At 56.6% G+C, this 57,671-nt stretch carries 51 protein-coding genes, 1 pseudogene and 1 riboswitch (2 of these 53 running past the window's edge); of the genes and pseudogenes, 10 read left to right on the top strand and 42 right to left on the bottom strand.

Features of this window, described 5'->3' with window-relative positions; genetic code table 11:
• Window positions 1–857, bottom strand: the 5' portion of a protein-coding gene (locus ACHZBS_RS05905; protein ID WP_319405598.1) for a PAS domain S-box protein. The gene continues 1,780 nt to the left of window position 1, outside the view; only the first 857 of its 2,637 coding nucleotides appear in the window; its start codon is at window positions 855–857; its stop codon lies off the left edge, out of view.
• 329 nt (window positions 858–1,186) lie between these two features.
• Complete coding sequence (locus tag ACHZBS_RS05910) at window positions 1,187–1,648, bottom strand: substrate-binding periplasmic protein (protein ID WP_394707967.1); 462 nt, start codon at window positions 1,646–1,648, stop codon at window positions 1,187–1,189.
• A 742-nt stretch (window positions 1,649–2,390) separates the two neighbouring features.
• On the opposite strand from ACHZBS_RS05910, the gene ACHZBS_RS05915 reads away from it, so the two are divergent.
• Complete coding sequence (locus ACHZBS_RS05915) at window positions 2,391–4,151, top strand: B12-binding domain-containing radical SAM protein (RefSeq protein ID WP_319405599.1); 1,761 nt, start codon at window positions 2,391–2,393, stop codon at window positions 4,149–4,151.
• A 227-nt stretch (window positions 4,152–4,378) separates the two neighbouring features.
• Here ACHZBS_RS05915 and ACHZBS_RS05920 read toward each other — a convergent pair whose 3' ends face one another.
• The 6 genes from ACHZBS_RS05920 to ACHZBS_RS05945 all read right to left on the bottom strand — a co-directional run bounded on the left by ACHZBS_RS05920 (window position 4,379) and on the right by ACHZBS_RS05945 (window position 13,185).
• On the bottom strand, window positions 4,379–4,981 hold the full coding sequence (locus tag ACHZBS_RS05920; RefSeq protein WP_319405600.1) for a hypothetical protein: 603 nt from the start codon (window positions 4,979–4,981) through the stop codon (window positions 4,379–4,381).
• A gap of 109 nt (window positions 4,982–5,090) precedes the next feature.
• Window positions 5,091–5,183, bottom strand: a riboswitch (cyclic di-GMP riboswitch).
• Window positions 5,184–5,348: 165 nt separating this feature from the next.
• On the bottom strand, window positions 5,349–7,946 hold the full coding sequence (locus tag ACHZBS_RS05925) for a PAS domain S-box protein (protein ID WP_319405601.1): 2,598 nt from the start codon (window positions 7,944–7,946) through the stop codon (window positions 5,349–5,351).
• Between the two features lie 116 nt (window positions 7,947–8,062).
• Window positions 8,063–10,027, bottom strand: a complete 1,965-nt coding sequence (locus ACHZBS_RS05930; protein ID WP_319405602.1) for a radical SAM protein — start codon at window positions 10,025–10,027, stop codon at window positions 8,063–8,065.
• Window positions 10,028–10,144: 117 nt separating this feature from the next.
• Entirely contained in the window at window positions 10,145–10,843 is a 699-nt protein-coding gene (locus tag ACHZBS_RS05935) for a DUF2293 domain-containing protein (protein WP_319405603.1), read from the bottom strand.
• A gap of 347 nt (window positions 10,844–11,190) precedes the next feature.
• Window positions 11,191–12,660 (bottom strand): SLC13 family permease, encoded by a 1,470-nt coding sequence (locus ACHZBS_RS05940; RefSeq protein WP_394707968.1) that lies wholly within the window; start codon window positions 12,658–12,660, stop codon window positions 11,191–11,193.
• 102 nt (window positions 12,661–12,762) lie between these two features.
• A complete protein-coding gene (locus ACHZBS_RS05945) occupies window positions 12,763–13,185 on the bottom strand; it encodes a biotin/lipoyl-containing protein (RefSeq protein WP_319405605.1) in 423 nt (140 codons plus the stop codon).
• 95 nt (window positions 13,186–13,280) lie between these two features.
• On the opposite strand from ACHZBS_RS05945, the gene ACHZBS_RS05950 reads away from it, so the two are divergent.
• Entirely contained in the window at window positions 13,281–13,544 is a 264-nt protein-coding gene (locus ACHZBS_RS05950; protein ID WP_319405606.1) for a hypothetical protein, read from the top strand.
• Here ACHZBS_RS05950 and ACHZBS_RS05955 read toward each other — a convergent pair.
• The 6 genes from ACHZBS_RS05955 to ACHZBS_RS05980 all read right to left on the bottom strand — a co-directional run bounded on the left by ACHZBS_RS05955 (window position 13,541) and on the right by ACHZBS_RS05980 (window position 20,102).
• Entirely contained in the window at window positions 13,541–14,197 is a 657-nt protein-coding gene (locus ACHZBS_RS05955) for a hypothetical protein (RefSeq protein ID WP_319405607.1), read from the bottom strand. The two genes, ACHZBS_RS05950 and ACHZBS_RS05955, sit on opposite strands and share 4 nt — an antisense overlap.
• A 13-nt stretch (window positions 14,198–14,210) precedes the next feature.
• The gene (locus ACHZBS_RS05960) at window positions 14,211–15,359 is read right to left on the bottom strand and encodes a sodium ion-translocating decarboxylase subunit beta (RefSeq protein ID WP_319405608.1); all 1,149 of its coding nucleotides are present in this window, start codon (window positions 15,357–15,359) and stop codon (window positions 14,211–14,213) included.
• 17 nt (window positions 15,360–15,376) lie between these two features.
• Entirely contained in the window at window positions 15,377–16,927 is a 1,551-nt protein-coding gene (locus tag ACHZBS_RS05965; RefSeq protein ID WP_319405609.1) for an acyl-CoA carboxylase subunit beta, read from the bottom strand.
• A 460-nt stretch (window positions 16,928–17,387) separates the two neighbouring features.
• The gene (locus ACHZBS_RS05970; RefSeq protein WP_319405610.1) at window positions 17,388–18,260 is read right to left on the bottom strand and encodes a hypothetical protein; all 873 of its coding nucleotides are present in this window, start codon (window positions 18,258–18,260) and stop codon (window positions 17,388–17,390) included.
• Window positions 18,257–19,564, bottom strand: coding sequence for an ArsB/NhaD family transporter (locus tag ACHZBS_RS05975; RefSeq protein WP_319405611.1), 1,308 nt, complete (start codon window positions 19,562–19,564; stop codon window positions 18,257–18,259). Before ACHZBS_RS05975 ends, ACHZBS_RS05970 begins: the two co-directional genes overlap by 4 nt.
• Window positions 19,565–19,655: 91 nt before the next feature.
• A complete protein-coding gene (locus tag ACHZBS_RS05980; protein WP_319405612.1) occupies window positions 19,656–20,102 on the bottom strand; it encodes a CGGC domain-containing protein in 447 nt (148 codons plus the stop codon).
• Between the two features lie 368 nt (window positions 20,103–20,470).
• Between ACHZBS_RS05980 and ACHZBS_RS05985 the strand changes: the two genes are divergently transcribed.
• The 3 genes from ACHZBS_RS05985 to ubiE are packed head-to-tail and all read left to right on the top strand — an operon-like array spanning window position 20,471 to window position 23,323.
• A complete protein-coding gene (locus ACHZBS_RS05985) occupies window positions 20,471–21,805 on the top strand; it encodes an FAD-dependent oxidoreductase (protein ID WP_319405613.1) in 1,335 nt (444 codons plus the stop codon).
• A complete protein-coding gene (gene ubiG, locus ACHZBS_RS05990; RefSeq protein ID WP_319405614.1) occupies window positions 21,802–22,539 on the top strand; it encodes a bifunctional 2-polyprenyl-6-hydroxyphenol methylase/3-demethylubiquinol 3-O-methyltransferase UbiG in 738 nt (245 codons plus the stop codon). Before ACHZBS_RS05985 ends, ubiG begins: the two co-directional genes overlap by 4 nt.
• A complete protein-coding gene (gene ubiE, locus ACHZBS_RS05995; protein WP_319405615.1) occupies window positions 22,508–23,323 on the top strand; it encodes a bifunctional demethylmenaquinone methyltransferase/2-methoxy-6-polyprenyl-1,4-benzoquinol methylase UbiE in 816 nt (271 codons plus the stop codon). Before ubiG ends, ubiE begins: the two co-directional genes overlap by 32 nt.
• A 32-nt stretch (window positions 23,324–23,355) precedes the next feature.
• Here the strand turns inward: ubiE and ACHZBS_RS06000 are convergent, their stop codons facing one another.
• A complete protein-coding gene (locus ACHZBS_RS06000; protein ID WP_319405616.1) occupies window positions 23,356–24,270 on the bottom strand; it encodes a UbiA family prenyltransferase in 915 nt (304 codons plus the stop codon).
• Between the two features lie 253 nt (window positions 24,271–24,523).
• Between ACHZBS_RS06000 and ACHZBS_RS06005 the strand changes: the two genes are divergently transcribed.
• Window positions 24,524–25,531: a DMT family transporter gene (locus tag ACHZBS_RS06005; RefSeq protein WP_319405617.1), complete on the top strand. Its 1,008-nt coding sequence runs from the start codon at window positions 24,524–24,526 to the stop codon at window positions 25,529–25,531.
• Here the strand turns inward: ACHZBS_RS06005 and ACHZBS_RS06010 are convergent.
• From ACHZBS_RS06010 to dksA, 5 genes are all read right to left on the bottom strand, one after another.
• A complete protein-coding gene (locus ACHZBS_RS06010) occupies window positions 25,452–26,132 on the bottom strand; it encodes an amino acid ABC transporter permease (protein ID WP_319405618.1) in 681 nt (226 codons plus the stop codon). The two genes, ACHZBS_RS06005 and ACHZBS_RS06010, sit on opposite strands and share 80 nt — an antisense overlap.
• Before the next feature lie 146 nt (window positions 26,133–26,278).
• On the bottom strand, window positions 26,279–27,064 hold the full coding sequence (locus ACHZBS_RS06015; RefSeq protein WP_319405619.1) for an ABC transporter substrate-binding protein: 786 nt from the start codon (window positions 27,062–27,064) through the stop codon (window positions 26,279–26,281).
• Window positions 27,065–27,068: 4 nt separating this feature from the next.
• Entirely contained in the window at window positions 27,069–27,614 is a 546-nt protein-coding gene (locus ACHZBS_RS06020; RefSeq protein ID WP_319405620.1) for a CD3072 family TudS-related putative desulfidase, read from the bottom strand.
• Window positions 27,615–28,266: 652 nt separating this feature from the next.
• On the bottom strand, window positions 28,267–29,811 hold the full coding sequence (locus ACHZBS_RS06025; protein WP_319405621.1) for a lysine 2,3-aminomutase: 1,545 nt from the start codon (window positions 29,809–29,811) through the stop codon (window positions 28,267–28,269).
• A gap of 976 nt (window positions 29,812–30,787) precedes the next feature.
• On the bottom strand, window positions 30,788–31,153 hold the full coding sequence (gene dksA, locus ACHZBS_RS06030; RefSeq protein ID WP_319405622.1) for an RNA polymerase-binding protein DksA: 366 nt from the start codon (window positions 31,151–31,153) through the stop codon (window positions 30,788–30,790).
• A 255-nt stretch (window positions 31,154–31,408) separates the two neighbouring features.
• Here dksA and ACHZBS_RS06035 point away from each other — a divergent pair, with 255 nt between their 5' ends.
• Window positions 31,409–31,996, top strand: coding sequence for a hypothetical protein (locus ACHZBS_RS06035; RefSeq protein ID WP_319405623.1), 588 nt, complete (start codon window positions 31,409–31,411; stop codon window positions 31,994–31,996).
• Between the two features lie 59 nt (window positions 31,997–32,055).
• Here ACHZBS_RS06035 and lpdA read toward each other — a convergent pair whose 3' ends face one another.
• The 10 genes from lpdA to ACHZBS_RS06085 form a co-directional block, all read right to left on the bottom strand.
• Window positions 32,056–33,468, bottom strand: coding sequence for a dihydrolipoyl dehydrogenase (gene lpdA / locus ACHZBS_RS06040; protein ID WP_319405624.1), 1,413 nt, complete (start codon window positions 33,466–33,468; stop codon window positions 32,056–32,058).
• A 1-nt stretch (window position 33,469) separates the two neighbouring features.
• On the bottom strand, window positions 33,470–34,735 hold the full coding sequence (odhB, locus tag ACHZBS_RS06045) for a 2-oxoglutarate dehydrogenase complex dihydrolipoyllysine-residue succinyltransferase (RefSeq protein ID WP_319405625.1): 1,266 nt from the start codon (window positions 34,733–34,735) through the stop codon (window positions 33,470–33,472).
• A gap of 147 nt (window positions 34,736–34,882) precedes the next feature.
• The gene (locus ACHZBS_RS06050; RefSeq protein WP_319405626.1) at window positions 34,883–37,612 is read right to left on the bottom strand and encodes a 2-oxoglutarate dehydrogenase E1 component; all 2,730 of its coding nucleotides are present in this window, start codon (window positions 37,610–37,612) and stop codon (window positions 34,883–34,885) included.
• 31 nt (window positions 37,613–37,643) lie between these two features.
• Complete coding sequence (locus ACHZBS_RS06055; protein WP_319405627.1) at window positions 37,644–38,429, bottom strand: alpha/beta hydrolase; 786 nt, start codon at window positions 38,427–38,429, stop codon at window positions 37,644–37,646.
• 322 nt (window positions 38,430–38,751) lie between these two features.
• Window positions 38,752–39,438 carry a TVP38/TMEM64 family protein gene (locus ACHZBS_RS06060; RefSeq protein ID WP_319405628.1) on the bottom strand — a complete coding sequence of 229 codons (687 nt, stop codon included), beginning with the start codon at window positions 39,436–39,438 and terminating at the stop codon, window positions 38,752–38,754.
• A gap of 109 nt (window positions 39,439–39,547) precedes the next feature.
• Complete coding sequence (locus tag ACHZBS_RS06065) at window positions 39,548–41,014, bottom strand: FAD-dependent oxidoreductase (protein WP_319405629.1); 1,467 nt, start codon at window positions 41,012–41,014, stop codon at window positions 39,548–39,550.
• Between the two features lie 162 nt (window positions 41,015–41,176).
• A complete protein-coding gene (locus ACHZBS_RS06070; RefSeq protein ID WP_319405630.1) occupies window positions 41,177–41,398 on the bottom strand; it encodes a hypothetical protein in 222 nt (73 codons plus the stop codon).
• 23 nt (window positions 41,399–41,421) lie between these two features.
• Window positions 41,422–41,634: a hypothetical protein gene (locus ACHZBS_RS06075; protein WP_319405631.1), complete on the bottom strand. Its 213-nt coding sequence runs from the start codon at window positions 41,632–41,634 to the stop codon at window positions 41,422–41,424.
• A 54-nt stretch (window positions 41,635–41,688) separates the two neighbouring features.
• On the bottom strand, window positions 41,689–42,537 hold the full coding sequence (locus tag ACHZBS_RS06080; RefSeq protein WP_319405632.1) for a DUF3786 domain-containing protein: 849 nt from the start codon (window positions 42,535–42,537) through the stop codon (window positions 41,689–41,691).
• 3 nt (window positions 42,538–42,540) lie between these two features.
• Entirely contained in the window at window positions 42,541–42,996 is a 456-nt protein-coding gene (locus ACHZBS_RS06085) for a ferritin family protein (RefSeq protein ID WP_319405633.1), read from the bottom strand.
• A 200-nt stretch (window positions 42,997–43,196) separates the two neighbouring features.
• On the opposite strand from ACHZBS_RS06085, the gene ACHZBS_RS06090 reads away from it, so the two are divergent.
• Both ACHZBS_RS06090 and ACHZBS_RS06095 read left to right on the top strand, forming a co-directional pair.
• Complete coding sequence (locus tag ACHZBS_RS06090; RefSeq protein WP_319405634.1) at window positions 43,197–44,042, top strand: rhodanese-like domain-containing protein; 846 nt, start codon at window positions 43,197–43,199, stop codon at window positions 44,040–44,042.
• A 1-nt stretch (window position 44,043) separates the two neighbouring features.
• Window positions 44,044–45,156 carry an FAD-dependent oxidoreductase gene (locus ACHZBS_RS06095; protein ID WP_319405635.1) on the top strand — a complete coding sequence of 371 codons (1,113 nt, stop codon included), beginning with the start codon at window positions 44,044–44,046 and terminating at the stop codon, window positions 45,154–45,156.
• Between the two features lie 64 nt (window positions 45,157–45,220).
• Here the strand turns inward: ACHZBS_RS06095 and ACHZBS_RS06100 are convergent, their stop codons facing one another.
• Window positions 45,221–45,421: a hypothetical protein gene (locus ACHZBS_RS06100; RefSeq protein ID WP_319405636.1), complete on the bottom strand. Its 201-nt coding sequence runs from the start codon at window positions 45,419–45,421 to the stop codon at window positions 45,221–45,223.
• A gap of 47 nt (window positions 45,422–45,468) precedes the next feature.
• Window positions 45,469–45,600 (bottom strand): annotated as a pseudogene (locus tag ACHZBS_RS06105) (hypothetical protein); the annotation flags it as partial.
• A 135-nt stretch (window positions 45,601–45,735) separates the two neighbouring features.
• Between ACHZBS_RS06105 and ACHZBS_RS06110 the strand changes: the two are divergent.
• On the top strand, window positions 45,736–46,176 hold the full coding sequence (locus ACHZBS_RS06110) for a Fur family transcriptional regulator (protein ID WP_319405637.1): 441 nt from the start codon (window positions 45,736–45,738) through the stop codon (window positions 46,174–46,176).
• Between the two features lie 292 nt (window positions 46,177–46,468).
• Here the strand turns inward: ACHZBS_RS06110 and ACHZBS_RS06115 are convergent, their stop codons facing one another.
• The 10 genes from ACHZBS_RS06115 to ACHZBS_RS06160 all read right to left on the bottom strand — a co-directional run.
• On the bottom strand, window positions 46,469–46,897 hold the full coding sequence (locus tag ACHZBS_RS06115; protein WP_319405638.1) for a YbhB/YbcL family Raf kinase inhibitor-like protein: 429 nt from the start codon (window positions 46,895–46,897) through the stop codon (window positions 46,469–46,471).
• 110 nt (window positions 46,898–47,007) lie between these two features.
• Window positions 47,008–48,465 (bottom strand): 4-hydroxyphenylacetate 3-hydroxylase family protein, encoded by a 1,458-nt coding sequence (locus ACHZBS_RS06120; RefSeq protein ID WP_319405639.1) that lies wholly within the window; start codon window positions 48,463–48,465, stop codon window positions 47,008–47,010.
• A gap of 366 nt (window positions 48,466–48,831) precedes the next feature.
• The gene (gene dnaK, locus ACHZBS_RS06125; RefSeq protein ID WP_319405640.1) at window positions 48,832–50,748 is read right to left on the bottom strand and encodes a molecular chaperone DnaK; all 1,917 of its coding nucleotides are present in this window, start codon (window positions 50,746–50,748) and stop codon (window positions 48,832–48,834) included.
• Window positions 50,749–50,971: 223 nt separating this feature from the next.
• Window positions 50,972–52,720, bottom strand: coding sequence for a transposase (locus tag ACHZBS_RS06130; RefSeq protein ID WP_319404994.1), 1,749 nt, complete (start codon window positions 52,718–52,720; stop codon window positions 50,972–50,974).
• 163 nt (window positions 52,721–52,883) lie between these two features.
• Entirely contained in the window at window positions 52,884–53,135 is a 252-nt protein-coding gene (locus ACHZBS_RS06135; protein ID WP_319405641.1) for a hypothetical protein, read from the bottom strand.
• A gap of 56 nt (window positions 53,136–53,191) precedes the next feature.
• A complete protein-coding gene (locus ACHZBS_RS06140; protein WP_319405642.1) occupies window positions 53,192–54,682 on the bottom strand; it encodes a B12-binding domain-containing radical SAM protein in 1,491 nt (496 codons plus the stop codon).
• 30 nt (window positions 54,683–54,712) lie between these two features.
• The gene (locus tag ACHZBS_RS06145) at window positions 54,713–55,495 is read right to left on the bottom strand and encodes a lysophospholipid acyltransferase family protein (protein ID WP_319405643.1); all 783 of its coding nucleotides are present in this window, start codon (window positions 55,493–55,495) and stop codon (window positions 54,713–54,715) included.
• Between the two features lie 134 nt (window positions 55,496–55,629).
• Window positions 55,630–56,868 carry a beta-ketoacyl synthase N-terminal-like domain-containing protein gene (locus tag ACHZBS_RS06150; protein ID WP_319405644.1) on the bottom strand — a complete coding sequence of 413 codons (1,239 nt, stop codon included), beginning with the start codon at window positions 56,866–56,868 and terminating at the stop codon, window positions 55,630–55,632.
• A 90-nt stretch (window positions 56,869–56,958) separates the two neighbouring features.
• Window positions 56,959–57,213 carry a phosphopantetheine-binding protein gene (locus tag ACHZBS_RS06155; RefSeq protein WP_319405645.1) on the bottom strand — a complete coding sequence of 85 codons (255 nt, stop codon included), beginning with the start codon at window positions 57,211–57,213 and terminating at the stop codon, window positions 56,959–56,961.
• 119 nt (window positions 57,214–57,332) lie between these two features.
• Window positions 57,333–57,671, bottom strand: the final stretch of a protein-coding gene (locus ACHZBS_RS06160; RefSeq protein WP_319405646.1) for a lysophospholipid acyltransferase family protein. 537 nt of this gene lie beyond the right edge of the window; only the last 339 of its 876 coding nucleotides appear in the window; its start codon lies off the right edge, out of view — the gene reads right to left on this strand; it ends in the stop codon at window positions 57,333–57,335.

Genomic DNA, 57,671 nt, shown 5'->3' on the forward strand with positions numbered 1-57,671 from the left:
TGATCGTTGACATAGAAAAAACGTCCGTCCCGGCGGATCCAGGAGCAGCCGAGCGACGCCCGGTCGATGGTGAACTGGGTCAGGGCCAGGGCTTCTTCGGCCTTTTTGCGTTCGGTGATGTCGCGGATGGCTGTAATGCGGGTCTCACGGCCATCGATAATAGACGCGCGCACCCGGATTTGCACGGGAAACGTCGTTCCGTCCTTGCGCAGTGCCAGATGTTCGTAAGGTTCCAGCCTGCCTTCGGCCATGAATGCGGTCACCCGTGAACGATCCTCAAGCGCTACACAGTCCGCCACTGGCGACCCGATCAATTCGTCACGGCGGTATCCCAGCATTCGGGCGAGCCGATCGTTGAGATCGACAAACGTACCCTTCCGGGTGAACGCGATGCCTTCGAAGGCGGCGTCGGCCAAAATCCGGAAGCGCCTTTCATCCTCATTACCCGGGACTGTCGCAGTCCTGCCGCCGTCGGCAGGATCGGCAAGGGTGAGAAGAATGAAGCCCGGTGCATTGCCTTCCGCATCGATCCGACGGGCGCTCATGCGCATTGGCAGGGAGCCGGAAAGATCAAACGCCACTTCCGGCGTTTCATGATCCGGGCCGGCAGAGGATCCAAGGAGTGGAGCAAAAATTTCATTAAGCGTGGGCGCCGACAACTGCTCCGTGAGTTCATCAAGCCTTCGGCCTTCGGTTTGGTCCGGGGAGCGACCCCAAAAACGGCAGAAGGCAGGTCCGGCGTTGAGGATGCGGAGGCTGGTGTCCAGGACGGCGGCTGGCTCACGCATGGCGTCGAGGATGCCGGCCGGAAGCACCCGCAGCCGCTCTGCGTTTCTTTTACTTCCCGGAGTGCTCATAAACAAGCTCCATTTGCCTCATCGAAACAAAAATCAATGGTTTGGCGGGAAAGATCGGCGTCTGCCGGTTAAGGGTCAACCTTCTGGTTGAAAAGAATATATAGATCGCCGATGCTTAGCGATTAGCAGAATAATGGTGAAAATGCAAAAACGATAACGGGCGGTCATTCGATTCCACAAGGAGCGCACGTTTTCATAATCTCCGCATATCGTCCACTTTCCTGCAACCGGTTAAAGCCACGATTGAATAATTCCATTCGTTGTTCGTTCTGCGGTTGTTTTTTAGATAACAACAGGCAAGGCAGGAACTCGTCTATCGGTTTAGGGTGTTAGGTTATCTTCGCCCGCTCCTCTTCAGAGAAAATCTTAGCCATGATCGTATACCCCACCCGCCGTTCTATTGGAAAAATATCAATACGCCCGGCCAGCAATTTCCTGAAGTTTAATTCATCATTGGGGGCTTCATCAAAAATGGCTCGTTCCGACTGCCTTAAGGCGTCAAATATATCGCTGTAGGCATATCCAATCGTCAGCCCGATGACCTTGCCTTTCAGGTCCTCTATATTATCCCAGTCAAAGGGTCTATCCTGGCAATAAAAGAAAACCCAATCTTGTTTGGAAAGGTACGCCGCACTGACATAATGCGTTTCCCGATGCCTGGGGGTATCAGCCCATTCGATGGTGCCGTCCCAGTCATTCGTTGTCGACTGGGGAAACGCTCGCGCCCAGGGAAAGAAACCGTACTCGACGGTGATTCCCTCCAGGGCAAATGCTTCTGCGACCACCCACAAGTCACATCCGAAATGCGGCAACGTCGCCCCGGCATAAGGGGATCCAATCGCCACTGGTCAATCGAATGGGGGTCGTTGACAGGTTCGCACCCCGAGGGGTTGCGGTGGCAACCGGGCTGCTCGCGGGAGTGGGTGTTGGCGCGGGCTCACACCCCAGACCGGATGCGATCCACATGAACAATGCCACCGTCAGGACGGATATCGGTCTTTTGCGTATCGGGATTCTCAGCCATGTCGGACCACCCTTTGGGGTTTGTGATTTGCAATTGTTGGACATTATGAAACCCATTCCGACTCTGCCGCTTTCATACTGACGATCCTATAAGTGAGTCTCAAAATGCAGTTATCCGTAAATTTTGGCCTTCTGGAGATTCGCCCTTTTTTATCAGCATATCAGATTTCCGCGAACGCATCTATAGACGCATCCTTTCGGCGCATCGTCTTGTCGTCGACGGGCTTCCGTATCAGAAACCTGGTCCCGGCAAACACCGGAGCATGCTGGGTAGCCATATCGAGCAGACTGTCGCCCCCCACTCGGGTATTCGGTAATACTTTTGTAACAGGACCCCGCGGGCCTTGCTATCCGTCCGGCATCGACTAATATGACGAAAACCCTCTGAGGGAAACCCTTCGACATCGCGCTTGCCTGAACGTACACCGGAGTCCCGCCCTTATACAAGAGGCTTTAGAAACGGCCATCGCCCCGCGCAGCGGTTGACGGAACTTTACTTTTGGAGAAAAGATGCAACATCCCGTACATCCCCTCGGATCAAAAGCCAGAATTTTACTCTCCAGCGTGTTTGGCCCCTATGCACAGGACGATGCGTACGGCAGCCGCGTCATCAACCCGATGGAGCTTTACCAGAACCAGGTCACCCGCGTTCAGGGTGGATTCTCCCTGCGAATGTTTCACCGCAGCTTCGGTCTGATGATGATTCAGACCAATATCGACGCACCGTGCACCCTGCTCGATTTTCCCAGCCTCGACCGGTTTGCGGATGAGCTGCGCAAACATTCCTACGACATTGTTGGTATCAGCGGCATCCTTCCGAATATCGGCAAGGTAAAGGTGATGTGCGATCTGATTCGCCGGCATCTTCCCCGGGCCGTTATCGTCGTCGGCGGGCATATCGCCAATATGGAAAACCTCGGCCAACGGATCGATGCGGACCACATCGTCAAAGGCGAAGGCATCCGGTGGTTCCGGAAGTTTCTCGGCCAGGACGAAAAGGCCCCGATCCGGCATCTGGTCACCCATTCCGCCCACGGCACGCGCATACTCGGCGTCCACCTGCACCGTGAACACAAGAACGGCAACACGGCCGCGATCCTGATCCCTTCGGTGGGATGCCCGATCGGCTGTAACTTCTGCGCCACATCCGCCCTTTTCGGCGGCAAGGGGAATTTTATCAATTTCCATGAGACCGGCGACGAGCTTTATGCGGTCATGGTCGATATTGAAAAAAAACTGAAGGTCAGCTCTTTTTTTGTGCTGGACGAGAACTTTCTGCTTCACCGCAAAAGAGCCCTTCGACTGCTGGAATTGATGGAAGCGAACCACAAAAGCTGGTCCCTGTATGTGTTCAGTTCGGCCCGGGTGTTGTCCTCCTACACCCTGAACCAGATCGCTGGGTTGGGGATTTCCTATGTATGGATGGGTCTGGAGGGAGAAGCCAGCGCCTACCGCAAGACCAACGGCATCGACACCAGACAGCTGATTCGAACGCTTCAATCACACGGCATTCGTGTGCTGGGGTCTTCCATCATCGGGCTGGAAAATCATACGCCGGAAAGCGTCGACCGGGTGATCGATTTCGCCGTCAGCCACGCTTCGGTATTTCACCAGTTCATGCTCTACACGCCGCTGCCCGGCACACCGCTTTTTGAAACCCATCGAAAAGGCGGATCGTTGCTCCCGGAAACCGCATTCCCCCTTGCCGATACCCACGGGCAGTGCCGTTTCAATTTCCGCCATCCCCACATTTCTCAGGGCCGGGAAGAAGAATTCCTGCTGGATGCCTTTCAACGGGATTTCGAGGTAAACGGTCCGAGCCTTGCCCGCCTGATCGATACACTCCTCAAAGGCTGGCAGCGGTATAAAAAGGCCCCGCAGGCACGCATCCGGAAACGATGGGCCCGAGAGGCATCCCCCCTTCGAAGCGTATATGCGGGCGCCGTATGGGCCATGAAACGGTATTACCGGAAAACCCCGCCCATGGGCGATAAAATGGCCGCGCTGCTCCGACAGATCTACCGGGAATTCGGATGGCTGCCCCGACTCTGCGCGCCGCTGATTGGACGGTACCTGTATACCGCCTTGCAGCGGGAAGAAAAGCGTCTGGCCGCCGGATGGACTTACGAACCCAAAACCTTTTATGAAAAAAACCCGGCCGCCCTCGCCGTTTCACGCCAAAAAGCGGCCGCGGCCCCACGGGTGCGGCCGGCGCCGTCCATCCATCCAACCGAAACCTGGGGCTCACCCGCTAAAGAACCGGTCAGGTAGCCAAACTGGATGTTGTAAAACTTGGGGATATGTTAAAAAAAACCGACTTGTATTGGAATCGCCCATTTTCCGGATGTCTGTCCGGAAATTTCCGGACATTGCGGCGAATGTCCGGCGGTCCGGTTGATCAACAGGATATGGGGGATATGGGGGATATGGGCTAATGAGCGAGGAAGCACCATCCGGATTTGGGGGCATCCGCCTTTTCGCTGTATGAACAATCGTGCTTAATGAATCTCCCCCTTTTCCCGTTTTTCGAGCAGTTCCGTGGTTTCCAGTAAAATACCGCTCGACAGGCAAACAATTTTGCCGTTGGTGGTGTTTCTGAAGCGGGTGATCGTGGAGCGGTCGATAACCCATACCCGTTGGCCACCTTTTTTCTCTATCTTGTAACACCCTTCCCAGTTTCTGTTTTCAAGAAAACCGGCCACCCGCTTTTCCTTGGCTTCCGCAATCCGATTCACCTTTTCTTCCACGCCGTTGTTTTCCCGGTAAAAGCTGAGGATATCGCCCCTGACGATGTTGATAAAGCCAGTCTGCTTCAATTCCCATGGCGTATATTCGCAAAGGCTTTCAATTTTAGGGCTCATATAGGCATGCACAATTTCATTGGCGCCATCCTCCCATACGGCCAGATAAGGAACCATCGGCATATCGTTGACGATCTCGTCGAAAATGAGAACGGAAATTCGCTCCCGTATCTCCTGCTCGATCTCCCAATCCAACTTGATTTTCAACGCCGATAAGCTTTCGTCAATGGTTTGCTGAAAAAGCATGGTCAGATCGATACGAAGATGCTGCGCTTCTAAAAGAATTGAATTTTCAAGCATTAAGCCCCCTTTTTTCGCTTAGGTAAGAACCATTGAACCCGTCGGGATGGTAAAGAAAGGCAAATAGCGAAGCCGGTGCTGGCAGGAGGGAAGAATTCGGATTGTCTGTTGCTGCAACCCTGCTGCCATATCCGCATGAATCCGGACTACAGGCCAGTCGGCTTTGCGTCCCGCCCTTTCGAACGGTTTGCCCTCGCTCGGTTCTGTTTAAAAGGTTGGGTTTCAATAGTCAATAGCAGAGTTTCAGCGCAATGGATGTCTTCCGGAAACGGTCGAGGGAGGTTGGTAAGATTGCAGATGCACAACGACTTCCGTGGCGCAAATGAAAGCATGCTCACAAGTTAAGAACACCGGGGGAACGCATGGGTTACCGTTGCAGTTCTTCCTTAATGGCCTTGCCGATGGCCGCAAGGGTATAGGGCTTTTTGATATAGCTGCCGGCGCCCATTGCCTGGGCCTCCCGGACCCGTTCGGTTTCCGAGTAACCGCTGGCGATGATGGCCTTTTGCTCCGGACGGATGCTTCTGATCTGGCGATAGGTTTCATACCCGTCGATTCCCGGCGCCATGATCATATCCAGAACCACCAGATCAGCCGTACGGGTGCGAAGAAATTCGATCGCCTCCTCACCGCTGGCAACCGCTTCGCAGCGATAGCCCAGGCGTTCGAGGATGCGGGTGGCGATCTCGCGCTGCACCGGAATATCATCGACGACCAGGATGAATTCGCCGTTGCCTGCAAAATCCGATAACGTCTCCGGTTTCCGGCTTCTTTGCAATTGATCCCGCGTGGCCGGAAAAAACAAGTCAAAACGCGTCCCCTGGCCCTCCTCGCTGTGGATGTCAATATAGCCATGGTGATCCTTGATCGTTCCCCAAACCACAGCCATGCCGAGCCCCGATCCGTTCCGTCCCATGGCCTTCCGGGTATAGAAGGGTTCAAAAATCCTGGCTCGGTCGCTCTCCGGAATCCCGATCCCTGAATCGGCAATGGACAGGACCACGTACTCACCTTCTTTTACGGTATCAAACCCGGCAACAACACTGTCCGCATAGCGGTTGCGGGTGGTGATCTCAATGCGGCCGCCCTTGGGCATGGCTTCAACGGCGTTGGAAATTAAATTAGACAATGATTTGAAAACGTGAATAGAGGAACCGTAGATATTGAACAGATCGGACTGGAGGTGGGTTGACAGGTGAACCGTTGAATGAAGGCGCATCATCGACTGAATTTCGGGCGATTCAAGGCAGTCGGTGACAATGTGATTCAAGTTCAGCAATTCGAGCGTGGAGACCCCCCTGCGGGAGAGCGTCAACAGGTCCTGAACGATGGCGGCGGCATTTTCACCTGATTTTTTGATGGTGGCCAGCGGTCGCCGCAACGGGCTGTCCTGGGGCAGATCCATCAGCAATAATTCAGGATAGCTGACGATTCCGCTTAGGATGTTATTCAGGTCATGGGCCACGCCGCCTGCCAGGGTCCCCAATGCTTCCATCTTCTGGGCGCGCGTCAACTGCTCCTCCAGACGCTTTGACCAGGTAACATCGGCCAGAACGCCCTGAATCCCCGTAATTTCATCTCCTTCCAGGACAGGTCGCGAGCTTACCCGACACCACCTGTTTTCCCCGGACTTGTCAAAAAATCGATATTCTTCAGGTCCGCGGTTAACCTCCAACGCCCTGGCAAAATCATTTTTAAGGCGCGCCCGATCCTGCGGGCAGATGTAGTCGAAAAAATTTTTCCCGATCAGTTCACTGGCTCGAAAACCCGATATCGATTCAATCACCGGGCTGACATAGGTAACCATCCCCTGCCGGTCGACCGCATAAATCACATCATTGATGTTTTCCACCAGGTCCCGGAATTTTTCCTCGCTTTTGCGCAGGGCCTCTTTGGCCAACGTTTGCTCGGTCACGTCCAGGGCGATGCCGATGGCTCCGGTCAGCCGGCTGCCGGCGTCCGTTATGGGTTGAATACGCACTTCGAAAAAGACATCCTTGAAATGGATGGTGTCGGAAATATACTCGCCGCTGATTGCGCGTTGCGTGATATCGATGATGGGTCTGTTATCGGCAAACAATTCGAGTACGGATTTTCCCACCACCCTTCCGGGTGTAAAGCCGATTTTTTCCATTCCCTTGCCGTCGGAAAAAGTCAGTACGCCCTCCCGGTCAATGGCCCAGATGACAAGGGGTGCATAGGTGATGATGGCCCGCAGCCGCTGGTTCGCACGCGCCAATTCATCCGTACGCGTTATGACGATGGCTTCAACCTGCTCCTTTTGCCGGCGCAGGTCTTCCTGGGCGGCCTTGCGCTGATCGACTTCCTGCTGCAGGTCGGCGATAAGCGCGCTTCTTTCGTATCTCAGCGCGAGCAGGGCCAGGATATCCTTATGCATCCGGGTGGCTGTCAGGATATTGATCAGGAGAAAGAGCAGAACCATGGCCCCCATGGCGATATGAATGTCGCTGCCAAGCATGAAAAACCGGAAACATATCGGAAGCAGGGCCGGAATGCTGAACAGGTAGAAAGCCGATAGTACAGCCGTAAATGCTCCGATGGCGCCGGCCACCATGCCGCCGGAGACAAAAGCGATAAACGCCTGATGGGCGAATGAATCGGAGGGAAACAGGAAAATGGCGGTCGATCCCCACAGCACCCCCGACAGGAAGAGGGTGGCAAGGAACCCGGCGTTCCATTTCTGGGGGTTCGACGTTTTGGTGGGGGATCGGCGGTAGAGGCCGTTCAGTACCAGACGAAGCGCGCTGACCATCACCGCACAAACCAGCCAGACGATCAACTCCATCCTCCGGACATGACCTCTGAGTACGAAAGCCAGAATCATCCCGTTGATGAGGGTCGCCGCGGTGCCGAAGCCGGTGTGTTCGTACTGCTTTTGTACCTGGTCGGCAAATAGCCGGTGGTTCCCCGCGGATGGTTGAGGTCTGTCGGAATCGCTTGGCATGGTATTAATCTCGAAGCTGATGATTTAAAGATCCGCTGCGACAAAGGCCTTATTGGGCGGTGCCCGCCTCCCTGTATAAGCTGAATCCTTGATACTTCAACCGGATCACCGGCAAATCATTGCCGGCGGGCGCTGAAAGATCTGCCCTTGCCCGGCGTGCTAACGGTCGGCAGGGCAGTGGCGAACTGGGCGTAAAGCGCCGGGCTGACGGCGCACAGATGGTGGATGAGGCGGTCCCAGATATCGGCCTCGTTGCGGTACGCCGTCTCCGCCATGCGGCGGGTATCGTAGGATCCCGGTAGCGAGGTCCTTTTTTTCGGCAGGGCTGGCTTTCGGCGGGTACCGGCCAACCGCCTGAAAACATCAGGCCCCAGCGCGGCGTAATAGAGCAGGCTGTGGGCCGTGGACAGAGCCCCCGCCCAGGGGTAGTCATGGAGCCACCACCCTGCCGACAGGTCATCCAGGTGCCGGTCGATGGTTTCCCTGTCGTCCGCGGTTTTCGTTTCCCGACGCTCGCGGTAGAACAATCCCGTCTGCCAGTTATCGCCGTTCAGGTGCCAGATCCCTTCGATCCCGAACGCATCCGGTTCCGCGGCCACGCGCGAACCATGGCTGAGGCCGAAGCGGCCGCAGATGAACAGCGCTATCTCGCTCCGCAACGCGCGGATCCAGGCCAGGGTAGCCTGCGCCTCCGGCCGGGTCTCCGTGGGAAAATCGGTAAAGCACATGGCCTCCACCGCGATGCCTGCCGTGGCGAGGTTGTGGACCGCAGTCGACATATCCGCCAGGCCAACCCCTTTGTCAATGAGGCGGATCAGCCGGGGTGAGGCCGATTCGATGCCCAGCGCCACGCTCAGCGCGCCGCCGGCCTTCAACTCCCGGCAACAATCGGGGGTCAGGGACGCCTCGGGGCGCATATCCGTCCCCCAGTGTATGTCTGCGTTGATCTCACTCAGGGCTCCGGCGACCTGCCTGGCGAAGGCCGGTGCGAAGGCATCCTGGGAAAGGTAGACGGTGCGGCAGCCCCAGCGCATCGACATCTGTTTGAGGTGGGTCGCCACCTCGGCCACCGGGCGCTGGCGGTAGGCGGCTGTTCCCCGGCAGCTCAGCCCGTAATGGCAGAAGGCGCATTTTCCCCAGTAGCATCCGCGCGTGGGGTCGTAGGGCAGGACCGGCTCGGGGGAAAAATACTTCTCCAGCGGCAGGCCGTCAAAATCCGGCGGAGCAAGACCGGCAAGGTCCGCAGCCTGGTTTCCATGCATCACCGGCGGCGGGTTAAGGCCGGCGGACAGCATGCCCACCAGGTCCAGCAGAGCCGCTTCGCCTTCAAACAGCACCACCGAATCGAAGGGACCGCGCATGTCGGCAATCCGTGCATCGTCAAATCGCGCCAGCAGCTGGGTCACCGCGGGGCCGCCCATGCTGACGTGCAGCTGAGGAAATCGGGCTTTGAGCGCGTAAGCCAGGGAATAGCCGGGTTGGATTTGTCCGGGAAAGGCCATGGAAAGGCCCACCAGCTTAACGTCCGCTGCCGCCAGCCGGTCGCACAGCGTTTTGCTGAAGTAGTCGTGAAAAGGGTCGTTTTCCGGACGGGCGTCGGACCGGATCTGCGCTTCGGAGAGCAGCGCAAACGGGGTCCGGTAGGAGGTAAAATCCATGCTCAACGGGCTGTAGGCGGCGCTGACGAGTCGCAGGGCGGCCATGACGGTGGAAACGGCCTTTTCATAGTGGACCGGATCATAAAAACGACGCCCCGTCGGATCCCGCAGGACCGCCACGGCATCTTCGACGGCTGACGGCACCCAGTCGAGATCCGGGAATACATCGGTCAGGCGCAGGAAGAGCAGCTGGTCGGTATGCCCCAACACCGATTTACGCAGCAACCGCGCCAGGCGCTTTTCCACCCGGCGGGCCAGGGTTGACAGCGGGGCTTGCCTGAGGAGGCCATCGAACGCCTCCACGTTAGCGTCCACGGGTAAAACCGAAATGCCATGACTGCGCAGATGACCCGTCAGCAGTGGCACCGAAAGGTAAGGCGCCGTGGGGTCGCAGGCCGGTGGATAGATCAGGGCGATGGTCATTGGCTGATCCGGAGCCTAAACGGTTAAGGCCATTTTTTTTAGGGGCTATTCGATTTTTGCAGATTGAAACCGTCTATAAGATTCGATTCGGGTTCGCTATCGCGGCCTCTTCTCGTGTCAATCCGGTTTCATCGGTCCGGTGGTTACCGGTGCCGCCCACTGCTCCAGAATCCGATCGACCTTGTCGGTCACTATATTGCGTGCCTCCCCGCGATCGTGCCCCATCATCAAGAGCTCATCGTACGGCGTCTCCACGTGCCTGATATGGGCAACGACCGCCAGGCGGACAGCCCCTTCATCGAAGCGCCTGGCCCACGCCGAGCGACCGATCCGACCGCTGTGTTTGAGGCAGGCATGCTCGGCGATGACCGCATCCCTTCCGGCAGGGCACCCGGGGAAAAGCTCGCACACCCGCATGGCAAAACGGTTCAGATAGTCACGATCCAGATGCTCCCGCCGGATGGCTTCCCGCGCCCGCCGTCTTTCCCTGACCTCGAAGTCCGCTAGGCAATCTTTCTCAGCCTGCTCCAGTGCCTGCACCTCCACGAGCAATCCCTGCCGTTCATATCGTTTGCGGGCTCGCGTCCATTTTAAGACGACCGCAGCCAGTGTCGAGTATTTTCGCGCACGCCGGGTGAGTGCCGCGTCTCCCGAAGGCAGAAAGACGAGATGGTCGAGGTCTGCACAAGAAAGGCAAAGGGCGCCTTTTTCTTCGGCCAGGGTGATCCAGGCACCGCACCCCACATTCTCACCACACTCACCGCAGGAGGAATCCGAGGATGAAATAAACACCTTTAACTCTTCTTTTTTTTTCATCTCTATCCTGGGTTTGCAGAAGGGTTTCAGCTGCTCAGGCACCGCCATAGGAATCAGGAGGGAAACCCGCAATACCGTATCGGCTATCGGCCCGCATGGCCAGGTTTTCTATAGCCAGATCACAATGGGAACCTAAAAATGTTGAGTCGCTTGAGCGTTACCCACTTTCCGGATTCCGGTCAAGAAGTTTTAGGGGATGGAGGAGTTTTGAAGCAGGTTTGGCTAAATGGCTTTTAGCAGGTATTTAAGAACGTCATGAGCGAATGTGCATTAACCCACTGACGAAAATTCCAATTTAACGGGAGTGCTGACCTATGTCGGAAGATCCCGTTTGTGGACGGTCAGGGTTACAGTTTCACCGGCATCCCCATCATCGGCCACAAGAAATAAATCGCAAAGGCCAGGACCGCCATCAGGATGATGCTGGCGTAAACGCCATAGATAAAGAATTCCACGGTGGTGAACTGATTGGAGTCGTAGGCAATGGCATTGGGTGCGGCACCGATCAGCAGCATGAACGGCATGCCGGCCGTGACCAGCGCGGCATAGAAGATCACCTCCGGGGCGACGCCCAGATAGGGTGCGATGACCAGGGCCACGGGAAGCGAGATGGCGATGGCCGCCACGTTCATGATGAAGTTGGTCATGATCATGACGAAAAAGCCGATGCTCATCACGAAGACGAACCAGTTGGCGTTTTTAAACATGGCCAGCCAGTTGACCGCCAGCCAGTTGGCGGCCTGGGTCTCCCACAGACACAGCCCCATGCTCATGGCGCCGGAAAATAGCAGAATGATGTTCCAGGGAATCTGCTCCAGATCTGAAATCTCGAGTATGTTGAGAACATAGAACAGCAGTGTGGTGACAATCAGGATAGCGGATTTGTTCAGTTTGGCCAGCGGCGGGAAGAAGGATTGCAGGGCCAGCACCGCCACGCAGGTAAGGATGATCGACGTGGCCATCACCTCGTTGCGGGTCAGCGGTCCCATTTCGGTCCTGAGTTGCCGGGCCCTCTGCTTCAATCCCGGGATGGTCGCTTTTTCAGGTTTGCACAGAATCATGATCAGCCCCCAGATCAGCAGCATCATCAGCCAGCCCACGGGGAAAAAGTAGTAGCTGTATTCAAAAAAACTGATGCTTTTACCGGCGATGTCCCGGAAGAAACCGATGGCCACGGCACCGCGCGCCGCACCCAGCAGGGTGACGATGCTGCCGGCGCCGGCGACGTAGGCCATGCCGATGAACAACCCTTTACCGAAGCGGGTCTTGGCGTTATCCCCTGCATACAGACCGTGAATAGCCAGCAGCAGCGGATAGATGGTGGCCGCCACGGCGGTATGGGCCATGAAGTGCGTCAGAACGACCGTTACGCTGAAACATCCCAGGTAAATCATCGAGGTTCTTTCGCCCACCACCGAGAGCATCGTATAGGCCATGCGCCGGGTCAGCCCCGTCTTGGTGAACACCTGGCCGATGACGATGGAGCCGAAGATGAACAATACCGAAGGGTCCATGAAATTGCCGAAAACATCTTTGGCCGGCCGGATGAAAAAAAGCGTCTGGAACACGCCGATAGCCAGGCCGGTGACACCGATGGGCAGCACTTCGAACACCCACCAGGTGCCGGCCAGCAAAAAGACCGCCAGGGCGCCTTTGCCTTCATGGCTCAGGACGAAGTGCTTGCCGGCCGGGTCGATGGCATCGGGCCAGGGGGGAGAGTAAAACGTCAGCACAAAAAGACCGATGCCGAGCAGCAGAAAAACCCAGCGTTTGATCTCACTTTTGTCGATGGCGGCGGCTGAGGCGGTATTCACCACGAAACTTCTCCTTCGCAGTTAAATGGATGCTTTTTTTGTTCGGGTCATCCCATCCAATTGTTGTAGCCACTGTAATAACTCGCTTTTTAGATTTTTTTACCATTATCCGATACGCAGGACCGCATCCCCCGTGGCGACCTCCGATCCTTTCTGAACGAGAATTTCCTTGACCACGCCGGAAAGGTGGGTGGTCAGGTTGTTTTCCATCTTCATCGCCTCCATCACGGCCACCGTCTGGCCGACCTGAACCGGATCGCCGACGCGCACCTTGATCTCTAAAATCAGGCCCGGAATGGGGGCCAGGACCGCGCCCTGAACGGCAGTCGTCCCGGGTGCGGATTCAGCCGGTGCCGGTTCACGGACGGGCGCAGCAACGGCCACCCGCGGCAGCGGCGCGGAAGAGGCATCCTGGACAATGGTCACATCATAAGGGGTGCCGTTGACCGACACCCGAAGGCCCGCTGCCGGCTGTGCCTCCACCGTTACGGCAAAATCCTGATCACCGATCTTAAGCTGGTATTGCATCCTCATATCCCTTTTTTGTCATTGTAGTAATGATCCCCGGACCTTATTTTTCTTTCTTTCTCCCCCCATGGCGAAATACCGCCAGCCGGTCCTGCATGATCCGCTGGCGCCCTTGCAGGGTCCAGGCCGTGCCGGTATCCGGCGGTACGGGGGAAGGCGCCATCCGGGAAGCCGTGTCCCGCAGGTACAGGGCCGCTCCGATGGCGGCAACCACCGTATCGGGCACAGCCGCCGGCCGGCCCGATCCTCCGGCCGAAGCGGTCGCCGCAGGAGGTACTGCCGCCGGCGCTTTTTTCTCCTCCCCGGCGGCAACCCTGCCGCCCCGAATCCGGTCCAGCAGGGTAAAGATCCAACCCTAGGCGAGCATGCCGATCATCAGGAGCGACAGGACAAAGAAGATGCCGAAGAACCGGATGAACAGCGTTCCCAGGGCATAGCCCCAGAACGAATCCCGGGGACCGCCCACCAGCCGGATCTGTCCGTCGGCCGCACCGTCGGCATCCAGGTCGCCGCCGTCCCGCACCTGGACGACCAGTTCCCGCACCCGCTGCTCGAGCACGCGGTTTTCCTTCTGGGCATCTTTGATCCAGGGTTCCGTCCGTTTGGGGTTGAACACATAAAAGGCCGTCGACAGACTGAAGAAGTCCGACCGGATGGCCACCGTGGCCGTGCCGCCCGGGATTACATCACGGATGCCGATCTCAAAGGCGCCGGACTTGAAATTCTTGATGTCCACGTCGGGCCGGTCAACGGTGGCAAAATCGACGCCTTTGACGCCGGCCAGGGTCCCGCCTTCCGTGACCTGGAATTCGACCGTCACGCTGGTGCTTTTGGCCCGGGGGATGAATTTGGCGACAATCCGATTCCCGCTCCGGGTAAATTCAGGGTTGGGCTTTTCCACGTCTCCGGCGGAGAAGAGACCGGTGGCATGGCTGCTGACGCACCAGCCAAGAAGCATCGTCACAACGACCAGGGACAGCCGGAGTTTGCTTTTTTTGCGCACGGTTCGCATGGCGGGCCTCCTCCTATTGAAACATGGCGATGAACATGCCGGCCGCCGCGGCCGATCCGATCACCCCGGCCAGGTTGGGCCCCATGGCATGCATGATCAGCCAGTTGTCGGGATCGGCTTTCAACCCTTCGGCGTGGGAGACGCGGGCCGACATGGGCACCGCCGACACTCCGGCCGATCCGATCAGCGGATTCATCTTCTCTTTGACGAAAAGGTTCATGATGTGCACGGTGAGGATGCCGCCGAAGGTGCAGACCACGAAATCGAGCAGGCCGAAGCTGAAAATCAGCAGCGGCTTGAGCGTCAGGAACTTCTCCGCCGCCATGGTGGCCCCCACCGACAGGCCCAGGAAAATGGTCACGATGTTCATCAGGGCGTTTTGCGACGTGTCGGAAAGACGCTTGACCGCCCCGCATTCACGCATGAAGTTGCCGAACATGAACATGCCCATCAGCGGCGCCACGGCCGGCACCATCAGGATGATCAGGATCGAGCCGACCAGGGGAAAGAGAATTTTTTCCCGCGCGGAGACCACCCGCAATTGCCGCATGCGGATGCGGCGCTGGGCCGGGGTGGTCATCAGGCGCATGATGGGCGGCTGGATCAGCGGCACCATGGCCATGTACGAGTAGGCGGCCAGGGCGTTGGCGCCCAGCAGGTGGGGGGCCAGCTTGGCGGTCAGGTAAATGGTGGTGGGACCGTCGGCCCCGCCGATGATGCCCACCGAGGCAGCCTCCTTGAGGGTGAAGCCGAAAAAGAGGACGCCGATATAAGTGATGAAGACCCCCAGCTGCGCGCCGGCGCCGATGATCAGCGTCTTGGGGTTGGCGATCAGGGGGCCGAAGTCGGTCATGGCCCCCAGCCCCAGAAAAATCACGCAGGGAATGACTTCCCACTCGACCCCGTACTTGTAGAAAACCCGGATCAGCTCGGGGGTTCCGTGCTCGCTGAACCCCATCAGGGGCACCAGGGGAAAGTTGACCAGGAAGATGCCGAAGCCGATGGGCACCAGCAGCAGGGGTTCGTAGCGCTTGGCCACGGCCAGGTAGAGAAAGAAAAAGGCCACCCCGATCATGATCACCTGTTTGAACATCAGATTCGGCAGACCCGACTGGGTCGTCAGAATACTTACAATAAGCTCCATGACCTGTTCCCACGACATGGTCCGTTTTCCTTGTATTATAGCGGAATGTTGCCGTGCTTTTTGGGCGGGTTGACGTCGCGTTTGGTGCTGAGCATCCGCAGGGCCTTGATCAGATGCGGCCGGGTGTCGGCCGGGTCGATGACATCGTCGATGTAGCCCAGTTCGGCGGCTTTGTAAGGGTTGGCGAATTTGGTGCGGTACTCCTGCACCAGCCGCTTGCGCTCGGCCTCGGGATCGGCGGCGCCCTGAATCTGTTCCCGGCTGATGATATTCACCGCGCCCTCAGCCCCCATGACGGCGATCTCGGCCGTCGGGAAACCCAGCACCAGGTCTCCGCGGATGTGACGGGAGTTCATCACGCAATAGGCTCCCCCATAGGCCTTGCGGGTGATCACGGTGATGCGCGGCACCGTGGCCTCGCAGAAGGCATAAATCAGCTTGGCGCCGTGCTTGATGATGCCGCCGTGCTCCTGGTGGGTCCCGGGCAGGAAGCCGGGTACGTCCTCGTAGACGATCAGGGGAATGTTGAAGGCATCGCAGAAACGCACGAAACGCGCCCCTTTGACCGAGGCGTTGATGTCCAGGCAGCCGGCCATGGCCAGGGGCTGGTTGGCGACGATACCCACCGTCGCCCCCCCCAGGCAGCCGAACCCCACCACGATGTTCCTGGCGTACAGGGCCTGCACCTCGAAAAAGGTTCCGTCATCCAGGTTCGAACGGATCAGGTCACGGATGTCATAGGGTTTGTTGGGGTCGGCCGGCACCAGGTCGCGCAGGGTCTCGTCCCGGCGCTCGGGATCGTCAGACGAAGGCCGGCGGGGAGGCTCCTCCATGTTGTTGCAGGGCAGGAAGCTTAACAGCTCCCGGATCCGTTCCAGGCAGGCGGCATCGTCCGGCTCGGCAAAGTGGGCCACCCCGCTGACGGTGTTGTGGGCCATGGCCCCGCCCAGATCTTCCTTGGTGACCGATTCCCGGGTGACCGCCTTGATCACCTCCGGTCCGGTGATAAACATGTAGCCGGTTTTTTCCACCATGAAAATCCAGTCGGTCAGGGCCGGCGAATAGACCGCCCCGCCTGCCGAGGGCCCCATGATGGCCGTAATCTGGGGAATGACCCCCGAGGCCATGACGTTGCGCAGGAAAATGTCGGAATAACCGGCCAGGCTCATGACCCCTTCCTGAATGCGGGCCCCGCCGGAATCGCAAAGTCCGATCACCGGCGCACCGACCTTCATGGCCGTGTCCATGACCTTGCAGATCTTTTCCGCATGGGACAGGGAAAGGGAACCGCCGAAAACGGTAAAATCCTGGGCGAACACGAAGACCTGGCGTCCGTTGATCAGCCCCTGGCCGGTAATGACCCCGTCGCCCGGAATTTTCTCCGCATCCATGCCGAAATCCACACAGCGGTGGGTCTTGAAACGATCCATTTCGATGAAGCTGCCTGGATCAAGCAGCCGGTCGATGCGTTCCCGGGCGCATAATTTGCCGGCGGCATGCTGTTTGGCCATGCGGGCTTCTCCGCCGCCGGCCAGGGCCTGGTTGCTTTTCTGAATGAGGATTTCGAGCAGTTCGTTGGAACCCATGAGGTCTCCTTTGGAAGGGTTGTGACCTATCGGATGATATGAATTCGTCTTTTTAGGTTTTCATCAAGATTGATGGAATCGTAAAAAGTCGAAATCTCAGATTCATTGTCATCCCCGCGGCGGGGATCCATAAGATTCAAATAGTTATAGATAGCGCTAAAGCTTCACTGCGTGTGCCCGCCTTCGCGGGAATGACACATCGGAAACTTTTTACGAGGCCATCAAGATCCATCGGCTCAAAACAGACTAATTTTGCAGCAAATTCAACGAGCATCGACTGTGCCATTTTTTACTTCCAGGTAAGCGGGGACGGATATCGGATTGAATCCAAGGGAAATTAACGGTCTGACAAATCGGGACCGTATTACGCTGAAAAGATCGTGCGGCTGGAAACCTGTTTTATGGAACCGGCGGTTCCGATTATACCTGCCTATCGGAGCCCGTAGGACTGCTTAAATGTCTATTCGGTCGGCCTTGCGATTTCGCCCGTTTCCGTAACGACATGGTCGACCATGGCCAGGTCTATGAAATCATGTGAGAAAGTCTTCATATGAAAGGTGAAGTCCGCTTCGGTTTTATCTTGTTCTTCATTGTAAATATGCTGATCCGGCAGGGATTGATGCGCAAATTTGATCGATTCGACGAACAGATAGACCGGCACGTGATACCAGTGGCACAGGCTGACCACATTGGCCGTGCCGACACCCGTAACCGCCTGATGGTCCGGTGTTACGGAAACCGCGCCAATAAACAGCTTGGCGGCGGATTTCAGATAATGGCTTAGATTATATTCGGGAATCAGGAGGTGATCGACCCGATGGCGCTCCAGGTCATTGACCAATTCCTTGGTCCGGAAAAAATCCTGTTTCAACGCCAGCACCTGGAATGTGCGCTTCAATTCCGTATGGGCACGAACCAGGGCATTGCGAATATAGGCCGTAATTGAGTGGACGATGATCAGATCGTCCGGTGCGATGCAGTTCATGCAGTGCACGGTGACCTGGCCGGTTGCGCTTTCAAATTGTTGGAGTTTCTGGGTCAGGATGTCGGCCGCCCGCTTTTTAGCCGCCTCGAGCGAGAGGCCGCCAAGAGATGCCATCTCGGCCTCGAACGCTTCGATCAGATGCACCAGGGGGATTACCTTGGGCTCGGTGTTTTTGATTATTGCGTTGAGCCCTTCCAGCATGGGCCTGAAATCGGCAACGGCGCAATCGAGTCTTCCGACGGCATCGATGTAGGACTTGAGCGCCACAACCGTGGTTCTGGAGGTGCCCAGGGCATCCATGTAGGCCCGGATCAAATTATACAGGGTCTGATTGGCTGGCGCTTTCATATGAAAATCCATAGATAGCCCATCAGAACGAGGGAACAGATCGAAAGAGAGAGAATCGCGCCGGGAGCGCTGTGGCGCAGGTATTCGCCGAAAGAGATTTCATGGCCGTACTTTTTAAGCAGGCCCGCGGAAATTATATTGGCCGAGGCGCCGATCATCGTCAGGTTGCCGCCCAGGCAGGCACCCAGAGACAGCGCCCACCATAAGATGTGATGGGGGACGGCATGGGCGGTGAGCATCATCTGAACGATGGGGATCATGGTGATGGTAAAGGGGATGTTGTCGATAAACCCCGAAACGATCCCCGACACCCACAGCACCATCAGGGTCATGACATAGGGATTGCTGCCGGCCTGCAGGAAAATGTTGCGGGCCAGCCATTCGATGACACCCTGTTGCTCCATGGCCCCCACCAGGATGAACAGGCCCGCAAAAAACAACAGGGTGCTCCATTCGATCTCCAGCAGGACATGCTCGATCTCCATTCGCGTGATGACGAACAGGATCATGGCGACCGTCAACGCCACCACCCCCGGCGACAGGCCGGTGACTGTCTGGGTGACAAACAGCAGCAGGGCCACCCCCAGGCAGATAAGGCTTTTGAGCAGGAAGTTCCTGTCGATCTTGACGGTCAGAAAATCGAACTCGATTTTTTCGATCAGCAGTTGGACGGAGAAAAGTTTGGTCAGATCCCCATTGATGGATTTGAAGCTGTCCCGGTTGGAAGCCCAGAAATAGGCGATGACGCCGATGGTGGAGAGCACCACCGGGATGAACAGATAGCCGGCGAATTGATTGAATGTCAGCCCCACTTTGGAACCGATGATGATATTGGGCGGATCACCCACCAGGGTGGCCGTTCCACCCAGGTTGGAGGCCATGGCCAAGGCCACCACATAAATTTTGGGATCCAGGCCCATGCCGCGGGTCAGTTCGATGATGATGGGGACCATGATCAACACGGTGGTGACATTGTCCAGGAAGGCCGAGATTATCGCGGTGACGGCGCAAAAGAGAATCAGAATCCGCAGGGGCTGTCCACCGGTAAGCGTGGCAATTCGGACGGTGATCATGGCGAAGAAGCCGGTCTTTTTAAGCACGGCGACGATCCCCATCATGCCGATCAGAAGCATGATGGTTTCATAGTCGATAAAGCCTGCCGCCGCATGTTCGTCGATCACCCCCAGGATCAACAGGGCCATCACCCCCAGCAGGGCAGCTATCGCCTTGTTCAGCCATTCAAATGCGATGAGCACATAGACGGCTGCAAAGACGATGATTGCGATTAACGCATCCGGACCCATAGGCGCTCCGAGTATGGAGACAGGGCAGTGATGTTTTCAGCAGCGTAAGTGGCCAGCCCTCGGCTGGTGATTGAAAATAGGCTTCACCGGTTCAGTTGTAATCCAAACGCGTCGCGTCATCCGCCATGGTGGGTGCCAGAATTGGCTTCCATGAGGAATCCTCCCACGACCCCAGGCGCGTGTGCATGTCGAGATACTTCTTCGGAATCGGATGCGTTCCAACCACGACTTTCACGTCATAGCGTTTTTCGAGGAAGTCTTTAAATGTATGTATGTATGGACAAGGAGGATAGCCAACGACCAGACCGGTCGCCAGGTGAATAACCTGCACACCATTTTTCAGCATTTCTTCGCCGGCATATTCAATATTGCCGCCCGGACACCCGTCACATGAAGTGTATCCGACCAATTCCACCTCAGTGGCGGTGTAAATGCTGAACGCACCTTCCCTGTTTTTCAACGCCCGCAGACATTTTCCGCCGGCACAACGGCGGTAGCGATCACATATGATAATACCTATTTTGGTTGTTCCGCTCATGTTCGCTCCTATTCCATGGGTTTGTTTGTCGCTTCGTGCCGCAGCCGGCAGCCTTTTGAATATCGGGTGAAAAAGAAGGGATTGTTTGAGGGTTACCCATTTTTCGGATTGCGGTCAAGATTTTTCGAGCATAAATTCGTTGACGATAGAAACCACGATCCCCTATTCATCCCTCAAATCGGTCATCCAAAAATCTTTATCGGAGAAATCTACGCAGAACAATTAGCCAATTTTTTATCTTGACGCTGGACCGCCCATGCTGTGATAAAATCCGATCTAACGCACCAAGGGTAAGTGAAGGTCTGTCCGTCGTGTCCTTCCCGCGTTACGCCGGAAACAATTGTCTCAAGGAACAGGAGGTCTTATCCATGAAACAGGAGAATTTCAGAGAGAAAAGCTACTGGCTGGCCACGCGGGACTATCGTCCGGGGAACCCTTTGGAAATGGATCTTGACGTAGATGTAGCCATCGTGGGTGGCGGATTCACCGGGCTGTCTGCTGCCTACCATCTGAAAAAGGCGGAGCCCGGTTTGCGGGTGGCCATCATGGAGAGCCAGGTGGTGGGCTTCGGGGCCAGCGGACGCAACGGGGGTTTCAACATGACCCTGTTCGGCCTCACCCTGGGGGTCACGGCGATCCGGTTCGGCAAAGCAAAGGCCAGAGCGTCCCACCACTATATGGAAAAGGCCGTGGACCTGCTGCAGGACCTGGTGGCGGAACTGAACCTGGACTGCGACTATGAGCACCCGGGCTTTCTGCGCGTGGCCACCACCCGAACTTACCGGCGGCGAATCCTTGAAGAGATCGAACTGGCCCACCGGCTGGGGCTGGAAGGCATCCACTGGTTGGAAAAAGACCAGCTCGACCGGCAGGTGAAAAGCGACATGTACCTGGGCGCCTGGTGGGAACCCCGCTGCGGCATCCTCAACCCGGCCAAACTGGCCTGGAGCTGGCGGGATGTGCTGGAGCCCATGGGGGTGCAGATCTATGAGAACACCCCGGTGACCGAAATAGGTCAAGGCGGCGGCAAGGTGATTATCCACACCCCGGCAGGTCGCGTCCGGGCAGAGAAAGCGGTGCTGGCAACCAATGCCTGGTCACACTTCTTCCCCCGGCTGCGGCGGAAGCAGATTCCGGTGTGGACCCATATCGTGCTCACCGAACCCCTGTCCGAAACCCATTTCAAAAAGATCGGCTGGCGCAACCGCCAGGGGATCGAAGACGCCCGCAACCTGGTGCACTACTATCGGTTGACGGCCGACAACCGCCTGCTCATGGGCGGCCGGGACGTCTCCCTCACCAGGGGATTCGACATGGATAAAGACCGCAACGAGGCCACCTTCGAGGGGTTGAGAAAGGATGTACGGGAACTGTTCCCCGCGCTTAAAGACATCCGGTTCACCCACCAGTGGGGCGGCCCGGTTTCCGTTCCCCTGGATATGGCCCCGGCGCTGGGGTACGCGGGCGACCGGAATATAGTCTACAGCCTGGGCTGCGTGGGCCACGGGGTGAGCCTCACCCACCTCAACGGCAAGACCATCAGCCACCTGGTCCTGGAGAAACAAAGCGACCTCACCGATGTGTTTTTCGTCAACCGGCGCACCATCCCCTGGCCCCAGGGCCTGTTGCAGGATGCGGCCATCAAGGCTATTTTAGGGGCGATGCACTGGGATGACCGGCGGGCGGAGGGCACAAGACCGTGAACCCGACCGAAAACATCGACGCCGGGGAAATCGCCCGTTTTTCGGCCATGGCCGACATCTGGTGGGATCGCCGCGGCGAATTCAAGGCCCTGCACGACATCAACCCGGTACGCCTGGCCTATGTGCGCGACCGGACCGAGCTGGCGGCAAGGCAGGTAGTGGATGTGGGCTGCGGCGGCGGACTGCTGTCCGAAGCACTGGCCTCGCACGGGGCGCGGGTGACCGGCATCGACATGGCCGACGCATCCCTGGCTGTGGCCCGGACGCACATGAAGGACAGCGGCCTGGCGATCGACTACCGGAAGATTATGGCCGAAGCACTGGCCGACGAACGCCCGGGAGGATACGACGTGGTGGTCTGCATGGAACTGCTCGAACACGTGCCCCGGCCGGCATCCATACTCGAGGCCTGCGCCCGCCTGGTAAAGCCCGGCGGGGATCTCTTTTTCGCCACGGTGAACCGAACCTGGCTGTCATGGCTGCTGGTGATCGTTGCCGCCGAGCGTGTGATGGGCATCGTCAGAAAAGGCACCCACGAATACCGGAAGCTGGTGAAACCCGAAGAATTGATGCAATGGGGAGCACGGGCCGGACTGAGCGTACAGAATCTGTCCGGCCTGCGATATATTCCCTTTGGCGGCTACGCGGCCCTTTGCCGCAGCACGCGCATGAATTATCTGATGCACTTCAGAAAGGAAACCCATGGCCCTCTGGGACAATCCACGATGGTTTGACGAGAAAAGGCGGCAGCAGCAGCTTGACGATCACATCCGCGCCACCGGCAGAGCCCGGTTCGGCATCCGCGAGTTTGAGGAGGAGAAGAAAGTGGAGGCGGTGCGCATCCACTTCAACCGGGTGGCCCCCAAATACGATTTCATGAACTCGCTGCTCAGCTTCGGCATTCAGCATGCCTGGAAACGGTCCGCCGTGCGCATGCTCGGCGTCCGGCGGGGTCACAAGGTGCTGGATGTGTGCGGTGGCACCGGAGACCTGGCCATCCTGGCGGCCCGACGCACGGGCCCGGCAGGCCAGGTGGTAATCTACGACATCAACTTCGCCATGATCCAGGCCGGCCGCCACAAGATCGACCCCTTCCCCGCACTCGCCCACATCGGCTACATCCAGGGAGACGCCGAACGCATCACCTTTCCCGACAACACCTTTGACTGCGCCATGGTGGGCTTCGGCATCCGCAACCTCACCCACCTGAAACAGGGATTCTCCGAGATGGTCCGGGTACTCAAACCCGGCGGACGCTTCCTCTGCCTGGAATTCTCGCAGCCCACCAATCCCGTGTTCCGCAGCCTCTATGATTTCTACTCGTTCAATATCATGCCGGCCCTGGGCCAGTTGCTGGCGGGCTCGGCCGAATCTTACGCCTGTCTGCCCGAGACGATCCGCATGTTTCCCCTGCCCGACGAGCTGGCGCACATGCTGGCGGACGTCGGGCTGGGCGACGTGCGCTGGAAAGCGATGACCAACGGGATCAGTGTGGCGCATGTGGGAATCAAGCGTTAAGTAGAATGGGCTTCAAGATGCCATCGATCAACTTAAAAAAAGAGAAGACGGACCAACACCACCGCAAACACACTTAAAGGAAAATGACTGGCCTTGTTGAAAAGATTCATGGCCTGGCTGCGGTCGTTGGCGTTGACCAGCCTGAGAACCGGCAACAGCAGCAGCCAGACGCCTAAACCTGCCAGCGCCAGCAGGTGGAGGGTACCGAAAGCCAGCGGTGAGACCCACACCAGCAGGAAAGTCAAGAAGAAAGCGGCCACCAGACAGGCCATGGCCAGCATGCCGGCCCTTGCCGGTCCAAGCTTCACGGGGATGGTCCTGGCCTTGAAGCGGCGGTCCTCTTCGATGTCGGTCCAGTCGTTGGGAATATTCTGTCCGCCGATCTCCCAGAAAAAGATCCACGCAAACAGGACGATGAGAAAAATGATCGACGGCTGCGGGGTGACGGCATAAACCGCAGCCACTGCCCCCAGTGATTTGACGATGCCGTTGATCAGTGCCCGAAAAGGCGTCACGCGCCATAACAGGCAGTAGGTCGCCTCCAGCAGTCCGCCGGCCAGAAAAATGGCAAAGCACACCGGATTGAGCAGCCATGCCCCGATCATGGCCACCAGCGCCCATCCTCCGGCCCACAGCACGCCCTCGGGAAGGGTCAGCACTCCCTTGGCCAGCGGATGCCGAACCAGCACACCGTCCAGGTAATCCTCCCCGTCCCCGTAACCGCCCGCACTGACCTTCTCCCTGTCCGAACGGTAGTCCACTATATCGTTGAGGGCATATACGGCGGTGTATCCGGCAAAAACGGTGACCAGCCCCAGCAGGGTGGTAAAGAACGGGGGAAAATGGCCCAGGCACAGCAGCGCGGCCAACGCCGGCGTGGCGATGTCGATAATCCCGTGGGGGGTGCGGGACAGGGCCAGAAACAGCTTCAGTCGTGGATGGGTCAAGATGGCATCAAAGGTCATAGGCGTCGCAATGCAGGTTCGAATGGGTTGATGCAAAATCGGACTGCCGGCAGTTCGGATTTCCGGATCGGTGCAACTTGTCAGAATCGCGGTAATTTGTCAATTTCAAGCCGAAGCAAACCTGTTTTTTATTGTCTGAAAACGGGGGGGCATCCCTTCTGTTATGCGGTTTTATTTTTAGTTCTGCATCTGTATCTGATACTGGGGAAGTGATAGAGGGGGTGTTTCATCTGCCGTGAAAGCGGGCGCAGGAAACGAAGAGGAAACCGACGTGATCAGGAACCTGTCACTTTATGCCGCTACGGTATTGATCTGGGGATCGACCTGGCTGGGGATCAAATTCCAATTGGGCGAAGTGGATCCGCTGATATCCGTGATCTACCGGTTCTGCCTGGCCACGGTCCTGTTGATCCTCTGGTGCTTCCTGAAGGGGCTGAACATGCGATTTACCACCCGCGACCACCTGTTCATCGCCCTCCAGGGCGCCTGCCTGTTTGCGGTCAACTACTGGTTGTTCTACCTCGCCGAAGTGCACCTGACCAGCGGCATCGTGGCGGTGATGTTCTCCACCATCGTCTTCTGGAACATTCTCAACGGTCGCATCTTTCTGAAAACCCCCGTGCGGGCGACCGTGATCTGCGGTGCGGGCCTGGGAATCGTGGGTATCGGCCTGGTATTCTGGCCCGAACTGTCCGGCTTCAGCCTGGCCGACGACGGATTCAAGGGGTTCTTACTGAGCATGGCCGCCACCCTTCTGGCCTCCTTCGGCAACATCCTCTCCGCCCGCAACCAGCGGCACGGCCTGCCCGTGGTCCAGACCAACGCCTACGGTATGGCCTACGCGACGCTGCTCATGCTGGCGCTGGCCCTGATCGCGGAAAAACCCTTCACCTTCGATCCGACCGCGCCCTATATCGTCTCCCTGCTTTACCTGGCCCTGTTCGGCTCCGTCATCGCCTTCGGCTGCTACCTGACGCTGGTGGGCAAAATCGGTGCGGACCGGGCGTCCTACGCCACCTTGCTGTTTCCGATTATCGCCCTGATCATCTCCACCGCAGTCGAGGGTTATCGATGGTCGCTGCCCGCCGTGGCGGGTGTTGTCGTCATCCTTGCCGGCAATGCCCTGGCCTTGTTCAATCGGGAGATTCCGACAGCTGTGAACATTAAACCCGCTGGTCGGCTGAAAGCCGCCCTCCCACATGGAACATCTTCTCCAGATGCCTTGAAAACAAGGATACGCTGAAGGTCATAACAAAATAGAGAATGGCCACGGCCACATATATTTCAAAAGGCCTGAAAGTTCTGGAATAGACCATCTGACCGGAGCGGGTCAGTTCGTTGATGGCCAGCACGGATACCAGGGAGGTTTCCTTGAGTTGAGCCGAAAAGGCATTCATCAGGGGCGGGATCGCCACCCGCATGGCTTGGGGAAGGATGACATGAATCATGGTCTGAACCGGGGAGAACCCCAAAGACAGGGCCGCTTCTCCCTGCCCCTTTTCCACGCTGTACAGGGACCCCCGGATAATTTCGGAAATATACGCCCCGCCGCACAGGCCGATGCCCACATAAGCCGCCATGAAATTGTCCATGGTGATGCCGGTGGCCGGCAGGGCATAGTAAATGAAGAAAAGCTGGATCAGCAGCGGCGTTCCCCTGAAAACCTCAACATAGGGAGTGAAGATCCACCTGAGAAACCCGGGACGCGAACGGGCGATGCCGACCACCATGCCGATGGCAAGGGCAATGACAAAGGAGACCGCCGTGATCTTGATGGTGATCATGGCACCGGTCCACAGCTCACGATGATTGTTCAGGATGATGGATAGTTGGAAATCGTTCATGGGAAAACCGCCTGGAGCTCAGGGATGGGTCCTTAAAGAAAGTATTGAGCAATCATGAAACAGAACAACTGTTCGTCAGGTTTCCGCGTCTTGCCAGGCGGGCGCCTCAACCCTGAAGAGCGCGGAACTGATTATTGCGCCAACCTTCAATCCAGACTGATCCAGGTATCGTAGATTTTCTTGTAGGTACCGTCGGCATTCAGTTTAGCCATGGCGCCGTTTATTTTGGCGGTAAGCGCATCGGCGTTCTTGGGCAGGGCCATGACGATTTCCGTTGAATGGAGCGGTTCACCCACGATTTTGAAGGAAGGGTCTTTCTTGAACTGAACGACGGCATAGGCCAGGCCGCAGACCAACGCATCGATGCGTTTGAATTTAAGATCCAGGAACGCTTCGGTGGTGTAGTTGTACTTCTTGATGCTCCTGAATCGGTCGGCCATGCCGTCAACCACTTCTTCGCTGCTGGTGGCGAATTGGGCACCCACCGTTTTGCCTGAAAGGTCGGTCACCGATGATATTTTCGTCTCGTCCTTGTGGACCACGATCACTTCGGTCAGATCGAAATACACATCGCTGAAATTGACGTTCTGCTCCCTTGCGGTATTCTTGCCCATGCAGGTGATGAGCACGTCGTAGTCGCCCTTTTTCATGCCGGCGATCAAACCCTGCCACTCACCGTCCTTATAAACCACCTTGACCCCGAGTTCCCGTCCGATGGCGTTTCCCAAGTCTACGTCAAATCCCTCGAACTGGCCGTTTTCTTTTTTGCTTTCAAAGGGCGGGTACTGGGCGCAGAAGCCCACCACCAGCTCTTTTTTAGCGCTCACGGCCTCCCATGAGGTATCATCGGCCAGCAGTTCGGATGCCATGACCACCACGGCGAGGGTCGACGCCATCCATACCATCCACATGCGTTTTGCGGTCCACTCCATTGGGTTAATCTCCTTTTGATTGGGTTATTAATTTTCCGGGGTGATTCTCATCCACGGCCATAAAGGTTGTCCCGATATTCCGTTCGGCCAGCATCTGCCTTGCCACTTCCATGAAGACGCCCGTGCCCTCTGCTGAGCGCAAACCGCCGATCTGGTTTTCTACCGGCCCCATGGCGCCGATGACACCTCCGGCCAGCCCCAACGGTACCCGGTGGATCCCACAGTTGGGACTGCCGTCTGCCCCCACCACACCGATAATATCGCATCCTGAATCACGATAAGCCGCCAACTGGTCCATGACCGGAGTGAGAATGTGGCGGCAATGGCGCCTGAAACGGGGATGGTCGTATTGTTCGCGGCTCATGCCCCATCGGTTGACGCCCAGGTACGACGATTCCGGACAGGGCAGCTGAACGATTCCCACCCCCTGTTCGATATATGACCCGAGTGCATCGAGCAGAACGCCCGGGTAAAGCGCCAAAGGCCTGACCTTCGCATTGGCGTTGAGCAGGCAATGGCTCACCACGATGATTCGATGGCTTCTTTTCAATGATACCTCCTTGAGGGATTAACAACGACGTCCGCAGTCCCCGACGGAGCCGGTTAAAAATAGACAGCATTCATCGATGGATGGGGGATAAACGGTTCAGGTCACCTGCACCCGCCCGCATCTTAGGTTCGTCGATCGCGGCTTAGTTCCTGAGCATGACCCAACTGGCCGGCACTGATCGGTTCCACTCAGGTAAATGGAAGGCAATAGGGGTTCATGGATTTTCCGGAGAAAGAGAAATAAGAGGTGAGAAAACATGTAACCGCTGAACAGTCAAACTGAAAATATCTATGGGCGGCAGGGGGAGGATAGGGAATAATAATGATGGGAAGCAGTTTCCGGTTAAACGCGGGCTTATCGGCAAGGAAGCGCATGGCACCTTCCCGGCCGACGTTAGTCTTCAGTCATCCGTTTTAAGTACTTATCCGTAAATAAAACCCGCTTTTCGGTAAGCGCCGATGCCCCCGGACGGCTTTCCGCCCCAGGTCATGTCCACCTCCCATGTGGGACGGGAGGTCATGTCACGCATCCGCGAACGCCTTCCGGAGTTCGAATACCGCCGCGCAGCCGGCAATCCGATGAGCCCGGTATTCTGCACGTTCAATCGACGGCATCAGGGCCAGGTATTCCCCGAAATATGGCGGGAAGGGTGTCAATCGTTACGATTGATCGTGAAGGAAAGGTCAGCCGCATCCGAAGACCGTCGGATGGTGGACGAGCGCATGCCTGTTTCGGCATACAAATCATCCGATTCCATGAACCCGGATTCATTGCGATTAAAAAAGAAAGCGTTGTCCCCGAACGCCGGTTCCAGTTCATCAAACCAGCAGGCGTTTTCATCATATTCAGCGAAAAACGGTTTTTTCACCCATTCGGAAGACCTGCCCTGGATAAAAGACATGGACAGGTACTTTTCGCCGTTTATTTCAGGAATCCCATCAATTTTAATCTTTCCATGAATGGCTGACATGCTCGGTCCTCGGACTGTTCTGGCAAGGCCACTGACATGACTGAATGCATCTCTGAATATGTCATACGCCTTGACCAGAGGGATAGAAAAGAATTTGTGTGCGCCGGTATTTCTGGGGATAAACATATAATAGGGAACAATACCAAGGTTCACCTGGTCGACCCACATTTTTTCCCAGACAGCGGAAACGGCATTGATATGATTTAAAACAGGTGACTGCGATCTGATCACGGCACCGGTCTGTCTGATGCGTTTCACGGCCTCACGAAACGCGCTGGTGGACATCTCCTTGTAGTGATTAATATGCGCCATGATGGAAAGATGGATTCCCGAATCGGTTACCTTCCTGAAAAGTTCCAGTATTTTTTCTGAATCCTTGTCTGTCAGGTACCGGTAAGGCCAGAAAGAAAGCGATTTTGTCCCTATTCTGATCGTTTTTAGATTGGAAAAACCAGAATTCAGCAACGCATCGATATAGATCTCCAGCCGGCTTGCATTCATAATCATGGGATCACCACCCGAAAAAAGAACATCGGTGACTTCAGGATGGCGCCTAAGATATTCAGCGGATAATTCCGCCTGTTTCAAAGCCATTTTATGGTCACTCATTCCGGTAAACTGGGGCCACCTGAAGCAGAACGTACAATAAGCATGGCATGTCTGGCCCTGTGCCGGAAATACAAGCATGGTTTCCTGGTACTTGTGCTGGATGCCGTTCACCTTGACGCCATCCAGTTCAGGGATATTACACTCAAGTTGACCGGCCGGATGTGGATTAAGTCCAAGCCTGATTCCCTGAACAGCCCGGTTGATGACGGAACGGTTCGCACCGGATTTCAAAAGACCGGAGATCCGGTTAAAATGCTTCCGGGCCATCAACCTTTTCTGAGGGAAATTAATTGTGTACATCGGATCATTTTCATGGTTATCCCAATCAATAAGTTCATCAACCACATAATTGTTCGTTTTAAATGGCAGCACCCTGCCAACGACATCCATGTCGGAGATGGCGGTATCGCCAAGGCGTTTTAATTGCGGAATCGTATGAACATTTTTGAGTGTAAACGGTTTGTATTTCATAAAATTATAAGTTCCTCCCCTTCCTTTGTTCTCGGTCGTCCGGCAGTTATTGTGACCCTTCTCGCTAAGGGTATACCGTTGTCCGGGTTGAGCTCTCACCCAAGGTACACGATCTGCCGTCCATCCAATGAACAGCTCTGAAACCACGATATCCTAACGGTTCGCCAAGGTCTTTGAGCAGCAAACACCATCGATTGTTTAGTTTTTCGCGCTATGGTCTGGACCCTGAAAGGTGCCTGTTGGCTTGGCAGGCGATTCTGCAGGGGGCATAAGAGGAATTCCCGGAAGCAGGTGAAAAAAGGACAGCCATCCAGTCTTACGGATTACCTCGCTGTATGAATATATCCGCCTTCCACTTCGTTTTTCATGGCTTCCCATACTATAATTACTTCTTCACGCCACTCGTCCATGAAAGAGTCATTATAGATCCTTTTCAGTTAATGAAGATATACGTTACCGATTTTCTGCCAAGCGGGATTCCTTTCATATCCAGATTCACCGGAGGGTTAATCCATCCCGAGCTGTCGCCTCCTTTAAAAATCTTCAAACGGTCCGCAGGGATTGACGAAGGATCGGGAAACATCATCCGATCCGAATCCCTGCACAATGAATCCGAATGATATTTGATCGACAACCCACGCAACCATTCAACGGGTCGCAATGATTTCATTCTCTATTGAACATTTTCAACGTTACAAACTGGGGGGTATGATTTCGGCAGATCGCCTTTTCCTTCAGAAAGGAACCGTCCCGAAGTTGAAAAAACTTGATTGAATAAATATACCCTATTCTTTTTTTCGGGAAAAAGCAATATAAATATTTGTTTTTTTTGATAAAAATAAATTTAACGGACTTTTACCACCACGATATCGGACAGTTGCGTTAACAATGCAGGAGATGTCAATATGGAAAATGGATGCATATTTAACATCATCTGCAGGCTGCCCGGACGGTAGTCTGGCGCACATATATAATGCTGGTGGTGGATAGCCTTGGGAAAATAGTTTTTCGATCTATAGCCGTTGAATTTAATCAGGAGGAAATGTCGGCAAGCTCGAAAAATCGGAAGGGGTGAAGCCCTGTCCGGGAAAGGAATGGGTGGCGTTTACAGGCAATATTACCGCTAACTGCCGGTGACTCTTTCAAAAGCCTCCTGCTTGGTTTTACAGTCGATGCAATAGCTGGTGACCGGCCTGGCTTTCAGACGGGCAATCGAAATGGGTTCCTCGCACCCTTCACAGATGCCATAGGTCCCTTCATCAATCGCCTGGAGGCTCTTTTTGATCTTAGCGATCAACCGGCTCTCCCTGCCTCGAATGCGCAGCTGGTTGTTGCGGGCCTCCTCCTCAGTGGCCCTGTCCAGTGGGTCGGCCTCATTGGTGTAAACCGAACCGATCAGTTCTCCAACGGCAATTCCGGCCTTGGCCAGCAATTCATCAAGCTCGTTCTGCAACAAATTCTGAAAATAGTCGAGGTCTTTCTTATTCATCAATTCATCCTGACGGAATGCGTTTGCATCAATGTAAAACACCGCTCAAGCCCATGCATCGGTGATCGTTTGGGGCAGAAAATAACATCAAAAGCAAAAGAATCAAGAGGTAAACCAAAAACTAACACCATCCGATCAATCGCATCGATGGCGAACGCAGCCGGTTGGTTGTGCTCCGCTGAACCCGGTTAGGGGTTGCGCCGGATGGTCGACATCCATTAAGATTGGGATATCAGCAACCGATCAGGATTGGAAATGAACGGTCCTTACGGAAAAACGACCCCATCCTTTTGGCCAGAAAAGGGTGTTTTCCCCCAAACCCCGCAATGGCGGGAATCGAACTGCGCGTTGACCCGCCTGTTGGCAATCCATCGCCGAACGCTGGGAAGGGCGATAGCGGTGGCCCTGGAAATACGGCGTGACATAGACGAACTGACGCCATTGATGGCGGCGCTGTGCCGTCGGACCTGCCGCTTTTGCCCGGAACCCTGCTGCATCGGCAATACCGTATGGATCGATTTCCGGGATCTGCTGTTTCTCCATCTGCTCGAAGAACCCATACCGCCCTGTCAGGCGACATCGGATCCCGACGATCCCTGCCCGTTTCTAAGCCACCACGGATGCCGCCTGCCACCGCGAATCCGACCTTGGATGTGCACCCAGTATGTCTGCCCGACCCAGCGGGCCGTTCTCAAGAAAAGGGGTCGGCCGACAGCGGCATCCCTGCTTGGCAAAATTGAACGGATCGAAAAAAACCGTGTCAGGATGGAAGCGGAAGTGACCCGCCGGGTCACACGGCGGATGCGAACATCTCCCTCATCTTCTCCTGCAACTTCCGGGTAACGGCCATGCGGTCGTGACCGTTATTCAGCCGCCATCCCAGCAATTTTCCATCCTCGGTTTCAAGAAGCATATATGGAGCATTTTCTGACATTCATGGCCGCCTCCTGAAGGGCTTCCGCAAAGGTGGGGTGGCCATGGATAGTGCGGGAAATGTCTTCCGAACTGGCGCCGAACTCCAGGGCCAGCACGCACTCGGCAATCATGTCCGCTGCCCGGGGACCGATGATGTGGACGCCCAGGACCCGGTCGGTCTTTCCGTGGGAAATGAGCTTGACAAACCCGTCGGTTTCGCCCATGCAGCGCGCCCGCCCCGCGCCGGAAAAGGGAAAACTGCCCACGCAGTAAGGGATCTCCCTCTCACGCACCTGCTCTTCGGTGAGACCCACGCTGGCCACCTCGGGCCATGTGTAGACCACCGCAGGGATAGTGTCGTAGTTCACTTCGCCGGCCCGTCCGGCCATGCATTCCACGGCGGCGGTGCCTTCGGCGGACGCCTTGTGGGCCAACATGGGACCGGGTACCAGATCGCCGATGGCGTAAATGCCGTCTACGCTGGTGCGGTAGGTTTCGTCCACGAGAATCTGGCCGGTTTGCGGATCGGTGTCGATACCCAGCGCCTCGATGCCCAGGCCGTGGGTGAGGGGCCGCCGGCCGATAGACACCAGCAGCCGGTCGAAGCTCATCTCTTCGGTCTTTCCCCCGCTTTCCAGCACGGCCTTGACCTTTTTACCGGCCACCGTCGCTTCGGCCACCTTGGTGTTGAGCCGGAATTCCAGGCCCTGCCGCTTGAGGATACGGTCCAGGGTCCGCCCCACCTGGCCGTCCAGGGTGGTAGCGATCTTGGGCAGCATCTCGATGACGGTGACCGTGGAACCGAGGCGGCTCCACACCGACCCCAGTTCCAGGCCGATGTAACCGCCGCCGACGATACCCAGGTGTTTGGGCACGGTGGCAAAGGAGAGCGCTTCGGTGGAACTGACGATATGCCTGCCGTCGAACTCCAGGCCCTTGACTTCAATGGGTTCGGAACCGGTGGCCAGCAGGATGTTCTTGGCCGACAGGAGGGTCGTTTTCCTTTTTCCCATATCCACCTCGACCGTTCCCGGCGACGGCACCGAAGCCGACCCGTGGATGATCTCGATATCGTTGCCTTCCAGCAGTTTGCGTACGTTTTCGGTAAGCTCCTCCACCACCTTGTCCTTGCGGGCCAGCATCGCCGGCAGATCGAGGGAGACTTTTCCCGTCTTGATGCCATATTCGGCGAAACGGTCTTTGGCCAGGTGATAGTACTCGGAAGAATCCAGCAGGGCCTTGCTGGGGATGCATCCCACGTTGAGGCAGACGCCTCCCAGTCGGGACGCTTTTTCAACCACGGCGGTTTTCATCCCAAGCTGGGCCGCACGAACGGCAGCCACGTATCCCCCGGGTCCGGAACCGATGATCACCAGGTCGAACTGTGCTTGCTGTGCCATCTTACACCTCCAATGCCATGCGTTCCGGGTTTTCGACGAACTCCTTGATCCGCTTGAGGAAAGTCACCGCTCCCTTGCCGTCCACGATGCGGTGGTCGTAGCTGAGCGCCACGTACATCATGGGCCGGATGACGATCTGATCCTCAATCACCATCGGCCGCTTTTCGATCTTGTGCATGCCCAGGATCCCGCTCTGGGGCATATTGAGAATGGGGGTGGAGAGCAGGCTGCCGTATACGCCGCCGTTGCTCACCGTGAAGGTGCCCCCTTCCAGGTCGGCCAACTCCAGGCGATTGTCCTTGATCTTAGCCACGTACTCCACGATGGCTTTTTCCACCTGGGCGAAACTCATGCGTTCGACATGGCGGATCACCGGCACCACCAGGCCCCGCGGGGTGCCCACGGCAACGCCGATGTGCTGGTAGTTGTGATAGACGATATCGCTGCCGTCGATGAAGGCGTTGATCTCGGGAACTTCCTTGAGGGCCTCTACACATGCCTTGACGAAGAACGACATGAACCCCAGCGAGACGCCGTGGCGCTTGGCGAAGGCTTCCTTGTACAGGGATCGGATTTCCATGGCCCGGGCCATATCGATCTCGTTGAAGGTGGTGAGCATGGCCGTGCTCTGTTTGGACTCCAGCAGCCGCTCGGCGATGCGCTTGCGGATGGGCGTCATGGGTTTTCGCTCTTCCATGGCCGCCGACGGCGGTTGACCAGCCGGAACAACGGGCGCATCGGGGATGCCCGCCGGCGCCTTCTCCAGGTAGAGCAGAACGTCTCCCTTGCTGATGCGCCCGCCGGGGCCGGTACCCTGTATTTTCGACACATCGAGATTCTTTTCGGCGATCAGCCGGCGCACCGACGGCGCCAGGGAAATGCCGGCGGCAGGGCGGACCGGAGCAGAAGTCATTGCCGGGGCGGCAGGCGCCGGGGCTTTTGCAGCCGGGGCGGCCGGTTCCGGCGCAGGTGTTTTTTCCGGTTTCGGCGGGGCTTCAGCTTTCGGCTTTTCAGGTGCCTTCGCTGCGGCACCGGCAGTTTCCAGGGACCCCACCACCGCACCGATAACCACGGTTTCTCCGGCAGCCACCAGGATCTTCAGCACACCGTCCGCCTCGGCCACCACCTCCAGGGTCACCTTGTCCGTCTCGATGACAAACAGAGGGTCGTCCTTGCGGACGGTGTCGCCGTCCTGTTTGAACCATTCGGCCAGGACTGCTTCCCGGACCGACTCGCCAACGCTGGGAATCTTGATTTCGATGGACATGCGGGCTCCTTGGTTAGTTTATCGCGTATTTTGGGTTTATTGAGTTTGCAGGGTTCGTTTTGCTCAAGGCATTACCGAAGTCGAAACTCAGATGCCGAAAGTCAGATTTTTGTCTTCTGTTCTCTGTCATCGGGCATCGGACGTCCGTCACCCCGCCATCCCCCTCGCCTGGCCATGGGAACCGACAGCCCGGTCGACGATGCCGTCCTGCTCCATTTTGTAGATCTTGGGAAAACCCGTGGCCGGACTGGCCGATGCGTTTCGCCCCACATAGTCGATGGGTTTTTTCAACAGCGACGCCAATCGATGCCGGACAAACTGCCAGGCACCCATGTTCTCCGGCTCCTCCTGCACCCAGGTCCAGACGGTGGCTTTTTTGTAGCGGCCGATAACCGCCTCGAGGGCCTTTTCCGGAAACGGGTAAAGCATTTCAACCCGGACGATAGCCGTGTCGGCGGCGTTAATCTGCTGCCGCCGGGCAATTAGCTGGTAGAAGATCTTGCCGCTGCAGAAAATGACCTTTTTAGCCGAAGCCGTCGCTTCCGCATCGTCAATAATCGGTGAGAATTTTCCCTGGGTCAGGTCCTTTAAGGAGGAAACGGCCACGGGATGGCGCAGCAGGCTCTTGGGGGTCATAAGGATCAACGGCTTTCGATACGGGGCCTTGATCTGCCGCCGCAGCAGGTGAAAATATTGCGCCGGCGTGGTCGGGTTGGCCACCTGCAGGTTGTCGTTGGCGCAAAGCTGGAGAAAGCGTTCCAGCCGGGCGCTGGAATGCTCCGGCCCCAGGCCCTCCCAGCCGTGGGGCAGCAGCAGGGTCAATCCGCACAACTGCTGCCACTTAGCCTGGCCGCTGGCGATAAACAGATCGATGACGCATTGGGCGTTATTGACAAAATCCCCGAACTGCGCCTCCCACAGGGTCAGCACCTGGGGCCGGGTCACCGCATAGCCATATTCGAAGCCCAGCACACCGGCCTCGGCCAGCAGGCTGTTATACACCTCATAGGGTGCCTGACCCGCTTCCAGGTGGTTCAAGGGGATATGGGGTTGGCCCGTCTCATAATCCCATAGCACGCTGTGTCGCTGGCTGAAAGTGCCCCGGCCCACATCCTGGCCGCTGAGCCGCACCGTGTGGCCGTCGACAAGGAGGGACGCAAAGGCCAAGGCTTCGGCACCGGCCCAGTCAATACTTTCACCGGTATTAACGGCTTCGATTCGCTTGTCCAGCACGCCCTTCAACCGCGGGTGGACAGTAAACCCCTCGGGCAGCTGAGCCAACCGGCCGGCCAGATTGACCAGAACCTTTTTGTCCACCGCGGTATTCACCGGGTCAGAGGTATACGACCCGCTGATCGTCTCCCATTCCGGAAAGAACCGGGGTTCGGGAAAGAGGCAGGTGGCGCCGTGGATCTCCTCATATGCCGCATCGAGACCGCTGGTAACCTCTTGTTCCATTTTCTCCACATCTGCCTTGGATAAAACGCCCTCGGCCACCAGCGTGTCGCCATATACCCGGTTCAGCGGCGGACGCTGGCGGATGCGCTGGTACATGGTCGGCTGGGTGAAATAGGGCTCATCCCCTTCGTTGTGGCCGTACCGGCGGTAACAGACCAGGTCGATGACCACGTCCTTACCGAAGCGGTAGCGGTAGTCGGCGGCGAGCCGGGCCACATGAACCACGGCCTCGGGATCTTCACCATGGACGTGGAAGATCGGCACCATGAGCATTTTGGCCACATCGGTCGAATAGCGGGTGGAACGGGCATCCTCGGGCAAGGTCGTGTAGCCGATCTGATTGTTGATGACGACGTGAACCGTCCCGCCGGTCCGATAGCCTTTCAATTGGGACATGTTAAGGGTTTCGGCCACCACCCCCTGCCCGGCAAAGGCCGCATCGCCGTGCAGCAGCACCGGCAGAACCGCCTTGTCGCCACCCTCGGCCCGAAGATCCTGCCGGGCCCGGGCCATACCTTCCACCACGGGATTCACTGCCTCCAGATGGCTGGGGTTGCTCACGAGGCAAAGGGAAAGGGCGGTGCCGTCTTCCATCTGGTAATCGGTGAGGTAACCAATATGATACTTGACGTCCCCGGACCCCACCAGATCCTGAGGATCGTAGCAGCTTTCAAACTCGGAGAAGATCTCTTCGGCCGGTTTTTCGAGGATGTTTCTCAATACGTTGAGGCGCCCCCGGTGGGCCATGCCGAATATGATTTCGCGGCATCCACCTGCAACCGCCCGCCGGCGGAGCGCGTCCAAAAACGGGATCAGGGCTTCACCGCCCTCCAGCGAAAACCGGGTCACCCCCACGTATTTTTTATTGAGAAATCCTTCAAACAGGGACGCCGCAGTGAGCTTTTTAAGCAGTCCGATCCGTTCGGTCGCCGTGAGATCGACCCGGTTCCGGGTCGGCTCCATGCGCGACCGAAGCCACGCGCGCTCGCCGGGGTCCTGAAGGTGCATGTACTCCACGCCGATGCTGCGGCAATAGGTCTGTTTCAGCCGGGCCACGATCTCCTTAAGGGAGGCCGAGGTCTGTTCGATCAGACCCGGTGCGGCAAATTGGCGGTCCAGGTCCGACACGTCCAGGCCAAAGGCTTCCAGGTCCAATAGCGGGTGAGCGGTAGGACAGGCGGACAATGGATCCATGCAGGCCAGCAGGTGGCCGATGTCCCGGTAGCGGTGAATCAGCGCACCCACCCCGGCCTGGCGCAGGGCCTGTTTCGGATCGGCACCCGCCGGTCCGGCAGCCCCGGCCAGTTCGAAGCCTTTGAAGAAGAACTGCCAGTCATCCGAAAGCGACGATGGATCGGATTTCCATTGGCGGTATTGGGCGTCGATGAAGTCGGCGCTCAGAGTTTCTGACAGATTCATCTTTCACAGCCTCCTGTGGGCGATATCGGTATTAACGGTTACGGTCGCCGGGTGTGGGGACACCGGCCTGGCGGCAGAACCAATCGGTCACCACCCGGGCCACCTGCCGCTGGGGGTCCGGATGGGCGAGCATGTGATCGCCTCCGGAAATAATAGCCAGTTCCACCATCCGTGGGTTTGCCGATTTGGCCAGATGCGCTTCGGAAACCGGAATGATCTCGTCATGGTCGCCGTGAACCACAAGCATGGGGATCGTCAGCGAGCGGGTGGCCTCAGCCAAATCGTGCCGATCGGCATCATCGAAAAAATCCCTGTTGAGTGTAAGCTGCCGCGCGCGGCTGTCGAATTCCACAGAACCGGTCTGTTCCAAAGTACGTTGCTGTAACGGCGTCAGAAAATGCATGGGACGGGTTGCACTCACGCGCCCGGCCACCCGGCAGACAGCCGACACGTTTTTTGTCCGCCTAGCGGTGAGCAGGGCAATGGCTGCACCCAGTGAATGCCCGGCCAGACCGATCCATGAGGCGCCTTTTTTCTGAACCAGTTCAATGGCTGCTTCCATCTCCAGGATCTGTTTGGTCCAGGTGGACTGTTCAAAGCGACCCTGACTCTGGCCGTTTCCTGAAAAATCGAACCGCAGGGCCATGAAACCGGCTTCGCTCAACGCATGGCTGATGCGCCGCAGGACACCCGTGTGCCGGGAACAGGTAAAGCAGTGGCCGGCGACAATGGCGCCGACCGGTGGACGCGCCGGCTGGTGAAGGGTTCCGGCAAGGGTTTCCCCCAAATGATTGTCAAACTGGATCTGCTGTTCCATTTTCTCTGCGCAGGAAAGGGTTGAGGTTTTAATAATATTAACAAGATCCATGCCATGAACGTCAAGGTAAAAAAGTTATGTGAAACCGATTGGCTGGAAGTTGCCGGCAACCAATGGAACGAATGGATCGGATGCCTGTCTGATTGGGATCATCGGTTGACGAAGCTTCCAACCGATTGACCGTCGGATATTGAGCGTCGGCACTTTCCCTGCCCCGTCTATCCCTGTTTTTTAGATCGACCATCAACCCCTTGTTAGAAAAACCGTTGGCTTTATTTGAGACAGGATGTCTCAAGATGATTGGTTCACGGGAGGGTTTTTGCTATTTTCTCTCGCCCCTGGACCGCTTGATGATTGTAGGAATAAAAAAGGAGAAAACGAACAGGGCGATGGAGAAAAAGACTTTGAAGGAGATCAATTCGCCCCAGTTCCCCGACGCCCATACGTCCTTCAAGGTGCCGATGAAGAAGGTGAAGATGAAGGTTCCGACGATGATCCCCAGGCCGGTGCCCGCCATATAGTCCACGAACCGGACCCGGGTGAGTCCCATACCGAAATTCATCGGCGTGAAGGGAAAGTAGACCAACCGCAGGTAAAGCACGGTGGCGAAACCGTTGCGCTCAATGGCCTCGTCATATTTTTTCAGCCGGTCGCCGATGAGGGAAGCGGCAAACTCCCTTCCGAGGGTCCGGCCGATGACAAAAGCCCCGGCCGACCCGATCATGGCACCGACCCACACCCATAGAAAGCCCCAGTAAGGTCCGAAAATGGCGGCGCCCAGTCCGGTCAGCAGGGTACCGGGAATAAAGAGGCAAACCCCCACGGCATAAACCACGATGTAAAGCAAGGGTGCCCAGCGTCCCACCGACGCCAGCAATGCGCCCAGCATCTCGGCGGTAACGTAGTCTTTCACTGGCGTAAACCGAATCAGCACGATGGCGCCCACAATGAAGAGGCCAAAAATAAGGGCTTTGAATCTGCCGCCGGATTTGGGTTTAGCTGCGTTCATAAACTGTTCCTTGCCGCCTTGTGGACGGTTCTCGCCGTGTGAGGCGCTCGCGGCTGAAAGCCGCTCCAACGATCTCCCGATCCGCACCTTCGGCCTCCGACCTGCGGACTCACTCCTCGCACACCTCCGGGGTGCATGCCCGCCCCTTGAGGTTAAAGAAGAACTTGAGCCCTTTCTGGACCTTCTCAGAAAAAATTTTCGGCGAGAAAACACTGCCGGTTACCCGCTTGCTGATCTCTCCCAGCGTGGGATAAGGATGAATGGCCGACGCCAGGGTGGATAGTTTAACGCGGCCATTTAAGACCGCCACCCATTCGGCAATCAGGTCACCGGCACGGGGGCCGAGAATCTGCACGCCCAGTGGCTTTTCCTTTTTATCCAGAATCAATTTGATCCGGCCTTCGGTCTGCCCTTCGGCCAGACCGCGGTCGTTGTCCTGAAACGCCTCCGTCCAGACGGAATAATCCAAACCCGCGTCCTTTGCCGCCCGTTCGTTGAGTCCGATACTGGCCAGTTCCGGATCCGTGTAGGTGCACCAGGGCAGCCAAGTGTAATCCACCTTGCGCGGCAGGTGAAATACCGCGTTGCTCACCACCACCCCCCCTTCGTATCCGGCGGCGTGGGTGAACTGGTAACCGCCGCTGACGTCTCCGGCGGCAAAAATATGTTTCTGACTGGTGCGCAGCCGTGCGTCCACCGTAATCCCCGCTCGTCCAAATCCCACACCCGCCGCATCCAGCCACAGGTCGTTGACATTGACCGCACGGCCCATGGCCACCAGCACCGTGTCGGCGGTCAGTGCCACCGAGGCACCGTCTCCCAATTTCAGGGAAACGCTTTTTTTCTGGCCGGCCGCAGATGCATGTTCAACGCCGGCCCCCAGGTAAAATTTTACGCCTTCGGATTCCATGACCGCCTGGACGGCATCGGCCATGTCCGGATCCTCCTTGGTCAAAATCTGACCGGCACGATCCACCACCGTTACCGAGGTTCCCAGCCGGTTGAATGCCTGGGCCATCTCGATCCCGATGGGTCCGGCGCCCAGCACGATCATGCTGCCGGGAAGCCGGTCGAGAGAGAAAATCTCACGGTTGGTGATATAGTCGATTCCTTTCAGTCCCGGAATGGGGGGAACGGCCGCAGAAGACCCGGTGGCAATCACCCAGGTCTTGGCGCTGACGGCCCGGCCATTTAAATCCACCGTGTGGTCATTCTTGAAAAAAACGGTCCCAAAGGCCACCTTTGCCCCCAATTTGCAGAATCGTTCTTCCGAATCATGCTTCTGGATGACGGCGATGACCTCCTGGATCCGCCGGGCAATCCGGGAAAAATCCACGGGTGGCAGAGTCATTTTGGGTAGCCCGAAACGCTCGGCGTGTTTCAGCTCGTGGTAAACGTGGGCTGAACGGATCAGGGTCTTGCTGGGCACGCATCCATAGTGCAGGCAGTCTCCCCCGAGGGCGGGCTCCTTTTCGATAAGCAGGGTCCTGGCCCCCAGTTGCGCCGCTCCCGAAGCCACCGTAAGTCCGGCTGCGCCGCCGCCGATGATGCCGATATCGTAGTCGTAATCTGCCATCGTCGCCTCCTTCAGCTTCCGTTGAGGGACCCGTCGTATTCCAGGTATGTGACCATGATTCGCCCTTTGTTTCTTTCCAGCCGATCACTGCACAGTTTTTCAGGTTGGCCACGCAACGGGGTGGGAATTTTACACCGGTTTGCCTGCGTTAAAATAAAAAAGCTATTCTTTTCCGGGCCATTGAACACCGGTCCGTTCATCGACCGCATAGCAGAACCGGTTCCATTCGAATTCCCGATGGCTGAACGGGCAGTGGAGTTTAACCTTGCGGTCCGTAACGGCCACCACCTCCCAGTCCCCCTTACGGGGTCCGTCTTCGATATTGATTTTCTGGCCCACCCTGAACGGGTAGGGTTTGAACACGGTTACATCATGAGTTCCCATATTTACTCCTTAATTGGGAATTTCTATCTGATTTTATTGAACTTGTCATGCCATGCACACGCATTGCAAAAAGTTTCCGTGGCATCGTTTACCTCAGGGCATTCCTCCCCCTCCAGATCTTCTTCGAAACAGACCTCACCGTCCCGGCACTCAAATTCGTAAACATCGTAATCGTCATCGGGGTTTTTGACATGGAATTTTTTACAGCCGCAGACCGGGCATTTGGATTGGGTCATTATCAATACTCCTTTGTGTTGAATCCATCCGGGAAATGAGGATGCGGGCAAGGATCAAGTCCGCAACCCGTTGGTTTCATCGGCGGCATCACAAAGCATCTGCCGCAGCCGCTCGCTTAAAAAAACGATGGATTCGATGTCCAGATGGTCGATGACGGTCTCGTCAAAGAGCAGCTTGGCAGCAGCCCCGAAGCCGTCCACCGGATCATCGTCCCAGAAGAGCAGCATCACCGGCACCCGGGGTAAGGGATGAAATCGGAAGGCGGCATCAGCGCTGTTTTCCCTGCCGGTAACATCCAGGCCGCCGATGCCGACAGCGGCCTCGACCAGATCCTTGAGTCGGCCGTGAAACCGTTCCGCCAGAGGGGTTTCCACTTCGCCGGCCATGGTCTTGACCTTTGAGACCGTATTGGGAAATGCTTCAAATCCCTTCCATGTCCCTGTGGGCGTCCGAATCCCCCCCTGGGCCATGTGGTTGTAAATGAAAACCTTTTCCCAGCGGGTGAGACCCGTTCCGTCCAATCGCTTGATATCCTTCACGCCAATCAGAATGTGTCCGGAAAAATAAGGAAGCTTCAGCGCCGGACCGGCCTCGCTTTCAACCAGTATCCCACCGATTCGATCGGGCAGGTCCGCCAGATTCATGGAAGCAGAGCGTTCGATGGCCCACTGCAGGGCATCTTCCGCCAGATCCCGTTTGGTCCATTTACCAGCGGCATACTGCACCCCAAGTTCTTGGCTACACCGCTCGACCACCGCCGGTGTCAGGTGAGGACAGCCATCCAGGGGATGCTTGTCGGAAACCACCATGCCCGCAAAAGCGATGCACGTGGAGAATCCGCAGTCACCGCAATTGGTTTGGGGCAGCACATCGCGGTAGAGGTCGACGACGGAAAGGGCCATGGATCACCAGACCTCGGGATATCCGATATCGATGAAAGCGGATTCCATCTTCAGCTTATGATCCCGCTCCATGGCTGCCAGATCCAGAAATACCTGCCGTTTTCCGTCGTCATCGCACATCGCGGCCATCTCGGTGTACTGCTTCATGGCGGCTTCCTCCTTTTTCATAGCCAAGGCAAAGGCATCGGCCGGTTTCATCTCCATGGACAGTTCCGGCTCGTCCACGGTTTCGGCGACCTTGTAATCCCGCGATTCGGAAAAGTAGCGGTCCATGGTGCCGCTGGTGTATATCTTCGTCAGGATATCCCGGTGTTTCTTCTCCTCTTCGGCCAGAGAGGCGAAAAGTTTTTTCAGGTACGGGTCCTTGAGCGTGTTGGCTGCATCATCGTAAAATTTTCTGGCCTCCACCTCGTTGGCGATAGCCTGCTTGATGATTTCCTTGTACTCGCTGAGATTCATGATGGCCTCCAGTCGGCTGAAAAGGGGTTGGGTGATGGATGGGCAACTCGTTTTGGCGATAATAACATAACCCGCTATTGGATAGGTATAGCAATCTGTGTGCCACCCAAAAAGGGATGGTCAGCCGGTTACGGTTTGTGTATAATTGCAAAAACCTTCCGAAATAAAACTCATCCCGGCGCAAAAAAATGGAGGACATCATGAACTGGAGACAATTCCTGACACCCGTTAAATCCATCGACACCGACCAGGCCAGAAACTATCTTGCGGGAAAAAAGGTGGACGAGGTTACCATTCTGGATGTGCGGCAACCCAAAGAGTACGAGGCCGGCCACATTCCCGGTGCCGTTCTCGCCCCGCTGCCGGAACTCACCGACTTCCTGCCGCGCATCGACCGCACCAAGCCGGTTATGATATACTGAGCGTCCGGGGGGCGCAGCCGGGTGGCTGCGCAGCTGCTTTCCGGACAGGGATTCGACAACATCATCAACGTGGCCGGCGGCTTCAAGGCCTGGACCGGCGAAGCGGCGTTCATGGCCGAAGAAAAGGGGCTGGCGCTTTTCGATGGGGTCACATCGGTGGAAAACGCCCTGGCCGTGGCCTACTCCCTCGAAGCGGGATTGAAGGACTTTTACGATTCCATGGCAGTCAAGGTGGATAGTGACCCTGTGAGACAACTGTTTCATCAACTGTCTCAAATTGAAGTGAAACATCAGGATCGCATTCTGGAGCAATACACCGAACTGACCGGCAAGCCGGTCACCCGCGACACCTTCGAGGCCCGACAGGTACCGGACGTGCTGGAAGGGGGACTGACCACCGAAGAGTATGCCAATCTGCTCATGCCCGCCTACGACACGGTGCCGGAAATCATCGAACTGGCCATGTCCATCGAAGCCCAGGCCCTGGATCTTTATTTACGGGCATCGGAGAAGGCGAAAAACGAGGCGGGCAAACAAGCCCTGATCCAGATTGCCAACGAGGAGAAGACCCATCTGGCACGGCTGGGCCAACTCATGGAAGAAACCGTGGGACAAGAGGCCTGACATGCAAAAAAAACTGGTTCTCATCGGCGGCGGCCATGCCCACATGGTCACGCTGGCCAACCTGGCTGCCATCACTGAAAAAGGTCACGGCGTCACCGTCATCGGCCCATCGGATTACCACTACTACTCAGGCATGGGACCGGGGATGCTTTCGGGTACCTACCGGCCCGATGAAATTCGCTTCGCTACCCGGCAGGTGGTCGAAAAGCAGGGGGGGACATTTCTGCCGGGCAAAGCGGCCATGATCGATCCCCAAAAAAAGGTCGTCACTCTGGAAACCGGCGACACCGTGCCCTACGACGTGCTCTCCTGCAACGCGGGCAGCTACGTGCCCAGACCGGACATTGAGGGGGATCCTGCCGACCTCTTTACCGTCAAGCCCATCGAACGGCTCATGGAAGCCAAATCCCGCCTGGTCGACCATTTCGGCCGGCACAGCCCGGACGTGGTCATCGTCGGCGGCGGCCCTTCTTCGGCAGAGGTGGCCGGCAATGTCTGGCAGTTGGCAAAAACCATCGGCAGGCACATGCCGCGAATCACCGTCTGCACCGGCAGCGCCTTCATGTCCCGCTTTCCCCAATCGGTCCGTCGGAAAATCGTAACTGTTTTGAACCAAAGGGGAATTACCATACGCGACGGTGCCTACGGGAAATCCGTATCCCCGGGAGGCATCCTTCTTGATAATGGCGAAACCCTGCCCGCGGATTTCATCTTTTTAGCTTTGGGTGTCAAGCCATCCGCCATTTTTTCGAATTCCGGCATCGCCACGGGACCCGACGGCGGCCTGCGGGTCAACCGCTTTTTGCAGAGCATCGAACACCCCGACATCTTCGGTGGGGGTGACTGTATTTTCTTTCAGGACCAGCCCCTGGACAAGGTGGGCGTCTATGCGGTCCGCCAGAATCCGGTGCTGTTCCATAACCTCGTGGCGCGGCTGAATGACGGAGACCTGATGCCCTTCGACCCGGGGGGCGACTACCTGCTGATTTTCAACCTGGGTGGCGGGGTCGGTGTGCTCAAAAAACGCTGGCTGGAATTCGGCGGTCGGCCCGCATTCGTCATCAAGGATTATATCGACCGGAAATTCATGAAAGAATTCCAGGCCATCGAGTAGGTAGAAATGGGTTGTCGATAATCGACAACCGGCCGGTCGCTGCCGGTTGGCATGCTTCTGAACGTCACCCCGCCATTTTCCAGACAACGCCCATCACGATGCCCCATAGCGCCGGGCAGACAACCAACACCCGGATCACATGGGTAAACGTCGGGGGAACGCTTTTCTGCAAATGGTCGGCCTCTTCTTCGATAAGGCATTCGCGGGTCTGCTCGTCGAAAGAACCCTTGCAGAACACCCGGGGAAGGCGGTGCTGAATGAGCAATTCACCCAGCGCCGCCGCTCGACCACCTCCTGGTGCATGATGGCAATCTGCCCGGCCGGCCCGCCGAAGCTGATGAACCCTAACTGGGTCCAGAATTTCAGGGCCTCTTTAAAAGATGCCTTTCCCGGCGGCTGTCGATTGGATGGGGTGTCCATGATTCCTCCTGTCCGTTGTCGCATCAAATTCGTAACAGCTGCATCTTTTGTCAATAGCGGCACGCCCCTGTTCTTTGAGGCTATTGACACCCATACCCCGCCTTTGCTATCTATTGATAATTATTTTCCATTAAAAACCGAACTTAATCGAGTACACCCATGCCAGATCCTGAGATCCGAATGCGAAAAATGGTGGAAGCCCTTCGGGAAAACCAGTATCGGATCACCCCCCAGCGCCTGGCCATCCTGAAAGTACTGGCCGAGAGCAAGGGGCACCCCAGCGTTGAGTCTATCTACGAACAGGTCAAAACCAACTTTCCAACCACCAGCCTGGCCACCATCTATAAAAACGTAGCCGTCCTGAAAGACCTCGGTCAGTTGCTAGAACTGGGTTTCAGCGATGACAGCAACCGGTATGACGGCAACAAACCCTATGACCATCCCCACGTCGTCTGCACCGTTTGCCGAAAAATACTCGATCCCGACATTTCGGCCCTGGCAGACATGACTCAGGAATTGGCACGGGAAACCGGTTTTGCCATCACCCGCCACCGACTCGATTTCTTCGGCATCTGCCCGGACTGTCAGGCCAGGCAGTAGCCGATTCTTTTGGGATCACTTCGATAATCGTCCTGCACGAAATAAGCGCCGTCTTTTGGTCCGTGTCAGACAGGATTGCCTGTAGACAATCGCAGTATTAAGCGCATGCGTCGACCGATCGACGGTACCTTGGATCAAATCGGGATTAATCGGCAGGAGCGGTCGGATCGCTCAGCGGGTGCATGCGGACGGACGACAGGACCGGCGGGGAAAGGCCCGTCACCGGCAGTTTCACAACGGGCACAACGACGGTTTTTGTGCGGCGGCTTGCCCCTTTGGCAAGTCGAATCAATTATTTTTTAGGTGGGAAAGACTGCCTGGCCTTGCCGAAACCGATGATGACGCCCTCGGCATTGACGGCCATAATCGAGAATTCATATTTAAGTCGGCCACCCGGCGGGCAGGGGCCGTTATAGCCGAGCTTAAGTGCGCCGGCGGGAATGATCCCGGAGCCGTCATATTTTACCTTGCCGCCCCCCTGGTTCCATGCCGGAATGTCGATATTTTTGAGCCGGACCCGCAGCTCTTGGGTGCCTTCAGGGACCTTGGACACCCGGATCTCCGGGGATTCATGGGAGCACGCTGGGATCCCTTCCCATGAAAAGTCCACATCCATCTTGGCGGCATCTTTAGGAATCTTAATCTGGTTCTGGTCTTTGGCACAGCCAACGGAAAGAAGGAGCGCGGTGGTGAGCAGGACTAGTGGGTACCATTTTTTCATGTTCGCCTCATCTGATCGGTTTGCTGAACCCGGTGAAAGGATTTCAATTGGCTTGTCAATGGGGTGCCCTATAACACCTGTCATCTCAAGGTTCAAGATGCCCCTTCCCATCAGGTATCGTCTTCGTCTATCCCGCAGAGCCGCATGGCCGCCCTCTTTTTTTCCGCCATATTGACTTTCCGCCCGATCATGATGCGCTGGGCCTGAGGAGATCCGGCCCCGTGCATCGATTCGGTCAGGTAGCCGACCGCTGCGCTTCCGAGCGTCAGGTTTTCGATCAACCGCAGAATCCGCATGCGATCCTCGGTACGGACGCCGGGTTGGGTCTGTAAATATTTCTTCACCCATTTTCGTGTCGCACCGGCGTTCAAATCCTTTTCCGATGGAAGGGTCACCATCAACCCGCCGGCAATGTCCTGAGCCAGCCGGGCAATTTCGTATGGAAAGCGGGTTACGTTCTGCTTGTGTACGTTTGCCAGCAGCGTGTTCACGGCATAGGTGCCGCTGAGCTTTTTCTGCCCTTCCGTGGCACAGGCGATACAGCCGCAATACAGAGTCTCGTTGAGATGGTTCATTTCAATCAGTTTGTCCTTGATGTGCGAAGCCTTGGCAACGCCGTTATTCTCGGCGGCAAGCTGAGCGGCGCCGATGAGCACATCCCCGACGCCGACCTTGCAGGCATAGCTCTGTCGATGGTAGGCGGCGAACATCTCAACAAGCGGCCCGGCGAATTCATGCTCCCCGTACATGAATACCCTCTCCCAGGGGACGAAAACATCGTCAAATACCACCAGCGCTTCGTGACCACCGTACCGCACATTGCCCTGATCCATGGTTCCGCCTTCCATCTTGCGCGTATCGCAGGACTGGCGGCCCATGATGTAAACAATTCCCCGGGCATCACTGGGAAGCGCAAAAGAAACCGCATAGTCCCGGTCCGCCTCCTGCATGGCGATGGTCGGCATCACGATCACTTCGTGGGAATTGACCGCGCCGGTCTGATGGGCCTTGGCCCCGCGAACCACGATCCCGTCCGCTTTTTCCTCGACCACGTGCAGGTAATGGTCCGGGTCCGGCTGCTGGTGCGGCGGCAGGCTGCGGTCCCCCTTCGGGTCGGTCATGGCACCGTCGCACATCAGGTCGCGTTCCTGGACGAAGCCGAGGTATTGTTTAAACCGTTGATTATATGACGTTTCGTATTTCCGGTCAATGCTGTAGGTAATAATAGACAGCGCATTGAGCGCGTCCATGCCGACGCAGCGCTGGAAACAACAGCCGGTTTTCCGGCCGAGCAGGCGGCCCATTTTGCTTTTTTTCACCAGGTCGTCGATGCTCTGATGGATATGCGTAAACCGGTTGATGCGGTTTCCGGTAAGGTGGGACCGGGCGGTCATCAGGTCGGCATATTTCGGGTCGTGGGCCAGTTCATAGGTTTTGGCCACGGCGTTCATCGACGGCCGGATAATCGGATCGTCGACCACGTTGGCCACCCGTTCGCCGAACATGTAAACTTCCAGATTCAACGCCCGCAGACTCGCTTCGTATTGTTCAGCCGTCATCATTGGCATGCCGATTCACCCTCTCGTGTCATAACAGGTGCTGCCCTTCGTATTCCCACGAGCAGCAAGGGTTTCCCCCGTAACGGTAGTGGGTTTATGTTTAAATTTTGCTCTTTGTTTCGTCGCCCGACCCATCTACTACCATATCCGGCTGATAAATCAACGGAATTAGGCCCCTTCGTTTATTCCATGGCTTGCGTTGTTTATGGATCAGCATCCTAAGATTCGGTACACGGTTTAAGGCTTTCAACGTTCCCCGTGAGGATCTGGCAGGTGGGTGGAAACAAAAATAGCCGGGCATCCGCCCGGCTATTTTCCTGGATATCATGTGCTGGTAAAAACGCACCGATCAACATGCCTGAAGATTATTATTCGTTATGCCACTTCCTGATACTCGGCATCCACCACATCGTCGTCACCCGGCGGCTTTGCACTGGCTCGTTTGCTGCCGCTCTGTCCCGCCTGCGGCCCGCCATCATGGGCGGCACCCGGCTGCTGATACATGGATTCGGCCAGCTTGTGGGCGGACCGGGTAAGCACATCCGTCAACTGCCTGATCGCCGCGGCGTCGTCGCCTTTCAGGGCCCGTTTCAGGTTGGCCATCGCGTCGTCGATCTCCATCCGCACGCTGCCGTCCACGGCGGCACCCATCTCTTTGAGGGTTTTTTCCGTGCTGTAAATCAGGGCATCGGCGGCATTTTTGGCATCCACCAGTTCTTTTTTGCGATTGTCGGCATCGGCATGCAGTTCCGCATCCTTTACCAGCCGGTCAATCTCATCTTTGGACAGGCCCGAAGACGAGGTGATGCGAATGCTCTGCTGCTTGCCCGTGGCCTGATCCCTGGCCGACACCTCCACGATGCCGTTGGCGTCGATGTCGAAAGTCACTTCGATCTGGGGCGTTCCCCGCGGTGCCGGGGCAATGCCGGTGAGTTCGAAGCGGCCCAATGTTTTGTTGCCCGCGGCAATCTCCCGCTCTCCCTGAAGTACATGAACGGTCACCGCCGGCTGGTTGTCTTCGGCCGTGGAGAAGACCTGGCTCTGGCGCGCGGGAATGGTGGTGTTCTTTTCGATCAACTTGGTCATCACGCCGCCCAGGGTTTCGATGCCCAGGGAGAGCGGGGTCACGTCCAGCAGCAGCACATCATTGACATCGCCTTGCAGCACGGCACCCTGAATGGCGGCGCCCATGGCCACCACTTCGTCAGGATTGACGCCCTTGCTGGGCTCCTTGCCGAAAAGCTGCTTCACCCGCTGCACCACCGCCGGCATGCGCGTCATGCCACCCACCAGAATCACCTCGTCGATGTCGCTGCCGGAAAAACCGGCGTCTTTCATGGCCGTGCGGCAGGGACCGTCCATGCGCTCCAGCAGGTCTTCCACCAGGGATTCCAGTTTGGCCCGGGTCAGCTTGACGTTCAGGTGTTTGGGTCCGCTGGCGTCTGCAGTGATAAAAGGCAGGTTGATGTCGGTCTCCATGGCGCTGGACAGCTCCATTTTGGCCTTTTCCGCGGCTTCTTTAAGCCGCTGAAGCGCCATCTTGTCGCCGCGCAGGTCAATGCCCTGCTCCCGTTTGAATTCGCCTGCCAGAAAATCGATGATGCGCAGGTCGAAATCCTCGCCGCCCAGGTGGGTATCGCCATTGGTCGATTTGACTTCGAAGACTCCGTCACCGATCTCCATGATGGAGATGTCGAAAGTGCCGCCACCCAGGTCGAATACGGCGATCTTCTCTTCCTTTTTTTTGTCCAAGCCATAGGCCAATGATGCCGCCGTGGGCTCGTTGATGATGCGTTTGACGTTCAATCCGGCGATCTTGCCCGCATCTTTGGTTGCCTGGCGCTGGCTGTCGTTGAAGTAGGCCGGTACGGTGATCACCGCATCGGTGACCGGTTCCCCTAGATAGGCTTCCGCAGATTTTTTCAAATCCGCCAGGATGAATGACGAAATCTCCGCCGGACTGTACTGGCGATCCTTCAGGGAAATGCGGACATCGCCGTTTTCCGCCTGCGTCACCGCATAGGGCAGGTTTTTCTTATCGCTGGTCACTTCGCTGGCGGCATATTTTCGGCCGATCAGCCGCTTGACGCCGAAGACCGTATTTTCCGGGTTGGTTACTGCCTGACGCTTGGCAATCTGGCCCACCAGCCGTTCTCCGCTGTTGGAAATGGCCACCATCGACGGGGTGGTTCGACCGCCGTCGGCGTTGGTGATCACTTTCGCGTCGCCGCCATCCATGATGGCTACACAAGAGTTGGTTGTTCCAAGATCAATTCCGATGGTTTTGCTCATTTTCTGTTCCTCCTGAAATACGGAGCCGGTATGGCCCGTGTTTGTTTGTATGTACAATATCATATATCATAATTCTTTCGTGTCAAATTTTTTAATATTACTTTTTTAATATTATATCTATAAGTAATTTTACAGGCCCTATACGCAAAAAAACCACCGGCGGCATCCGCAGGTGGCTCATCGATGAATCTGAAAACGTGAACTTTGATGGACCCGTAAAAACTCACGCCGCCATATTTCGATAACTATCGGCGGCCTGAGTCGGATTGAGAAAAACAGATCCAAGATCTTCTATAAATCGTTGGATTCGCTCTTTGACAGCATGGATAAAGGTATCCACATGGCCAATATAGGCACCATTGGCCGCCCAGGCCTTTCTTCTGGCCTTGCGGGCGGCTCCTGCGCGAAGGATGTTTAAGCCGGTGGCCTTCATTCTGGCGTAAAACCGCACGGCCGGCATCCCCCGGACCCTGAGTTTCTTTACTCCGGTTCGTCGATCGAACTCACTCATGGTTGCTTCCACGCCGGCCCGCCAGCGATAGTCATCAATGAACGCTGCACTGGCTTCCAGCGCTCGCCGTTTTGCCAGACGGTAGCGCTTTTCGCTGTAGCGAAGATACGCCTTCTTCTTGCCGGGCTTTACCGGACATTGGGGCAACATGGGGCAGGCCAGACAGCGTTGCAGGTCAAAACCGGCGCCGAAGTTGGATCGTTTCGTTTTTGGTGACGTATTCTCTGGACGATATCCGGCAGGGCATTGGGTAACCAGGCCTTTTTTGTTGAAACGAAATTGGCTCAACAGATCTTCTTTACTGCGGCCCTTATGCGTCGGGGCAACCAGTTCAACCGTTGCTACTTGGGCAATCCGATCATTGGTGTCACTGCCGTAAAGCGTGTCGGCCAGCAATTTCTTGGGGCCAACACCCCGCACCCGGGTGTCAGCGATGGCTGGGGCCAACGCGTGGGCGTCGTGCTCACAGGCCGTTTGTACATTCACGTGGGTGATCAGATTCAACCGCTGCTGCTTCTCGGCGTTGTCTTCACCGCGGTCAAAAGTCTCCATGACCTGAACCTGATATCCCTGCCCCTTGTGTCCACTGTAGGTAGCATCCGGGTCCGAGGGGTTCTGTAACGAATCAGCCGGTATATCGGCGGGCTTTTTGACGGTCACCTTGCTGCCGTCAGTATCGCTGCTCAGGCTACACTGCTCGGCCAGCACCCGTTGCATCAGTTTGTAGCTGTGCATGGAACAAACCTGTGGCTGATCCTTGAACTGCTCGATGAGATCGAACAAGTCGGTGCTGACGGTTTTCAGTGTCTTCTCGGATCCTGATGGCTTGATCATGGAAAAGGCGGCCAGGGCTTTTTTCCCCCAATAGCGCGCGATGACCTTCTCATCGATGGCATCGAAAAGCATCCGATGATGGCGTTTGAGGTTGACCAGAAATTTAAAGATCGTCTGGCTGAAAATACTGATCCGTCCGAGCCTGCGCATATTGGATTTGATGTGCACCGAATCGATGCGCTGGTCTTTGGTATCGACACCGAACACCACGGCCAGTTTGTCGGCGATGGCATCAAACATGGTCTCGTCAAGATGATTATCGATCATCACCTGGCGCATTGAGTAAAGGGTCTTTTCACTGATGGTTTTGGCATCATCGCTCTCTTCCGGGATGTTAAGGGCGTAATGCCACTGGATATTGAATGCAAGCTGTTCGATGGCGGCCTTGTCGGTCAGATCCATGGTCTGCTGGAGAAGAAGCACACCCAGCACGGTGTATAGTTCCTTGCTGGGTCTTCCGATGCCATCCGTAAAATGCGGCAGCATCTGATCGACGGGAAGTTCCTCCAGCAGATGTTCCCGAAAAAGACCTGGCCAGTCCTCCTCAAGCATTTTACGCCGTTTTGGACTTAAATGACGCCACGGATCGAACAGTTGTCGTTGTTTGTGGTTCTTAATACGAATCATGTCTTCTCCATGTTAACGTGCTGTAAATATGATACATTTCATATCATATCAGGTTGGAGAAGGCAATGTCTGTTTTTGTATTTTAACAATATTTTCAGTTGGATAGGTTGATAAGAGTTTTTACCGGTCCATCAACTTTTAATTTTGTTATCGTGAAAACCGGTTATCCCTGTCCGGCGCCCAAATCCCCCGCAGCGGCGTCGCACTTGGGGCAGCGTGTACCGAATTTGCTGATATGGCCTTCCCATCCACAATTGCTGCAGACAAAATAGACGGTATGCTGAAGGTTCACCTTTTTTTTACCGAACAGCGCCTTGTAGATTTTGAGCGCCGCGTAAAGCACGGCCACGGCTGCAAGCCAGGGAACAAGCTGGCCTACCGTAATGTCGTTAAAGAGGATGGTCTCCATCGTCATGGCATCCCTCCAAAAAGTTAGGGTTCCCAACTGTAAGAGATTAAACGCCACCATCCCTACAGGTCATCCAAATCCGCAAACCGGTTCACCGCCGCCCGGGCTTTTATCTCCTGCTCGAAGCGCCCGCGCCAGCCGATCCGTTGTTGCTGCCGGGCAATGATCACCTTCAGCAGGGGTTTGAAGGCGTATAGCCAGATGGACGTCCAGAAGCGGCCCTGGGTCCGTATGCGTTCGGATGGATTCCACCAGCCCATGACCTTCTGGTTGTGGTACCAGAAGAGGTACTGGAGTTGATCGGAAGAGAGCTGCCGGGTCTTTACATTGGCCCACATGCCGTTGTAGCGGGTATAGTCATAGAGGTTGGTGACCAGGCCCTGATCTATCAATTGTTGGCGGATGCCCGTCTTGGGGTAGGGGGTCAGAATCTGGCAGTAGGCGGTATCCGCACCGGTGGATTTGAGGAATTGATAATTCTCGATGATCTCGGCCTCCCCATCGTCCGGAAACCCGAAAATCATCCCCCCCACAACCATGATGCCGTATTTGTGGCAGATCTCCACCGCCTTCTTCGAAGCATCCAGGATGTCGCCCTTGTTGGCCGCAACCAGGTTCTTTTTTGAGGCATTCTCCATGCCTAAAAAAATCGACCGGAAGCCGGCCCCGGCCATCTTCTCCACCATTTTCTCGTTCCGGGACATGGTAACGCAGTCGGCCTGAACCACGAAAGTCAGGTTGCGGTAGCGCCGGGCGATGATGGCATCGCACAACCGGATCACCCGCTCGGGATCCAGCACCAGATTGTCGTCGGAAACGAAGATCCAGCGAACCTTGCGCTTGCGGTAGATGTCGTCGATATCCGATAGAATGCGCTGCATGGGAAAGGGTCGGAAGGACCGCCCGTACATATGCCGGATGCTGCAGAAGTTGCAGTTGCGGGTGCAGCCCCGGGAGGTTTCCATCACTTCCACATGCCGGTTCATGATGTGGTAGCCCCAGGTCAGGCGCCGCTTGTCACGGATGGGCAGCTTGAGTCGGGACAGGTCCAGCAGATCACCTTTGGGATTGTGGACGAAACCCTCGCCATGCTTGTAGGAAAGCGAAGGAATATCCGCCAGGCAGTCCTTGCCGTCCAGCGCATTGACCAGTCGCCGGAAGGCCTCTTCGCCTTCTCCCCGCACCATGAAATCGATCGCCTGCGCCTCATCGGATTGGGCGATCTCTTCAGCCATGAGGGTGGCATGATAGCCGCCGATCACGATCCTGGCCGACGGCAGCAGCTGTTTGATCAGCCGGACGATCTTGACGCAGGTGGCGTATTGCCAGGTCATGGTGGACAGGCCCACCAGGTCGGGCGTGAGCGCGTTGAAAATGCGCACCAGGTGTTTTCTCAGCCCCAGACGCTTGCGGATCAGGTCGACGACATGAACGTCGTGGCCATCGTCGATATTGGCACCGATGCTGGCGATGCCCAGGTTGGGCATATGAAAAGCGGACTCGTGCATAATCACCGGCGCCACGTCGGGCATGGACAAGAGCAGGATTTTCATTACACCTCCACGAAAATGCAGGTAAATCGCTTATCGCACCGTTAACTGCCGGTCTTCCAGCACCCTGCGCACCTGCCCCATCAACCCGTTGAGGGAAAAGCCGGGGTCGTCATATCGGGGTTCGATGCGGGTCAGGTATTCCACGCGGACCGTGTTGGCCGATCGGGTATCGAAAAGAAACCGGCCCGGCCGAAATAGCCGGTCCGTTTTTTCCATATATAGCACATGGATGGGGGCTTTGCACAGACGGGCGATCTTGAAGGCACCCGTGTTCAGCGGCCCGATTCGTCCATCCCGGCTGCGGGTGCCTTCGGGGAAAACAATCAGATTGCCGCCGCCGGCAAGAAAGGCGGGCATCTTTTCCATGCTATCCAGCATCAGCTCGGCCAGAGGCCCATCAGCCGACGAGGGGATGTAACCGGAAAGACGCAGCATGCGGCCATACAACGGAATGTGAAACAGCCGCGCTTTAGCGATGGTGGTGTGGCGCTGGAAAAAAGAGATGAGCAGGATCGGGTCCAGGTAGGAAGCGTGGTTGGCCACGATCACCGCGCCCCGAATCGTCTTCACCGCCGGATCCATCCGCCATCGGCAGGCCGGCACCAGAAACCGCAGCAGCACGAAAAACCACCGGTAAAAACGGGTATTGAGGTGCTGAAAGGATTGGGTTGCATCTTTTGAAAAAAGCCGCGAACAGACGTAAAACGGCGCAAACAGGATGACAAACCCGATCGTGTAGTAGCCCCACAGGATCAAGGTGATCGTCAGGTCCTTGAGGGTATAGTACCATTTTCGTTCCCTGTGGCTTCGCATACTTGAAAAACCTGACCCGGACAAACCGGAACCCCCAAATCGCAAGCACCAAATCTCAAATAAATTCCAAACTACAACATCCAAATCTCAAACAAGCTGCCAACCAGAAGTTGCTTTAATAATGAATCATCAGGTCATTCAGAGAAGCGTTTCACGAATAGGCAGGTGTTGACGCCGCCGAAAGCGAAATTCTGGATGGAAGCGATGTGGATGGGGGCCTCCACCAGTTCGGTAACATGATTGAGCATGGCACATCGGTCGTCCACCGCTTCCAGGTGCAAGGTGGGGGCAATGAACCCCTCTGCCATCTGATACAGGGCGATAAGGGTTTCGATGGCCCCGCAGGATCCCATGGTATGCCCCATATAGCTTTTCAATCCGGTGACCCGGGGCCGGTTGCCATAAACGGCGGCGATGGACTGGGCCTCGGTGACATCTCCCATCTTGGTGGCCGTCGCGTGGGCGCTGATCCAGTCCACGTCCGCGGCCTCAATGCGGGCATTGGCCAACCCCTGCTCGATGGCCAGGGTGATGCCCTCCCGGTTGGGCAGGATGAGATCGCCGCCGTTGTTGTAACAGGAAAAACCGATCACTTCGCCCAGAATGGCGGCTCCGCGCTTTTGGGCTGACGCCAGATCTTCCAGCAGCACGGCCCCGGCCCCCTCTCCCACCACCAGGCCGTCCCGCCGCTTGTCGAAGGGTCGGGGAGTCAGATGCGGGGTGTCGTTGAAATCCGTTGAACAGGCCAGCAGGTTGTCGAACACCGCCACCGTGGTCGTGTCGTATTCGTCGGCGCCGCCGCAGAGCATGGCGTCTTGTAGCCCATATTTCACGGCCTCGTAGCCGAACCCGATGGACTGGCTGGAAGTGGTGCAGGCGGTGGAAGAGCTGATCACCCGCCCCCGGATGCCGAACATCTTGGTGATGTTCACCGCCGTGGTGTGCACCATGGATTTAAGATAATCCACGGCCCCGACGTTGTGCAGTTTGGAGGAATCGTCGCTGAAAAAGGTGCGGTAGATGTCCCGTTGGACCGTGGGGCTGCCATGGGTGGAGCCGAAGGCCACCCCCAACCGGCCGCTGCGGATGAATTCATCCGACAGGCCCGACTGGGCCAGGGCATCCTTGGCCACCTGGCAGGCGTAGTAGGCCACCGGCCCCATGGTCTTGCGGTCCCGCCGTTCAAAGTCGAACGGCGGCGGATCGGACACCGTGCCGAAGACCTGGCAGTGGATATGTTCCACCAGCAGTTCGTCGTCCTTCATCTTGCGGACCCCGGACAGGCCCTGGGTCAGGTGCCTGATGATTTCGGCCCGGGTGCTGCCGATGGGGGTGATGGCCGACCCGCCGGTGATGACGACTCGTCGCTCCATAACAGTTTCGATTTATTTGGTTTATTGCGTTGAAAGGGATTGGGTGTTGGATCCGGTAGGGATTCTACCCATCCCTCAATACCCAATCGATCATTCGGCCTTTTCGTCCAGCCCCACCACATAGTCCACGATCTGGTTGATGGTACGGATCTCCATGGCGGCCTTTTTCTGTTCACGGGTCAACTGGACACCCAGCAGGATCTCGATTTCGCGCAGCAGTTCGATCGCATCGATGCTGTCAAATTCGTGGATTTCGCGCAGGTTGTCGTCCAATCCCGGATTTTCAATTTCGAATTGATCGGTAAAAATTCTGATAATCGCTTTTTCAATCTCGTCGCGTGTCATTCGGCAAACATCCTGTCGGTAAAATCAGTGAGCCCGCTTTCTACTACAAAACCAGGGATAATTCAAAGAGAGAGCGAAAAAGATGACAAATATTGAAATCCGATGGTGAATCATTGACGCTAAAGGTCCAGAAACGGCTCGAAATGGTGCCACTGGAAAGGATGGCGCCGAACGGCGTCTTCCAGCAGATCGGCGTACTGCTGGGCGGCCCGGGTCATAACGGATTCACGCTGGATGCGGTCTGCTGCCGGCACATGAAGGGGCGGCGAGGCGGAAAACCGGTAGTGGAATTTCTGGGTGCGCACGGCGAAAAAGACAAACAGGGGGGAACCGGCGGCCATCGCCAGAACATAAGGCGCCACGGGCAGACGGACGGTCTGCCCCAGGAATCGGACCGCAATGGTTCGCTGGTCCGCCTGCCATACCCGATCCCCGGTGATGGATACCAGGCCGCCGTC

The organism is uncultured Desulfosarcina sp. (genome assembly GCF_963664155.2).
Lineage (GTDB): Bacteria > Desulfobacterota > Desulfobacteria > Desulfobacterales > Desulfosarcinaceae > Desulfosarcina.

Excerpts from the sequence above, each read along its gene's own strand:
- ACHZBS_RS05915 (WP_319405599.1), top strand. The coding sequence starts at position 2,391 with ATGCAACATCCCGTACATCCCCTCGGATCAAAAGCCAGAATTTTACTC.
- ACHZBS_RS05920 (WP_319405600.1), bottom strand. The coding sequence starts at position 4,981 with ATGCTTGAAAATTCAATTCTTTTAGAAGCGCAGCATCTTCGTATCGAT.
- ACHZBS_RS05925 (WP_319405601.1), bottom strand. The coding sequence starts at position 7,946 with ATGCCAAGCGATTCCGACAGACCTCAACCATCCGCGGGGAACCACCGG.
- ACHZBS_RS05930 (WP_319405602.1), bottom strand. The coding sequence starts at position 10,027 with ATGACCATCGCCCTGATCTATCCACCGGCCTGCGACCCCACGGCGCCT.
- ACHZBS_RS05935 (WP_319405603.1), bottom strand. The coding sequence starts at position 10,843 with ATGAAAAAAAAAGAAGAGTTAAAGGTGTTTATTTCATCCTCGGATTCC.
- ACHZBS_RS05945 (WP_319405605.1), bottom strand. The coding sequence starts at position 13,185 with ATGCAATACCAGCTTAAGATCGGTGATCAGGATTTTGCCGTAACGGTG.
- ACHZBS_RS05950 (WP_319405606.1), top strand. The coding sequence starts at position 13,281 with ATGATCCGCTGGCGCCCTTGCAGGGTCCAGGCCGTGCCGGTATCCGGC.
- ACHZBS_RS05955 (WP_319405607.1), bottom strand. The coding sequence starts at position 14,197 with ATGCGAACCGTGCGCAAAAAAAGCAAACTCCGGCTGTCCCTGGTCGTT.
- ACHZBS_RS05960 (WP_319405608.1), bottom strand. The coding sequence starts at position 15,359 with ATGTCGTGGGAACAGGTCATGGAGCTTATTGTAAGTATTCTGACGACC.
- ACHZBS_RS05965 (WP_319405609.1), bottom strand. The coding sequence starts at position 16,927 with ATGGGTTCCAACGAACTGCTCGAAATCCTCATTCAGAAAAGCAACCAG.
- ACHZBS_RS05970 (WP_319405610.1), bottom strand. The coding sequence starts at position 18,260 with ATGAAAGCGCCAGCCAATCAGACCCTGTATAATTTGATCCGGGCCTAC.
- ACHZBS_RS05975 (WP_319405611.1), bottom strand. The coding sequence starts at position 19,564 with ATGGGTCCGGATGCGTTAATCGCAATCATCGTCTTTGCAGCCGTCTAT.
- ACHZBS_RS05980 (WP_319405612.1), bottom strand. The coding sequence starts at position 20,102 with ATGAGCGGAACAACCAAAATAGGTATTATCATATGTGATCGCTACCGC.
- ACHZBS_RS05985 (WP_319405613.1), top strand. The coding sequence starts at position 20,471 with ATGAAACAGGAGAATTTCAGAGAGAAAAGCTACTGGCTGGCCACGCGG.
- ubiE (WP_319405615.1), top strand. The coding sequence starts at position 22,508 with ATGGCCCTCTGGGACAATCCACGATGGTTTGACGAGAAAAGGCGGCAG.
- ACHZBS_RS06010 (WP_319405618.1), bottom strand. The coding sequence starts at position 26,132 with ATGAACGATTTCCAACTATCCATCATCCTGAACAATCATCGTGAGCTG.
- ACHZBS_RS06015 (WP_319405619.1), bottom strand. The coding sequence starts at position 27,064 with ATGGAGTGGACCGCAAAACGCATGTGGATGGTATGGATGGCGTCGACC.
- dksA (WP_319405622.1), bottom strand. The coding sequence starts at position 31,153 with ATGAATAAGAAAGACCTCGACTATTTTCAGAATTTGTTGCAGAACGAG.
- ACHZBS_RS06035 (WP_319405623.1), top strand. The coding sequence starts at position 31,409 with ATGAACGGTCCTTACGGAAAAACGACCCCATCCTTTTGGCCAGAAAAG.
- lpdA (WP_319405624.1), bottom strand. The coding sequence starts at position 33,468 with ATGGCACAGCAAGCACAGTTCGACCTGGTGATCATCGGTTCCGGACCC.
- odhB (WP_319405625.1), bottom strand. The coding sequence starts at position 34,735 with ATGTCCATCGAAATCAAGATTCCCAGCGTTGGCGAGTCGGTCCGGGAA.
- ACHZBS_RS06050 (WP_319405626.1), bottom strand. The coding sequence starts at position 37,612 with ATGAATCTGTCAGAAACTCTGAGCGCCGACTTCATCGACGCCCAATAC.
- ACHZBS_RS06055 (WP_319405627.1), bottom strand. The coding sequence starts at position 38,429 with ATGGAACAGCAGATCCAGTTTGACAATCATTTGGGGGAAACCCTTGCC.
- ACHZBS_RS06060 (WP_319405628.1), bottom strand. The coding sequence starts at position 39,438 with ATGAACGCAGCTAAACCCAAATCCGGCGGCAGATTCAAAGCCCTTATT.
- ACHZBS_RS06065 (WP_319405629.1), bottom strand. The coding sequence starts at position 41,014 with ATGGCAGATTACGACTACGATATCGGCATCATCGGCGGCGGCGCAGCC.
- ACHZBS_RS06070 (WP_319405630.1), bottom strand. The coding sequence starts at position 41,398 with ATGGGAACTCATGATGTAACCGTGTTCAAACCCTACCCGTTCAGGGTG.
- ACHZBS_RS06075 (WP_319405631.1), bottom strand. The coding sequence starts at position 41,634 with ATGACCCAATCCAAATGCCCGGTCTGCGGCTGTAAAAAATTCCATGTC.
- ACHZBS_RS06080 (WP_319405632.1), bottom strand. The coding sequence starts at position 42,537 with ATGGCCCTTTCCGTCGTCGACCTCTACCGCGATGTGCTGCCCCAAACC.
- ACHZBS_RS06085 (WP_319405633.1), bottom strand. The coding sequence starts at position 42,996 with ATGAATCTCAGCGAGTACAAGGAAATCATCAAGCAGGCTATCGCCAAC.
- ACHZBS_RS06095 (WP_319405635.1), top strand. The coding sequence starts at position 44,044 with ATGCAAAAAAAACTGGTTCTCATCGGCGGCGGCCATGCCCACATGGTC.
- ACHZBS_RS06110 (WP_319405637.1), top strand. The coding sequence starts at position 45,736 with ATGCCAGATCCTGAGATCCGAATGCGAAAAATGGTGGAAGCCCTTCGG.
- ACHZBS_RS06115 (WP_319405638.1), bottom strand. The coding sequence starts at position 46,897 with ATGAAAAAATGGTACCCACTAGTCCTGCTCACCACCGCGCTCCTTCTT.
- ACHZBS_RS06120 (WP_319405639.1), bottom strand. The coding sequence starts at position 48,465 with ATGCCAATGATGACGGCTGAACAATACGAAGCGAGTCTGCGGGCGTTG.
- dnaK (WP_319405640.1), bottom strand. The coding sequence starts at position 50,748 with ATGAGCAAAACCATCGGAATTGATCTTGGAACAACCAACTCTTGTGTA.
- ACHZBS_RS06130 (WP_319404994.1), bottom strand. The coding sequence starts at position 52,720 with ATGATTCGTATTAAGAACCACAAACAACGACAACTGTTCGATCCGTGG.
- ACHZBS_RS06135 (WP_319405641.1), bottom strand. The coding sequence starts at position 53,135 with ATGACGATGGAGACCATCCTCTTTAACGACATTACGGTAGGCCAGCTT.
- ACHZBS_RS06140 (WP_319405642.1), bottom strand. The coding sequence starts at position 54,682 with ATGAAAATCCTGCTCTTGTCCATGCCCGACGTGGCGCCGGTGATTATG.
- ACHZBS_RS06145 (WP_319405643.1), bottom strand. The coding sequence starts at position 55,495 with ATGCGAAGCCACAGGGAACGAAAATGGTACTATACCCTCAAGGACCTG.
- ACHZBS_RS06150 (WP_319405644.1), bottom strand. The coding sequence starts at position 56,868 with ATGGAGCGACGAGTCGTCATCACCGGCGGGTCGGCCATCACCCCCATC.
- ACHZBS_RS06155 (WP_319405645.1), bottom strand. The coding sequence starts at position 57,213 with ATGACACGCGACGAGATTGAAAAAGCGATTATCAGAATTTTTACCGAT.